This is a genomic window from Kitasatospora sp. NPDC093102 (genome assembly GCF_040683915.1).
Classification (GTDB): Bacteria; Actinomycetota; Actinomycetes; order Streptomycetales; family Streptomycetaceae; genus Kitasatospora.
In genome coordinates this window covers 1-55,783 of record NZ_JBFBFA010000020.1, presented here as the reverse complement: position 1 = coordinate 55,783, position 55,783 = coordinate 1, and the positions used below count along the sequence as shown (strand labels likewise).

50 protein-coding genes, 2 tRNA genes, 1 rRNA gene and 2 pseudogenes (1 of these 55 cut by a window edge) are annotated in these 55,783 nt (G+C 73.4%); 26 read left to right on the top strand and 29 right to left on the bottom strand.

The window, feature by feature from the left end; genetic code table 11:
- The 3 genes from AB0O11_RS23905 to AB0O11_RS23895 form a co-directional block, all read right to left on the bottom strand.
- Window positions 1–207: the 5' portion of an amino acid permease gene (locus AB0O11_RS23905; RefSeq protein WP_363390471.1), read on the bottom strand. 1,284 nt of this gene lie to the left of the window's left edge; the window shows 207 of its 1,491 coding nt (coding positions 1–207); the start codon lies at window positions 205–207; its stop codon lies off the left edge, out of view.
- Between the two features lie 418 nt (window positions 208–625).
- Window positions 626–1,309, bottom strand: a complete 684-nt coding sequence (locus tag AB0O11_RS23900) for an ABC transporter (RefSeq protein ID WP_363390468.1) — start codon at window positions 1,307–1,309, stop codon at window positions 626–628.
- Window positions 1,309–2,166 (bottom strand): ABC transporter ATP-binding protein, encoded by an 858-nt coding sequence (locus AB0O11_RS23895; RefSeq protein WP_363390465.1) that lies wholly within the window; start codon window positions 2,164–2,166, stop codon window positions 1,309–1,311. The genes AB0O11_RS23900 and AB0O11_RS23895 overlap by 1 nt, the downstream gene beginning before the upstream one ends.
- A gap of 166 nt (window positions 2,167–2,332) precedes the next feature.
- On the opposite strand from AB0O11_RS23895, the gene AB0O11_RS23890 reads away from it, so the two are divergent.
- The gene (locus tag AB0O11_RS23890) at window positions 2,333–3,661 is read left to right on the top strand and encodes a VWA domain-containing protein (RefSeq protein WP_363390462.1); all 1,329 of its coding nucleotides are present in this window, start codon (window positions 2,333–2,335) and stop codon (window positions 3,659–3,661) included.
- 2 nt (window positions 3,662–3,663) lie between these two features.
- On the top strand, window positions 3,664–4,536 hold the full coding sequence (locus AB0O11_RS23885) for a peptidase (RefSeq protein WP_363390459.1): 873 nt from the start codon (window positions 3,664–3,666) through the stop codon (window positions 4,534–4,536).
- 65 nt (window positions 4,537–4,601) lie between these two features.
- Here the strand turns inward: AB0O11_RS23885 and AB0O11_RS23880 are convergent, their stop codons facing one another.
- The gene (locus AB0O11_RS23880) at window positions 4,602–6,218 is read right to left on the bottom strand and encodes a DUF2079 domain-containing protein (protein ID WP_363390456.1); all 1,617 of its coding nucleotides are present in this window, start codon (window positions 6,216–6,218) and stop codon (window positions 4,602–4,604) included.
- Window positions 6,219–6,261: 43 nt separating this feature from the next.
- Window positions 6,262–7,464: a glycosyltransferase 87 family protein gene (locus tag AB0O11_RS23875; RefSeq protein WP_363390454.1), complete on the bottom strand. Its 1,203-nt coding sequence runs from the start codon at window positions 7,462–7,464 to the stop codon at window positions 6,262–6,264.
- 421 nt (window positions 7,465–7,885) lie between these two features.
- On the opposite strand from AB0O11_RS23875, the gene AB0O11_RS23870 reads away from it, so the two are divergent.
- Entirely contained in the window at window positions 7,886–8,113 is a 228-nt protein-coding gene (locus AB0O11_RS23870) for a hypothetical protein (RefSeq protein WP_363390451.1), read from the top strand.
- Window positions 8,113–8,409 carry a hypothetical protein gene (locus tag AB0O11_RS23865; RefSeq protein ID WP_363390448.1) on the top strand — a complete coding sequence of 99 codons (297 nt, stop codon included), beginning with the start codon at window positions 8,113–8,115 and terminating at the stop codon, window positions 8,407–8,409. Before AB0O11_RS23870 ends, AB0O11_RS23865 begins: the two co-directional genes overlap by 1 nt.
- A gap of 318 nt (window positions 8,410–8,727) precedes the next feature.
- On the opposite strand, the gene AB0O11_RS23860 is transcribed toward AB0O11_RS23865, so the two are convergent.
- The 8 genes from AB0O11_RS23860 to AB0O11_RS23825 form a co-directional block, all read right to left on the bottom strand.
- Window positions 8,728–8,801: transfer RNA gene (locus AB0O11_RS23860), tRNA-Ala, on the bottom strand.
- An 82-nt stretch (window positions 8,802–8,883) separates the two neighbouring features.
- Window positions 8,884–9,885 carry a hypothetical protein gene (locus AB0O11_RS23855; protein ID WP_363390445.1) on the bottom strand — a complete coding sequence of 334 codons (1,002 nt, stop codon included), beginning with the start codon at window positions 9,883–9,885 and terminating at the stop codon, window positions 8,884–8,886.
- Window positions 9,886–10,035: 150 nt separating this feature from the next.
- The gene (locus AB0O11_RS23850) at window positions 10,036–10,662 is read right to left on the bottom strand and encodes a GNAT family protein (protein ID WP_224284323.1); all 627 of its coding nucleotides are present in this window, start codon (window positions 10,660–10,662) and stop codon (window positions 10,036–10,038) included.
- Window positions 10,659–11,162, bottom strand: coding sequence for a MogA/MoaB family molybdenum cofactor biosynthesis protein (locus AB0O11_RS23845; protein WP_363390442.1), 504 nt, complete (start codon window positions 11,160–11,162; stop codon window positions 10,659–10,661). Before AB0O11_RS23845 ends, AB0O11_RS23850 begins: the two co-directional genes overlap by 4 nt.
- The gene (gene moaC / locus AB0O11_RS23840) at window positions 11,159–11,599 is read right to left on the bottom strand and encodes a cyclic pyranopterin monophosphate synthase MoaC (protein ID WP_363390613.1); all 441 of its coding nucleotides are present in this window, start codon (window positions 11,597–11,599) and stop codon (window positions 11,159–11,161) included. The genes AB0O11_RS23845 and moaC overlap by 4 nt, the downstream gene beginning before the upstream one ends.
- A 127-nt stretch (window positions 11,600–11,726) precedes the next feature.
- Window positions 11,727–13,064 (bottom strand): gephyrin-like molybdotransferase Glp, encoded by a 1,338-nt coding sequence (gene glp / locus AB0O11_RS23835; protein ID WP_363390439.1) that lies wholly within the window; start codon window positions 13,062–13,064, stop codon window positions 11,727–11,729.
- A gap of 34 nt (window positions 13,065–13,098) precedes the next feature.
- Window positions 13,099–14,019: a UTP--glucose-1-phosphate uridylyltransferase GalU gene (gene galU / locus AB0O11_RS23830; RefSeq protein WP_363390436.1), complete on the bottom strand. Its 921-nt coding sequence runs from the start codon at window positions 14,017–14,019 to the stop codon at window positions 13,099–13,101.
- A gap of 51 nt (window positions 14,020–14,070) precedes the next feature.
- Window positions 14,071–15,036 (bottom strand): diguanylate cyclase, encoded by a 966-nt coding sequence (locus AB0O11_RS23825; RefSeq protein ID WP_363390433.1) that lies wholly within the window; start codon window positions 15,034–15,036, stop codon window positions 14,071–14,073.
- 63 nt (window positions 15,037–15,099) lie between these two features.
- Between AB0O11_RS23825 and AB0O11_RS23820 the strand changes: the two genes are divergently transcribed.
- Complete coding sequence (locus AB0O11_RS23820) at window positions 15,100–15,675, top strand: 5-formyltetrahydrofolate cyclo-ligase (protein WP_363390430.1); 576 nt, start codon at window positions 15,100–15,102, stop codon at window positions 15,673–15,675.
- Between the two features lie 62 nt (window positions 15,676–15,737).
- Here AB0O11_RS23820 and AB0O11_RS23815 read toward each other — a convergent pair whose 3' ends face one another.
- Window positions 15,738–18,455: a penicillin acylase family protein gene (locus AB0O11_RS23815; RefSeq protein ID WP_363390427.1), complete on the bottom strand. Its 2,718-nt coding sequence runs from the start codon at window positions 18,453–18,455 to the stop codon at window positions 15,738–15,740.
- A gap of 239 nt (window positions 18,456–18,694) precedes the next feature.
- On the opposite strand from AB0O11_RS23815, the gene AB0O11_RS23810 reads away from it, so the two are divergent.
- From AB0O11_RS23810 to mscL, 5 genes are all read left to right on the top strand, one after another.
- The gene (locus tag AB0O11_RS23810) at window positions 18,695–20,179 is read left to right on the top strand and encodes a potassium/proton antiporter (protein ID WP_363390425.1); all 1,485 of its coding nucleotides are present in this window, start codon (window positions 18,695–18,697) and stop codon (window positions 20,177–20,179) included.
- Window positions 20,180–20,624: 445 nt separating this feature from the next.
- Complete coding sequence (locus tag AB0O11_RS23805) at window positions 20,625–21,902, top strand: MFS transporter (protein ID WP_363390610.1); 1,278 nt, start codon at window positions 20,625–20,627, stop codon at window positions 21,900–21,902.
- Between the two features lie 127 nt (window positions 21,903–22,029).
- Window positions 22,030–22,338, top strand: coding sequence for an FmdB family zinc ribbon protein (locus AB0O11_RS23800; protein ID WP_363390422.1), 309 nt, complete (start codon window positions 22,030–22,032; stop codon window positions 22,336–22,338).
- Between the two features lie 346 nt (window positions 22,339–22,684).
- Window positions 22,685–22,969, top strand: coding sequence for a hypothetical protein (locus AB0O11_RS23795; RefSeq protein WP_363390419.1), 285 nt, complete (start codon window positions 22,685–22,687; stop codon window positions 22,967–22,969).
- Window positions 22,970–22,999: 30 nt separating this feature from the next.
- Entirely contained in the window at window positions 23,000–23,419 is a 420-nt protein-coding gene (mscL, locus tag AB0O11_RS23790) for a large conductance mechanosensitive channel protein MscL (RefSeq protein ID WP_363390416.1), read from the top strand.
- Between the two features lie 35 nt (window positions 23,420–23,454).
- Here mscL and AB0O11_RS23785 read toward each other — a convergent pair whose 3' ends face one another.
- Both AB0O11_RS23785 and AB0O11_RS23780 read right to left on the bottom strand, forming a co-directional pair.
- Window positions 23,455–23,676 (bottom strand): hypothetical protein, encoded by a 222-nt coding sequence (locus AB0O11_RS23785; protein WP_363390414.1) that lies wholly within the window; start codon window positions 23,674–23,676, stop codon window positions 23,455–23,457.
- Window positions 23,677–23,826: 150 nt separating this feature from the next.
- Window positions 23,827–24,798, bottom strand: a complete 972-nt coding sequence (locus AB0O11_RS23780; protein ID WP_363390411.1) for a sigma-70 family RNA polymerase sigma factor — start codon at window positions 24,796–24,798, stop codon at window positions 23,827–23,829.
- 424 nt (window positions 24,799–25,222) lie between these two features.
- On the opposite strand from AB0O11_RS23780, the gene AB0O11_RS23775 reads away from it, so the two are divergent.
- Together AB0O11_RS23775 and AB0O11_RS23770 are read left to right on the top strand one after the other, a co-directional pair.
- Window positions 25,223–26,074: a phosphatase PAP2 family protein gene (locus tag AB0O11_RS23775; RefSeq protein WP_363390408.1), complete on the top strand. Its 852-nt coding sequence runs from the start codon at window positions 25,223–25,225 to the stop codon at window positions 26,072–26,074.
- 51 nt (window positions 26,075–26,125) lie between these two features.
- Window positions 26,126–27,007, top strand: coding sequence for a carbon-nitrogen hydrolase family protein (locus tag AB0O11_RS23770; RefSeq protein WP_363390405.1), 882 nt, complete (start codon window positions 26,126–26,128; stop codon window positions 27,005–27,007).
- 42 nt (window positions 27,008–27,049) lie between these two features.
- Here AB0O11_RS23770 and AB0O11_RS23765 read toward each other — a convergent pair whose 3' ends face one another.
- Both AB0O11_RS23765 and AB0O11_RS23760 read right to left on the bottom strand, forming a co-directional pair.
- Window positions 27,050–29,518 carry an ABC transporter permease gene (locus AB0O11_RS23765; RefSeq protein WP_363390402.1) on the bottom strand — a complete coding sequence of 823 codons (2,469 nt, stop codon included), beginning with the start codon at window positions 29,516–29,518 and terminating at the stop codon, window positions 27,050–27,052.
- Between the two features lie 262 nt (window positions 29,519–29,780).
- Window positions 29,781–29,853: transfer RNA gene (locus AB0O11_RS23760), tRNA-Arg, on the bottom strand.
- 242 nt (window positions 29,854–30,095) lie between these two features.
- Between AB0O11_RS23760 and AB0O11_RS23755 the strand changes: the two genes are divergently transcribed.
- The gene (locus AB0O11_RS23755; RefSeq protein ID WP_363390399.1) at window positions 30,096–31,634 is read left to right on the top strand and encodes a glycosyltransferase family 39 protein; all 1,539 of its coding nucleotides are present in this window, start codon (window positions 30,096–30,098) and stop codon (window positions 31,632–31,634) included.
- 124 nt (window positions 31,635–31,758) lie between these two features.
- Here the strand turns inward: AB0O11_RS23755 and AB0O11_RS23750 are convergent, their stop codons facing one another.
- Complete coding sequence (locus AB0O11_RS23750; RefSeq protein ID WP_363390396.1) at window positions 31,759–34,170, bottom strand: hypothetical protein; 2,412 nt, start codon at window positions 34,168–34,170, stop codon at window positions 31,759–31,761.
- 298 nt (window positions 34,171–34,468) lie between these two features.
- Between AB0O11_RS23750 and AB0O11_RS23745 the strand changes: the two genes are divergently transcribed.
- From AB0O11_RS23745 to AB0O11_RS23735, 3 genes are all read left to right on the top strand, one after another.
- Window positions 34,469–35,209 carry a GPP34 family phosphoprotein gene (locus AB0O11_RS23745; RefSeq protein WP_363390393.1) on the top strand — a complete coding sequence of 247 codons (741 nt, stop codon included), beginning with the start codon at window positions 34,469–34,471 and terminating at the stop codon, window positions 35,207–35,209.
- A gap of 574 nt (window positions 35,210–35,783) precedes the next feature.
- On the top strand, window positions 35,784–36,647 hold the full coding sequence (locus tag AB0O11_RS23740; protein ID WP_363390391.1) for a helix-turn-helix transcriptional regulator: 864 nt from the start codon (window positions 35,784–35,786) through the stop codon (window positions 36,645–36,647).
- Entirely contained in the window at window positions 36,644–36,859 is a 216-nt protein-coding gene (locus AB0O11_RS23735) for a DUF397 domain-containing protein (protein WP_363390388.1), read from the top strand. The genes AB0O11_RS23740 and AB0O11_RS23735 overlap by 4 nt, the downstream gene beginning before the upstream one ends.
- A 105-nt stretch (window positions 36,860–36,964) precedes the next feature.
- Here AB0O11_RS23735 and AB0O11_RS23730 read toward each other — a convergent pair whose 3' ends face one another.
- A complete protein-coding gene (locus AB0O11_RS23730; protein WP_363390385.1) occupies window positions 36,965–38,080 on the bottom strand; it encodes an ADP-ribosylglycohydrolase family protein in 1,116 nt (371 codons plus the stop codon).
- Window positions 38,081–38,242: 162 nt separating this feature from the next.
- A complete protein-coding gene (locus AB0O11_RS23725; RefSeq protein ID WP_363390382.1) occupies window positions 38,243–40,831 on the bottom strand; it encodes a bifunctional FO biosynthesis protein CofGH in 2,589 nt (862 codons plus the stop codon).
- 181 nt (window positions 40,832–41,012) lie between these two features.
- Here AB0O11_RS23725 and AB0O11_RS23720 point away from each other — a divergent pair, with 181 nt between their 5' ends.
- Genes AB0O11_RS23720 through AB0O11_RS23710 form a run of 3 tightly spaced genes read left to right on the top strand, consistent with a single transcriptional unit; the run spans window position 41,013 to window position 44,253 of the window.
- Entirely contained in the window at window positions 41,013–42,251 is a 1,239-nt protein-coding gene (locus tag AB0O11_RS23720) for a DUF2092 domain-containing protein (protein ID WP_363390379.1), read from the top strand.
- A 3-nt stretch (window positions 42,252–42,254) separates the two neighbouring features.
- Window positions 42,255–43,355, top strand: a complete 1,101-nt coding sequence (locus AB0O11_RS23715; RefSeq protein WP_363390376.1) for an ABC transporter ATP-binding protein — start codon at window positions 42,255–42,257, stop codon at window positions 43,353–43,355.
- Complete coding sequence (locus AB0O11_RS23710; RefSeq protein WP_363390373.1) at window positions 43,342–44,253, top strand: ABC transporter permease; 912 nt, start codon at window positions 43,342–43,344, stop codon at window positions 44,251–44,253. Before AB0O11_RS23715 ends, AB0O11_RS23710 begins: the two co-directional genes overlap by 14 nt.
- On the opposite strand, the gene rarD is transcribed toward AB0O11_RS23710, so the two are convergent.
- The gene (gene rarD / locus AB0O11_RS23705) at window positions 44,243–45,223 is read right to left on the bottom strand and encodes an EamA family transporter RarD (RefSeq protein WP_363390370.1); all 981 of its coding nucleotides are present in this window, start codon (window positions 45,221–45,223) and stop codon (window positions 44,243–44,245) included. The two genes, AB0O11_RS23710 and rarD, sit on opposite strands and share 11 nt — an antisense overlap.
- A gap of 193 nt (window positions 45,224–45,416) precedes the next feature.
- The gene (locus tag AB0O11_RS23700) at window positions 45,417–46,268 is read right to left on the bottom strand and encodes an SDR family oxidoreductase (protein ID WP_363390367.1); all 852 of its coding nucleotides are present in this window, start codon (window positions 46,266–46,268) and stop codon (window positions 45,417–45,419) included.
- 101 nt (window positions 46,269–46,369) lie between these two features.
- On the opposite strand from AB0O11_RS23700, the gene AB0O11_RS23695 reads away from it, so the two are divergent.
- Entirely contained in the window at window positions 46,370–46,771 is a 402-nt protein-coding gene (locus AB0O11_RS23695; protein ID WP_363390364.1) for a helix-turn-helix domain-containing protein, read from the top strand.
- A gap of 94 nt (window positions 46,772–46,865) precedes the next feature.
- Window positions 46,866–47,087, top strand: coding sequence for a DUF6011 domain-containing protein (locus AB0O11_RS23690; protein ID WP_363390361.1), 222 nt, complete (start codon window positions 46,866–46,868; stop codon window positions 47,085–47,087).
- A gap of 21 nt (window positions 47,088–47,108) precedes the next feature.
- On the opposite strand, the gene AB0O11_RS23685 is transcribed toward AB0O11_RS23690, so the two are convergent.
- Window positions 47,109–49,088 (bottom strand): tetratricopeptide repeat protein, encoded by a 1,980-nt coding sequence (locus AB0O11_RS23685; protein WP_363390358.1) that lies wholly within the window; start codon window positions 49,086–49,088, stop codon window positions 47,109–47,111.
- A 240-nt stretch (window positions 49,089–49,328) separates the two neighbouring features.
- Between AB0O11_RS23685 and AB0O11_RS23680 the strand changes: the two genes are divergently transcribed.
- Entirely contained in the window at window positions 49,329–50,045 is a 717-nt protein-coding gene (locus tag AB0O11_RS23680) for a chitinase (protein WP_363390355.1), read from the top strand.
- Window positions 50,046–50,150: 105 nt separating this feature from the next.
- The gene (locus AB0O11_RS23675) at window positions 50,151–50,657 is read left to right on the top strand and encodes a hypothetical protein (protein WP_363390352.1); all 507 of its coding nucleotides are present in this window, start codon (window positions 50,151–50,153) and stop codon (window positions 50,655–50,657) included.
- A gap of 11 nt (window positions 50,658–50,668) precedes the next feature.
- Here AB0O11_RS23675 and AB0O11_RS23670 read toward each other — a convergent pair.
- Window positions 50,669–50,911 (bottom strand): annotated as a pseudogene (locus AB0O11_RS23670) (oxidoreductase); the annotation flags it as partial.
- Window positions 50,912–50,915: 4 nt separating this feature from the next.
- Here AB0O11_RS23670 and AB0O11_RS23665 point away from each other — a divergent pair.
- Window positions 50,916–51,173 (top strand): annotated as a pseudogene (locus AB0O11_RS23665) (MerR family DNA-binding protein); the annotation flags it as partial.
- 242 nt (window positions 51,174–51,415) lie between these two features.
- On the opposite strand, the gene AB0O11_RS23660 reads toward AB0O11_RS23665, so the two are convergent.
- Window positions 51,416–52,282, bottom strand: a complete 867-nt coding sequence (locus AB0O11_RS23660; protein WP_363390349.1) for a hypothetical protein — start codon at window positions 52,280–52,282, stop codon at window positions 51,416–51,418.
- Window positions 52,283–52,399: 117 nt separating this feature from the next.
- On the opposite strand from AB0O11_RS23660, the gene AB0O11_RS23655 reads away from it, so the two are divergent.
- Window positions 52,400–53,749 carry a tetratricopeptide repeat protein gene (locus tag AB0O11_RS23655; protein ID WP_363390346.1) on the top strand — a complete coding sequence of 450 codons (1,350 nt, stop codon included), beginning with the start codon at window positions 52,400–52,402 and terminating at the stop codon, window positions 53,747–53,749.
- Window positions 53,750–53,880: 131 nt separating this feature from the next.
- Window positions 53,881–54,552 carry a DsbA family oxidoreductase gene (locus AB0O11_RS23650; protein WP_363390343.1) on the top strand — a complete coding sequence of 224 codons (672 nt, stop codon included), beginning with the start codon at window positions 53,881–53,883 and terminating at the stop codon, window positions 54,550–54,552.
- A gap of 40 nt (window positions 54,553–54,592) precedes the next feature.
- Here AB0O11_RS23650 and AB0O11_RS23645 read toward each other — a convergent pair whose 3' ends face one another.
- From AB0O11_RS23645 to rrf, 3 genes are all read right to left on the bottom strand, one after another.
- Complete coding sequence (locus AB0O11_RS23645) at window positions 54,593–54,847, bottom strand: hypothetical protein (RefSeq protein WP_363390340.1); 255 nt, start codon at window positions 54,845–54,847, stop codon at window positions 54,593–54,595.
- Between the two features lie 65 nt (window positions 54,848–54,912).
- A complete protein-coding gene (locus tag AB0O11_RS23640) occupies window positions 54,913–55,266 on the bottom strand; it encodes an antibiotic biosynthesis monooxygenase (protein ID WP_363390338.1) in 354 nt (117 codons plus the stop codon).
- Window positions 55,267–55,708: 442 nt separating this feature from the next.
- Window positions 55,709–55,783: ribosomal RNA gene (gene rrf / locus AB0O11_RS23635) — 5S ribosomal RNA — on the bottom strand; the annotation flags it as partial.

Sequence of the window (55,783 nt, the reverse complement as noted above, 5' to 3'; positions counted from 1 at the left end):
CACGAAGAAGATGCCGGTGCCGATGGTCGCGCCGATGCCGATCGAGGACAGCTGCCACAGGCCGATCGAACGGCGCAGGTGGATGCCGGAGCGACCGCCCTCCTCGGGCGCGCCGGCCGGGAGGGCGTCCTTGCCTTCGGTCTCCGCGATCAGTGTCGAGACGGGCTTGCGTCGCAGCAGACGCGCACCAAGGGTGTTGCTGGCCAAAACTGCGGTCCTTCTGGGCGGGGGAGGGTGTCCTGGTGGCTGGTCACCCAAAACGCCCTTGGGTGTCATCGGGGGATCAACCGAACAAACATGGGACAGTACCCGGCGAAAGCACCAGTGTCGCAAACGAACAGTCCGAACCGGCGCATTGTCCGAATTGGCGCATAGTGATGTACAAACCGGACACTTCGTAAACGGCGCTTCTGCCACTCGGTGGTTAAAGCGGCAGCTCAGCGCCCCTGCGAGGGCATCCCGCCGAGCACCCGTCCGACCCGGCGGCGGTTCCCGGCGCGCGGCGCCGACGGCCGGGGAATGCCGATCGGGGCGGGCCGGCCGGGCCGACCCGCCCCGATCGGCGGTCAGCCCATTGCCGGAATCACCCGGGCCGGCGGTTCGTCCCGGGCCGTCACTCCGGCCGTCACTCCGGCCGCCGCCCGGCCAGCGCCGCCACCCCCGCGCCGACCGCGGCCAGCAGGACGGCGGCGACCAGCAGGCTCGCCCACGGCACCGCAACCCGGCCGGTCCGGGCCGCCGACACCAGCCCGCTCACCGCCGTGTTGGCCGGCGAGACCGGCACCACCAGCAGCAGCGTGGCCAGCGCCAGCGCCGCCGGAATGCCGTACTGCGCGTGGACCAGCACCGGCCGGTTCGCCACCGCCCCGACCAGCACCCCGAGCAGCGCGCAGACCACGGAGGCCACCAGCCCGGCCAGCACCGCCGGCCCGGCCCCCGGCTCCTGCCGCGCCCCCGGGTCGGCCACCGGCCCGCTGGTCCACCACACCGCCGCCACCTGACCGACGGCCAGCACCAGCGACACCGTCAGCGCCGCCAGCAGCGCGCCCAGATGGACCCGGACCGGGCCCGCCGCCGCCACCAGGCAGGCCCGCGAGGCCGGCGGCTCCGCACTCAGCGCGCTGCGCACGTACCAGGTGCTCACCGGCAGCAGCACCCCCGCGCCGAAGCCGAGACCGCCCAGCAGCGGATCGCCCGCCGCCACCCCGACCACCAGCAGCAGCGCGTACGCCAGGAACGGCGGCAGCCAGGCGTGCGAGCGCAGCAGCAGCTCCAGGTGGTACCGGGTCAGCGCACCGATCTGCGCCATCACCGCTCCCCCTCCTCGTGCCGCCGCACCGCCAGCACCCGGACGGCCGGACGGCCCAGCAGCAGCCGGCGCAGCAGCGCGTCCGAGTGCACGGCGGGCACCACCAGCCGCACCGCCGTCCCGGCCAGCGCGGTGACCTCCGGCGCCCCCGGGAGCCGCTCCGGCAGCGGGGAGCCGTCCGGGGCGTCCACTTCGACCTCCATCGCCGGACCGTCCCGCAGCGGTTCCCCCGCCGCCTCCCCGCCCTCGACGGGCCGCAGCGCGCCGTCCTCACCGACCCGGTACGCGGCGCTGGTCAGCCCGGCCAGCCGGGCCGGGTCGTGGTCGACGAACAGCACCGTGCCGCCCGCCGCCGCCCGCTCGGCGGCCGCCTCGTCCAGCACCGCCCGGGCCTCCGGGTCCAGCCCGGTCCAGGCCTCGTCCAGCAGCAGCACCCGCGCCTCGGGGAGCAGCGCCTGGGCGACCGCGACCTTCTGGCAGGTGCCCTTCGACAGCCGGCTCAGCGGCGTGCCCGCCCGGTCCGCGACACCGAACCGGTCCAGCCACTCCCCCGCCCGCTGCCGCGCCCGCTCCGCCGACAGCCCGTGCACCCGGCCCACCCGCAGCAGGTAGGACGCGGCGTCGAAGGGAAGCGCCGGCGGAAAGCGCTCGGGCACGTACGCTGTCGGGCCGGGCCGCGCCACCCGCCCCGTGCTCGGCCGCTCGATCCCGGCGACCATCCGCAGCAGCGTCGACTTGCCGCTCCCGTTCCGCCCGGCGATCCGCACCAACTCGCCCGGCCCGACCGCCAGATCGACCCCGCGCAGGATCCACCGCCCCCGCCGCCCGTACCGCTTGCCGACTGCCGTCAGCTCCATCGCGCCCCCCTCCCGGCCCGTTGTCCACCGAAGGCTATCCAGCCCGCGTAAGGCCGGCGTGAGCACCGACTCCCCCTCCACGCGCCGGAGTTCACACCGGGGCGGGCCGGTGCACGAACCGGACTCGTTTCGCCAGGGCCAACTGATGCTCCCTAGGATCGGGCGGGTGAATACCGGACGACGACCACAGACCAGGCTCGGCGGCCTGCTGGCAGCCCTGGCGATAACGAGCGCCTCGCTGCTCCTCGGCCTGCCCGCCCACGCCGACGAACCACCAGCCGGGAACGCCCCCGCGGCCAAGGAAGCCCCCCGGGTCGACCTCGTCCTGGACGTCAGCGGCTCCATGCGGGAGGCGGACATCCAGGGCAAGAGCCGCATCTCGGTGGCCCAGCAGTCACTGAACGACGTGATCGACGCGCTGCCCGCGGAGACCGAGTTCGGCATCCGCACCCTGGGCGCGACCTACCCCGGCAACGACAAGGCCCAGGGCTGCCAGGACACCAAGCAGCTCTACCCGGTCGGCAAGACCAACAAGGTCGAGGCCAAGACCGCCGTCGCCACCCTGCGGCCCACCGGCTGGACCCCGATCGGCCTGGCCCTGCGCGGCGCCGCCCAGGACCTCGGCAAGGGCGAGACCACCCGCCGCGTGGTGCTGATCACCGACGGCGAGGACACCTGCACCCCGCCCGACCCGTGCGACGTCGCCCGCGAACTCGCCTCCCAGGGCATCCACCTGGTGGTCGACACCCTGGGCCTGGCCCACGACGACAAGACCCGCCAGCAGCTGCTCTGCATCGCCAACGCGACCGGCGGCACCTACACCGACGTCCGCACCCAGGAGCAGCTCACCGACAAGGTGAAGCAGCTGGTCGACCGCTCCAACGACACCTACGCGGTGACCCCGGTCAAGACCACCGGCACCGACAAGTGCGAGAGCGCCCCGGTGCTCGCCCCGGGCGTCTACAGCGACCGCGAGAAGTTCTCCGAGCACCGCGTCTACAAGGTCCCGGTCAAGTCGGGCCAGGAGCTGCGCGCCTCGGTCAGCGTCGCCCTCGACCGCCCGGTGGCCCGGGACTACGGGGTGCTGCTCCAGGCCACCAGCGCGACCGGCCAGGAGCTGGTCCGCGGCACCGACGCCGGCAGCTCCCGCACCGACGTGGTCTCCACCGGCCTGCGCTGGTCCACCGACGACTCCAAGGGCTACGTCACCGCGAGCCCCACCGCGTCCAAGGACTCCAAGGAGAAGCCGGAGACCACCGTCTGCCTGGTCGTCAGCAACTCGCTGGCCCCGCAGGCCGGTGTCCAGGCCGACCCCGGCCTGCCGCTGGAGCTGACCGTCGACCTGGCCTCCGCCTCGCCCGCCCCGGAGGGCGCCGCGATGGGCCTCGGCCGCGGCTGGATCCTGCTGCTCACCCTCACCCTGGCCGGCCTGGCCTTCGGTCTGGTCTTCGGCTGGATCGCGCGCTGGCGGATCGCCGTCTGGCGGGAGAACTGACCATGCGTACGACGCTTCGCGGCGCCCTCGCCGCCCTCGCCCTGCTGCCCGCCCTGGCCCTGGGCGCCCCGGCCGCCTCGGCCGCCTCGCCGTCCCCCTCGGCCAGCGCGAGCGGCACCCCGGCCCCGGCCACCAAGGCCGGCACCTCCTTCCTGACCGCGGTCAACCTCTCCCCCGGCCAGGACGCCAAGGTCGCCGTCTCCACGGGTGACTACCTGTACTGGGCGTTCGGCGCCTCCGAGGGCCAGACCCCGACGGTCGACCTGACCGTCAACCTGGCCCCCGCCGCCGACCGGCACGGCCCGCAGACCTGGTCCGTCGAGGTCTTCGACGGGCTGCGCCGCCGCCAGTCGTGCACCGCCGGCACCCAGAACGCCACCGCCGACCAGAGCGCCGGCACCCTGGCGCTGAACTGCACCCTGCGCGAGATCCGCACCTGGGCCGAACCGTGGTCCGGCGACCCGCTGCCCGGCACCTACTACGTGCGGCTGTCGGTCGGCGACGTGCCGCAGCCCGACCTCGGCCTGGCCTCCTCGGTCCAGCTGCACGTCGCCGCCAAGGGCAACGCCGACAACGCCCAGCCGGAGGGCGGCGAGCTGAAGGCCCCGCTGGTCCCGCCGGTCGGCGGCGGCGCCGGCACGGCCAAGGCGGCCGCCCCGGTGGCCGAGGAGGAGCACTGGTACACCGGCTGGTTCTCCGGCTGGAACAGCCGCTGGTACTGGACGATCGGCGGCGGCTTCCTGGCCGCGCTGGCCGGTGTCCTCGGCTACAACCTGACCCGGCACCCGCACGGCCACCGGCCCGGCCACCACGGCGCCGTCCCGTCCCAGGGCTCCTACCAGAGCGGCAGCCACGCCGGCTCGGACCGCCCCTGAGACACCCCCGGAGGGCCGGCCGGACACCGTTCCGGCCGGCCCTCCGGCGTCTGCGGAAGCCGCGCTCAGCCGCGGAACAGGTTGTGCCCCACGTCGGACGGGACCTCGTCCTGGGCCGGCTCGCTGCCCGGCCCCGGCACGTGCTCGCCGGGGATCGGCTCGTCGCCCTCCCGGTGCAGCAGCACGACCCCGTCCTCGGCCCACAGCTGCCGGTAGCCGTGCGCCAGCAGCAGCTGGATCCGCTCGGCCTGCTCCTTGTCCGTCTTGAACGGGAAGGAGCGCTTGTCGCCCCGGGTGAGCACGTACTCGCGCCCGCGCGGCGTGCCGTCGACCAGCACCACGTCCGTCCGGGCGGTCAGCCGCGGCGCGATCTGGTTGTCCGCCTCGACGGACGCCCCGTCCGGGATCAGTGCGGCCGCCCGCACCAGCGCCGCCTCGCTCGGCTTGGGCGCCCAGGAGGACGGCACGGCCAGCGGCAGCAGCCCGATCGGCACCGCCGCCACCAGCGCGATGCCGGCCGCGCCGAGGCCCAGCCCGCGCGCCCGCCGCACGCTCCGCTCCGGGCGCCCGGCGCCGCTCATCCGGCCCAGCACCTCGATCGCGGCGGTGAGCAGGATCGGCCACAGCAGCGAGTCGTAGTGCCGGGCGATCGACCAGTGGTTGGGGTTGCTGGACAGGATCCGCTCGGCCAGCAGCGGCACCGCGCACAGCACGGTGGCCGAGCGCAGCGGCAGCAGCAGCATGGTGCCGAACAGCCACAGCAGCAGCAGCGGCTTGAGCGGCTGGTCGAAGGCGGTCTGCACCAGCAGGAACGGGTCGTGCAGCAGGTGCTTCACCGCGTCGCCGCCGTCGGAGCCGAGCGCCGCGTAGTTCCAGTAGTAGCCCGGTTCCCCGCCCATCGCCGGGATCAGCCAGCTGATGGCGGCCACCGAGGCGAGCGGCCCGCCCAGCAGCAGCCCCAGGCCGGTGAAGCGGCCCGCCCGGTCACCGGTGCGGCGGGTACGCACCAGCAGCACCAGGCCGTACGCCCCGACCATCAGGCCGAGGTCCTCCTTGGTGCAGCACAGCAGCACGGCGGCGAGCACCACCGTGCCGTACCGGCGGGCCAGTCCGCGCTCCAGCATCAGCAGGGTCAGCGGCACCGCGAAGGCGACCTCGTGGAAGCCGACCCGGGCGGCGACCAGCAGCGGCCAGCCGAGCCCGTAGACCAGGCCGGCCAGGTCGGCGGCCCGACGGGCGGTGCGCGGCTCGGCGTCGGCGAAGGCGTGCCCGGCGATCCGCCGGACCAGCGGCACCCCGGCCGCGAACAGCAGCGACTGCCCGATGATCAGCGAGCGCGGGTCGTCCCAGATCCAGTACAGCGGCGCGAGCAGCGCCAGCACCGGCGAGAAGTGGTCGCCCAGCAGTGAGAAGCCGGGCGGGAACTCGTGGTGGAAGCTCTTCAGCGTCGAGACGGGCAGCCCGAAGTGGGCGTAGCCGCGCACGCCCTGGTCGAAGATGCCGAGGTCGAAGCCGCCGAGCGACACGGACGTCCAGCCCTGTAGGCCGATGGCGCAGGTCACCGCGAAGCAGAGCGCGGTGAGCGGCACGGTGCGCCGGGCCGGGCCGAGCAGGGCGGCCGCGGCCATCCGGCGGGCGGCGGGCACGGCGGCCGGCGGCGAGGGTGCGGTCTGGGTGGTCACGTCGGGTCCGATCCGTCCGGTCTGGGTCCGTGGGTCCGGACCGTCAGGTCCGGTTCGTCAGCGCGGGATCGCGGTCCGGCCTGGCGGCCAGCGGGGCCCGGGCCCCGCCGCCGGTGCCGTCCACGGCCTGCCGCCGGGCGCGGTACAGCCGCACGCCCAGGACGACCAGGACGGCGATCGCGATCGGTGGGTAGATCGCGCCGGGCAGCTGCCAGTACCAGGCGACCCCGCGGCCCCACCGGTGCGGCACCGTCCACATGACGTGGGAGAGGAACACCACCAGGGTCAGGCCGAACAGCACCTGCCGGGCCCTGGTCCTGGCCTCCACCGCCAGCAGGGCGAGGAGCGGGATGCACCAGACCCAGTGGTGGGTCCAGCTGATCGGCGAGACCAGCAGCGCGGTGAGCGCGGCGCAGACCGCGCCCCAGGCGTCGGCCCGGCGCAGCACCCGCGCCGAGCGCCCGGCCAGCACCGCCACCCCGAGCCCGAACGCCCCGACCAGCGCCGAGGCGATGAGCCCGACCAGGCCCGGGTCGTTGACGTCGAGCAGCCGGCAGACGGCGCCGCGCAGCGACTGGTTGTCCACCAGGACGGTCACGCCGACCCGGCTCGGGTCCCAGAGGTAGGTGGTCCAGAACCCGTGCGAGGCGTCGGGCAGCGCGGCCCAGCCGATCAGGCCCGCCGCGACGAAGGTGCCGGCCGAGACCAGGGCGGCCCGGATCCGGCCGGTCAGGAACAGGTAGACGGCGAAGAGGCCCGGGGTGATCTTGATGGCGGTGGCCAGGCCGATGCCCACGCCCTTGAGGCGGTCGCGGTCCGAACGGGTCAGGTCCCACAGGACCAGGCAGAGGATGCCGAGGTTGACCTGGCCGTACTGGAAGGTGGTGAAGACCGGCTCCAGCCAGATGCCGAGGCCCGTCGCCAGGATCACCACGGCCGCGCGGTGCTGCTTCGGCCAGCCGGCCAGCTTGAGCGACAGGTGCACGGCCGCGGCGAGCAGCGCGTAGTTGAGGAGCATCACCAGGACGCGCAGGGTGCTCACGTCGAACCAGGTGCTCGGCACGAAGAGCATCGCCGCGAACGGCGGGTAGGTGGCCGGCAGGTCCCAGCCGGGCAGCCGCATCGCGTACAGGTCCTCGCCGCGGACGACGGCCTCGCCCTCGGCCCGGTAGACCAGCATGTCGACCATGGTGGCGCCGTGGGTGTGCCGGAACCAGGCGAACACCGCCAGGGACACCGCCGCCACGCAGGCCGCCGGGAGGGTCCAGGAATTCGGCCTTCCGGTTTCCGCTGCGCCGCCGGGCTCCTCCGGGGCCGACCGCCGCACCCACCGTTTCAGACCGAACTCGCGCACCGCGATGGCACCCCGTCGAGATAGACCAGATCGTTCCCTCGTCAGCGTCTGGGCCCACCCACCATAACCGACCCCCCTGAGCCCCGAACCGCATCGGGAAAGGGCCCTGGAAGGGCGCTGTGACCTCGCCCACAGTCGCCCCGGAGCCGGCTCCCGCGCCCGGCCCGGACCCAGAACGCGAGATCCCGCCGGAGTCGTCTCCCGGCGGGATCTCGCCGACCGGCCCGAGCCGGTCCGTCGGGCGGGCCGTTCACGAGCGGGGATGGCCTGCGGCGACACACATCACCACCGCGCCCCGGCCGTTGACACAGCAATGACGAACATTCTTGACGATTCGAGGCCACTGCGAAGGAACAAGGACTTCACGCTGCTGTGGGGAGGCCAGACCGTCTCCCAGCCGGGTTCCGCCGTATGCGTCCTGGCGTTCCCCCTCCTGGTCCTGTCCCTGCACGGATCCGCCGTGCAGGCCGGTGCGCTCGGCACCCTCCAGGCGGTCGTCCGGGTCCTCTTCCAACTGCCCGCCGGAGCAGGAAGCGCGTAATGCAGGTCTGCGACGCGGGCCGCGTCGTCCTCTTCGTGATCCTCGCCGTGGCCGTCATCGTCGACCACGCGCCGCTGGCGGCCATTTTCGTGATCGCAGGCGCCGCCGCGATCCTGGACGTCTTGTTCGGTGCGGCCGAAACGTCGATCGTCAGTCAGCTCGTGCCGAAGTCACAACTCCCGGAGGCGTTCGCCAAGAACGAGGCGCGCTCGTACGGAGCCTCCCTGGCCGGCCCCCGCTCGGCGGCTTCCTGTACTCCCTCGGCCGCTCGGTTCCGTTCCTCTTCGATGCCTTGAGCTACCTGCTCTCGGTTACCGCCACCCACATCCAGGGTCGCGTCATCAGCGTGGTCGTCCTCTCGGCCACGGCTTGCCGTGCCGCTGAAAGGCGGCCACCCCTTGCGGCTCGTGGGACCGCACCTCCCCCGGTCCCACGGCCGCTTCGCCGTGCCCGCACCGCCGGCTCCGCTCGGCCACCCTTCGAGGCGATGTGACCTCACTCACAGTCACCCCGGAGTCGCCTCCGGCGCCCGGCCCTGCCCCCAAAACACGAAATCCCGCCGGGAGTTGCCTCCCGGCGGGATTTCGTCGACCGGCCTGAGCCGGTCCGTTGGGTGGAGCTGAGGGGATTCGAACCCCTGACCCCCTCGATGCGAACGAGGTGCGCTACCGGACTGCGCCACAGCCCCAACGAGAAGAAACTCTAGCACCTTTCGGAGGGGGTCCGTGACCACCCCCCGGATCGCGGTGCTGGTCGGGGGGTGGCCCGCGTCATTCGTTGGCCGCGCGCGGGCGCGACTCGGGGGCCTGCGGCTCGGCGTACTGGTCGAAGAGCGGGGTCTTGCGGGACTCGACGGGGCGGCCGGCGGTCCAGGTGCCGGGGGCCGACAGGTCGAGGCCGCGGGAGACCCGGGGGGCGACCGGGGCGGTCACGTAGGTCGGCAGCGGGACGGGCACCGGTTCCCAGGAGTCCGGGCCGGCCGCGCCGCGCTCGCGCATGCCGTCGACCCACTCCTCGTGCTCGGTCGCCTCGGCCACCGCGGAGGCGGAGGGCACCAGGACGGTGGCCTGCTCCGGGTCGGCGGCCAGCCGCAGGTGCGGACGGCGTGCGGCCCGTTCCTCGGCGCGCGCGGCCGGGGCCGGCTCGGCGACGGCGGGGGCCTCGGCCGGGGCGCCGCCGGGCGCCGGGGCCTCCGCGCGCTGCTGTTCGCGCTTGCGCAGCCGCTCGGCCGCCTGGGCGGCCCGCACCCGGTCCAGCTTCACCTCGTACCGCTGGCGCTCCAGCTTGCGCAGGTGGCCGATGTACAGGGTGAGGAGGACCGCCGGGACCGCCGGGACCCAGAGGAAGGCCAGCCCGGCCACCGCGGCGACCACCGCGCCGAGCGCGAAGGAGAGGAAGAGGGCGGTGACCATCCGGCGCCGGCGGGCCAGCAGACGCGCCCGGCGCTCGACACCGGCCAGCGGCTCGGGGCCAGGCCGCTCGGCCGGGCGCTGCGCCGGGGGTTCGGGCTCCCGCGCGGGGTCGCCGGAGGCGGCCTCGTCCCGTTCGGGAGGACCGTCGTTGCTCTGCTCGCCGTCACGCGGTTCGTCGCCCAGGGCCCGGGCTGCCCGCCGCTCCAGCGCCGAACGCCCGGCCAGCAGGCGGATGGCGGTGCTGAAGCGTTCCGTCGGGCGCGCCTCGTTGAGTTCGTCCTGCCTGCGGAGCCACATCGGCACCAGATAGGCGGCCCAGGCCCCTACGATGACGGCGTAGATAAGGCCGCTACTGCTCACGATTCACACCGTACGGGCGCCAGGGAAGGCCTGGCAGCAATTTGGTGCGGCGTGTCGTGTGATCAAGCTGATTCTCCGACTATTTTGCCGGTATTTGTGGGGGTCCGGTGCCCCACCGATGCCAGATCGATATTTCTTTCGAACATATATTCAATTACTTGGCTCGCGGCCGGAACTGAGCGCCCGCCAGCGCTCCAGCATCCCCTCCGGAACCTCCTCGTCGGTCAGCGCGTAGACGAGGTGGTCCCGCCAGTCCCCGTCGATGTGGAGATAGCGTGGACGGATTCCCTCCGAGCGGAAGCCGAGTTTCTCCACCACCCGTCGGCTCGGGCCGTTCTCCGGGCGGATGCAGACCTCGATCCGGTGCAGTCCGAGCGTGCGGAAGCAGTAGTTCACCGACAGCGCCACGGCGGTCGGGATGATGCCCCGACCGGCCACCGTCTCGTCCACCCAGTACCCGATGTTCGCCGAGCACATCGATCCCCAGGTGATCCCACCGACGGTCAACTGCCCCACCAGCTGGCCCTTGTAGACCACGACGAAGGGCAGCATCCGGCCGGCCGAGGCCTCGCCGCGCAGGAAGCGGACCATCTGCCGGTACGTCGGGCGGGGGCCGGCCACCTGGCCCGCCGGGCCGGGCGGCACGGTGGCCTCCCAGCGGCGCAGCCAGTCCCGGTTGCGGCGGCTCACCTCCTGCCACTCGCGCTGGTCGCGGGCCCGGATCGGGCGCAGCACGACCTCCCCCTCGTGGAGTTCTACCGGCCAGCCGGCGTTCAGTGCGCTCTCCCGGTTGCTGGGGCGTCGGTCCGGGGGTGGTCCCCGCCGCCGAGCTGGTCGACGGCGTGGGCGAGCAGCGGCTCCAGGACGGCCAGGCCGTCCTTGACGCCGCCGGTCGAGCCCGGCAGGTTGACGATCAGGGTACGTCCGGCGAGCCCGGCGAGCCCACGGGAGAGCGCCGAGGTCGGCACCTTCTCCCGGCCGTACGCGCGGATGGCCTCGGCGATGCCGGGGATCTGGCGGTCGATCACCCGGGCGGTCATCTCGGGGGTGAGGTCCATCGGCGAGATGCCGGTGCCGCCGGTGGTCAGCACGACGTCGTAGCCGGCCGCGACGGCCTCGCGCAGCACGGCCTCCACCGGGTCGCCGTCCGGGACGACCCGGGGGCCGTCGGCGGTGAAGCCCATCGCGGTCAGGCCGGCCACCAGCAGCGGGCCGCCCCGGTCCTCGTAGACCCCGGCGAAGGCCCTGTTGGACACCGTCACGGCCAGCGCCTTCATGCGTCCACCTCCGGGGCGAACCAGTCGCCGCTCTTGCCACCGGTCTTGCTCAGCACCCGGACGGACTCGATCGTGGCACCCTTGTCCACCGCCTTGACCATGTCGACGACGGTCAGCCCGGCCACCGCGACGGCGGTCAGCGCCTCCATCTCGACGCCGGTGCGGTCGGCGGTCTTCACGGTGGCGGTGATCTCGACCGCGTCGTCCGCGACGGCCAGGTCGACCGTGACGCCGGAGACCGCGATCGGGTGGCAGAGCGGGATCAGGTCCGGAGTCTTCTTGGCGCCCATGATCCCGGCGATCCGGGCCACCGCGAGGGCGTCGCCCTTGGGCACGCCCTCGCCGCGCAGCAGTTCGACCACCTGCGGGGAGACCCGCACCCGGCCGGCCGCCACGGCGGTGCGCGCGGTGGCGGCCTTCTCGGAGACGTCGACCATCCGGGCCGCGCCCTGGTCGTCGACGTGGGTGAGGCGGTCGCCGGGGGGAGGTGTCGTCACGGGTAACTCCAGGGGCGCGCAGGTCGAATACCGCGCTACCGTACCGTTCCCCGGTCCGGGGAACTGATCAGGAGTCCAGCAACACCACGTCCACCTCGCTGCCGGCCGGCAGTTCGGTGGTCTCCTCGGGGACGGTGATCAGGCAGTCGGCCCGGGCCAGCGCGCCGACCAGATGCGACCCGGCGCCGCCCACCGGCTCGACCGTGCCGTCCGCCGCCGAGTAGCGGCCGCGCAGGAACTGCCGGCGGCCGACCGGGGAGCGCAGCGCCGCCGGGCAGAGCGCGCGGACGACCGGGCGGTGCACGTCGGGGGCCCCGAGCATGGTGCGGATGACCGGGCGGACGAAGAGCTCGAAGGAGATGTAGGCGCTCACCGGGTTGCCGGGCAGGGCGAGCAGCGGCACCCCGGCCGCGCCGCCGATCCGGCCGAAGCCCTGCGGCTTGCCGGGCTGCATCCGCAGGCGCCGGAAGTCCACCCCGCCGTAGGACTCGAAGACCTCCTTGACCACGTCGTACGCGCCTACGCTGACCCCGCCGCTGGTGACGATCAGGTCGGCCCGGCCGAGCTGCTCCTCCAGGACGGCGCGCAGCCGGTCGGCCTCGTCCGGGACGGCGCCGACCCGGTAGGCGACGGCACCGGCCTCCCGGGCGGCCGCGGTGAGGGTGAAGCTGTTGGAGTCGGCGATCTGCCCGGGGCCGACCGGTTGGCCGGGCTGGACCAGCTCGCTGCCGGTGGACAGCACCACGACCCGGGGGCGCGGGCGGACCTTCACGCTGGGGCGGCCGATCGCGGCGAGCAGGCCGAGCTGGGCGGGGCCGAGCCGGGTACCGGCCTCCAGCACCCGGGTGCCGGCCGCGACGTCGCTGCCGCGGCGACGGATGTGCGCGCCCTCGGTGACCGGGCGCAGGACCCGGACCTCCTCGTCCGGGACGGGGGCGGTCATCGCGGCTGCGGCCACCCCGGTGCCGGTGCCGCCGTCGGTCCACTCGACCGGTGCGACGGCCTGGGCGCCGGGCGGCAGCGGGGCGCCGGTCATGATCCGGGCGGCCTGGCCGGGGCCGACCTTGGGCAGCCGGTCGGCGCCGGCGGCGATGTCGCCGACCACCGAGAGCACCGACGGGTAGGTGTCGGTGGCGCCCTCGGTGTCGGCGGTGCGGACCGCGTAGCCGTCCATCGAGCTGTTGTCGAAGGGCGGCAGGTCCCCGTCGGCGGTCACGTCCTCGTCGAGCCGGCAGCCCTGGGCGTCGAGCAGTCGGAGCTCGATCGCGGGCAGCGGGCCGACCGCGGCCAGCACGTCGGCGAGGTGCTCGTCCACCGTCCAGAGGCGGGGGGCCGCCGGGGCCGGGTCCGCTCCGGCGTCGCAGCAGGCGCTGGGCGTGGTGCTGTGCTCGGTGGACCCGGTCATCGGCGGCTCGCTCTCTGTCGTGGTCGGTCCTGCGTCAGGCCTGCATCTCGGAACCGACGAACTCCCGCAGCCAGGTGCGGAACTCCGGGCCCAGGTCCTCGCGCTCGGCGGCCAGACGGACGATAGCGCGCAGGTAGTCGGCGCGGTCGCCGGTGTCGTAGCGGCGGCCCTTGAAGAGCACGCCGTGCACCTGGCCGCCGTCCGCCGTCTCGCGCTGGGTCAGCTCGCGCAGGGCGTCGGTCAGCTGGATCTCGCCGCCGCGGCCGGGCGGGGTCTCCCGCAGCACGTCGAAGACCAGCGGGTCGAGGACGTAGCGGCCGATCACGGCGTAGTTCGACGGGGCCTCGCCGGGCTCGGGCTTCTCGACCAGGTCGGTCACCTGGAAGACGTCCTCGCCGAAGCCGTTCGCCTTGACGGCGGCGCAGCCGTAGAGGTGGATCTGGGCGGGATCGACCTCCATCAGGGCGACGACCGAGCCGCCGAGCTGCTGCTGCACCTCGATCATCCGGGAGAGCAGCGGGTCGCGCGGGTCGATCAGGTCGTCGCCGAGCAGGACGGCGAAGGGCTGGCCGGCGACGTGCTGCTCGGCGACCGAGACGGCGTGGCCGAGGCCCTTCGGGTCGCCCTGGCGGACGTAGTGCATGTTGGCCAGCTCGACGGACTCGCGGACCCGGGCCAGGCGCTGCTCGTCGCCCTTGCGGACCAGCAGCTCCTCCAGCTCGTAGGCGCGGTCGAAGTGGTCCTCCAGGGCGCGCTTGTTGCGGCCGGTGACCATGAGTATGTCGGACAGGCCGGCGGCGGAGGCCTCCTCCACGACGTACTGGATCGCCGGCTTGTCGACGACCGGGAGCATCTCCTTCGGGGTGGCCTTGGTCGCCGGGAGGAAACGGGTGCCCAGTCCGGCCGCGGGTACCACGGCCTTGGTTACCGGAACTCGGGAGTTGGTCGTCGTCATGCGTTTACCTTACTCAGGCACGTTTTCGCCCGGCCGCGCGCAGGCGAACGGCTAGGACAGCACGTCGCGAGGCCCGGCCACAGTGGCAGGCGTATGGGACACGACCGGCTGGGCGATGGAGTCCCGGCCGACACAGGCCGACAGACTACCCGCCTTTCCCGAACGGTCACGTTCGGCATCCGGTCCGTGATCGGGAGTGCAAGTGGCCTGTTCGGAGCGGTCGGTGCGGGGCCGGTCTGTGCGGGGCCGGTCGGTGCGGGGCCGGTCGGTGCGGGGCCGGTCGGGCTCCCCGGCGGGCTGGGCCTGGAGCCGCCAGCAGTCGCCGCCGGCCGCCCGGGCCGCGGCGAGCGCCGCGTCGGCGGCGCGCAGCAGGACTGCCGCGTGGGTGCCGTCGTCGGGCAGCACGGCGATGCCGGCGGCCGCGGTCAGGCCGTTGCCGGTGGCGGGGCGGGACTCGCGCGGGCCGGAGGACCAGTCCAGCAGCAGGTGCCGGCGGACCGACCAGACCAGCCGCTCGGCGACCTGCGCGGCGCCCTCGGCGCCGGTGTCCGGCAGCACCACCAGGAACTCCTCGCCGCCGTAGCGGCCGAGGGTGTCGGCCCGGCGGATCTCCATCGCGAGCCGCTGGGCGAGGTCGCGCAGGACCGCGCCCGCCCGGCCCCGGCCGTGCTCGGCGACGACCGCGTCGAAACCGGTGATGGCCAGCATCAGCACGGCGAGCGGGCGCGGGCCGTCGGACTGCTCGGCGTGCTCGGCGCGGCGGGCCCGCTCGATCTCCCGGTCCAGGGTGAGCTGGAGGTGACGGTAGTTCCACACGCCGGTGAGCGGGTCGCAGGAGGCGGTGCGCTCCAGTTCGGCGCAGCGCTCCTCCAGTTCGGCGATCCGTCCGCGCAACCGCTCCGCCCCGGCGGCGGCCCCGGCCCGCTCCCGCCGTCCGCGCAGTCCGAGGGCGGTGGCGCCGGCCAGCGCCGGGACGCTCAGTGCGGCCAGGGCCTGGACCAGCAGCGGGGTGGTCAATGGGGGGCGCCCTTTCGCGTGTCAGGCTCTGCGCGTCGACGGTGCGGAGACCAGGAGGATCGGATGTACAACGAGAAGAGCGGCCTGAGGACACGGCTGTTGACGGAACGGCGTGAACTGGCCGCCGAAGAGCGCGCCGCGGCGGCCGAGGCGCTGGCCGGGCACGCCGGGGAACTGGCCGCCGCGGGCGCCACCGTGGCCGCGTACGTCTCGGTGGGTGCCGAGCCCGGGACGCGGCCGCTGCTGGACGCGCTGCGGGCGCGCGGGGTGCGGGTGCTGCTGCCCGTACTGCTGCCGGACAACGACCTGGACTGGGCCGAGTACGCGGGGCCCGGCGCACTGGCCCCGGCCGGACGCGGGCTGCTGGAGCCGGTCGGCCCGCGGCTCGGCCCGCAGGCGGTGGCGCAGGCCTCGGTGGTGCTGCTGCCGGGCCTGGCGGTGGACCGCTCCGGCCTGCGGCTGGGCCGGGGCGGCGGCAGCTACGACCGGGTGCTGGCCCGGCTCGCGCGGGCGGGCGTGCGGCCGGTGCTGGCGGTGCTGCTGTACGAGCACGAGCTGCTGGAACGGGTGCCGGCCGAGCCGCACGACCTGCCGGTGGACCTGGCGGTCCTGCCCTCGGGGGTGCGCAGGCTCGGGTGAGAACGGCGGCGGCCCCGCTCCCTCGGGGGAACGGGGCCGCCGGTGGCCGAGCCGTACGGGCGTCAGCCGGTGGTGAGCACCAGCTTGTGCTTGGTGGCCTTCTCGACCGCGTCCGGCGAGTAGGCCCAGGTCAGCAGCTTGCCCTTGAGCCAGATGTCGGTCTGGTCGTTGTAGTTGTCGTGGAAGGCGTGGCCGGAGGCGCCGCCGACGTTGACCCAGCGCGAGGAGTCGAGGTCGTTCATGTCGACCACCATGCGCATCGACGGGATCCAGTCCACCTGGTAGCCGGCCGCCGCGTTCCAGCCGGCCGCGTCGACCGCCGCCGAGCCGCCGGAGAGCCGGTACGGGCCGCGGTTGAGCAGCTTGTGCACCGCACCGGAGGCGATCGAGGAGTTGTCGGTGCCGAGGGTCTGCTCGCGCAGCTCCAGCTTGTGCAGGCGGCCCCAGCTCCAGGTGGAGATGTCCTTGCTGAGCAGCGAGGTCAGCTCCTGGCGAGCGTTCTTCATCGCCTCCTGGAGCAGGTTGTCCAGGCCCTTCTGCTCCTTGTGCTGGTCGTCGATGTACGTCCACCACGAGCTGTCGGGCTTCTCCAGCTGCTGGCGCACCACCTCGGTCCAGCGGTCGCCGCCGTCCGGCTGGGCCTTGCCAGGCTCGCGGGTGCCGCACTCGGTGACGATCTTGGCGGAGCTGTCCGGCTTGGTGGGGTCGCCCTGCTGGCGGACCAGCAGGCAGTTGTCCTTGGCCCGCAGGTCGGCCGGGAACTTCTGGCCGAAGGCCAGGGTCAGCAGCTGGCGCCAGACGCCGTTGTAGTAGGCGGCGGCGGCCGAGTCGGCGTCCTGGTGGAAGTTCCAGTCCTTCAGCAGGTCCTGGGCCTCGCGCACGTACGGATCGCTGATCGGCTGCTTGAGCAGCAGCGGCACCAGCGTCTTGGCCATCACGCTGGTGTTGTCCAGCTGGAGGGTCTGCATGTCGTCCGGCGAGATCTTGCCGTTGTTCTTGAGCAGGCCCTCGATCTGGTCGGTGATCTCCTTGGCGCGGGTGCCGTACTCCCAGTCCTTGGTCAGGCTGTACTTGTAGCTCGGGTCCACCACGGCCTGGTTGGCGGTGACGATGTAGCCCGCCGAGGGGTTGAGGCTCCAGGGCAGCGCGCTGAAGGGGATCGGGTCCTTCCACTGGTACGCGGGGTCCCAGCCCGGCGCCGGGTAGGTGCCGTCGCCCTTGCCGCGGACCGGGATGGTGCCCGGGGCCTGGTAGCCGATGTTCTTGGCGTCGGCGTAGATCAGGTTCTGCGCGGGGACGGTGAAGTCCTTGGCGGCGTTGCGGAACTCGTCCCAGTTCCTCGCCTTGTCCAGCTCGAAGACGGCGTCCATGGTCTTGCCGGGGCTGAGCGCCGTCCACTGGAGGGCGACGCCGTAGCCGCCGGTGCCGCGGTCGGGGGCGGAGGTGCCGTTGGGGGCGTACTTGCCGACGTTCTGCTGCTCGTTGCTCTGGTCGGAGATGAGCGGGGCGCCGGTCTGGGTGGTGCGGACGGTGATGGTGCGGTCCTCGCCGCCGGCGACCTTGATGGTCTCCTTGCGGAGGTCGAACTTCACGTCCTTGCCGTCGACCTGGTAGGTGTCCGGGCCGGTGACCTTCTCCAGGAAGAGGTCGGTGACGTCCGCGCCGAGGTTGGTGAAGCCCCAGGCGATGTCCTTGTTGTGGCCGATCACCACGCCGGGCATGCCCGCGAAGGTGAAGCCGGAGACGTCGTACTGGCAGGCCGGGGAGTTGGTCCGGCAGTGCAGGCCCATCTGGTACCAGACCGAGGGCAGGCCGGGGCCGAGGTGCGGGTCGTTGGCCAGCAGCGGCTTGCCGGTGGTGGTGTGCGAGCCGGCGACCACCCAGGAGTTGGAACCGATGCCCTGGCCGGGACGGCCGAGCAGCTGCGGCATCGAGTCGATCCGGTCGGTCAGGCCCTGCAGCAGCGCCTTGGTGGTGGCCGCGCCCTGGGCGGTGGCGGTGCCGGTGGTGCCGCCGGACTGCGGGGAGCCGTCGGCGGGGCGGTAGTTGTCGCCGGTCACCGTGCCGGTCTTCACGATGGTGCCGTTGCGGGCGTACGGGTAGTCCGGGTAGAGCTCGGCGATCTTGTCCGGGCTGAAGTCCTGGGCCAGCAGCGAGCGGTCGATCTCCTCCTGGAGGTTCCCGGAGAGGTTCCAGGCCATCGCCTTGAGCCAGGCCACCGAGTCGACCGGGGACCACTGCTCGGGCTGGTAGCCGCTGTTCACGACGCCGAGCAGGCTGTACTCCAGCGAGGCCTTCGCGCCGCCGGGGTGCTCGGCGAGCCAGGCGTTCACGCCGTCCGAGTAGGCCTGGAGGTACTTCTTGGTCTCCGGGGACAGCTTGGTGTCGTACTCCTTCTGCGCCACCTGCCGCCAGCCCATGGTGCGGATGAAGGCGTCGGTGTCGACCTGGCCGGCGCCGAACATCTCGGAGAGCCGGCCGGCGGTGATGTGCCGGCGGACGTCCATCTCCCAGAAACGGTCCTGCGCCTGGACGTAGCCCTGGGCACGAAACAGGTCCTCGGAGGTGTCGGCGTAGAGCTGCGGGATGCCGTTGGCGTCCCGCTTGACGTCGACGGGCGCACTCAGGCCCGCCACCTTGACGCTGCCGTCGACCTCCGGGAAGGAGGCGCGGACCGCGGAGACCCCGCGGTAGCCGCCGTAGCCGGTGCCGGCCACCAGCAGCACGACCAGCACGATCACGATCAGACGGGCGCGCCGGAGCTTTTTCGAGCGGGGCATCTGGGTCCTTGCGGTCCTGACTTCGGGGCGGGCGGGCGTGTCCAGGGCCTGCGGCCGTGACAGGGAACCACATTAGGCCGAGTCGGCCGGGCACCGTGAACGGGGGACCAAGCTAAAGATATGGCAAAATGTTAGACTGCGTAACGATCCGCAAGAGGAGCATTGACGACTTCTTAACGGGTCACCCCACAGCACCACCAGACACCCCGCCCGCCCCTGCCTGCCCGAGGTGCCCCTGCGTGAACGTCTCCCACCTGAACCAGCTCCTGCTTGAGTCCTCCGTGATCCTGCTGTTCGCGGTGGGCGCCGTACGCCTCTCCACCCGATCAGGGCTGCCCAGCCTGCTGATCTATCTGGGGATCGGTGTCGCGCTGGGCCAGAACGGGATCGGCGTCACCTTCAACAACGCCGAGCTCACCCAGGTGCTCGGCTACGCGGCGCTCGTGGTGATCCTCGCCGAGGGCGGCCTCAAGACCAGCTGGCGCGAGATCAAGCCGGTGATGCCGGCCGCGACCGTGCTCGCCACCGTCGGCGTCGGCGTCAGCGTGTTCGCCACCGCGGCCGGCGCGCACTGGCTGGTCGGCCTGGACTGGCGCACCTCGCTGCTGCTGGGCGCCATCGTCTCCTCCACCGACGCGGCCGCCGTCTTCTCGGTGCTGCGGATGGTCCCGTTGCCGCACCGGCTCACCGGCCTGCTGGAGGCCGAGTCCGGCTTCAACGACGCACCCGTGGTCATCCTGGTCGTCGCCTTCGCCACCACCGGGGAACTGGACTCCTGGTACGTCCTGATCGGCACGATCATCGCCGAGCTGGCGATCGGCGCCGTGATAGGCCTGGCCGTCGGCAAGATAGGCGCCTACGGGCTCAAGCACGTCGCGCTGCCCTCCTCGGGCCTCTACCCGATCGCCGTGATGGCGCTCACCGTGCTCGCGTACGCCGGCGGCGCGCTGCTGCACGGCTCCGGCTTCCTCGCCGTCTACATCAGTGCGGTGATACTCGGGAACTCCAAGCTCCCGCACGGCCCGGCCGTCCGGGGCTTCGCCGACGGGCTGGCCTGGATCGGGCAGATCGGCATGTTCGTGCTGCTCGGCCTGCTCGTCACGCCCGAGTCCATGGGCGACGCGGTGGTGCCCGCACTGGTGATCGGCGGGGTGCTGGTCTTCCTGGCCCGGCCGCTGTCGGTGGTGGTCTCGCTGACCCCCTTCAAGGTGCCGGCCCGCGAGCAGGCACTGCTGAGCTGGGCCGGGCTGCGCGGGGCGGTGCCCATCGTGCTGGCCACCATCCCGGTGGTGTCCGGCGCGCACCAGGCCGACGACGTCTTCAACATCGTCTTCATCCTGGTCGTCGTCTTCACCCTGCTCCAGGGACCGACCCTGCCGTGGGTGGCCAAGCGGCTGCGGATCGACGAGGGCGACATGGGCCAGGACCTGGGCATCGAGTCCGCCCCGCTGGAGAAGTTGCACGGGCACCTGCTGTCGGTCACGCTCTCCCCCGCCTCGAAGATGTCGGGCGTGGAGGTCAGCGAGCTGCGGCTGCCCAAGGGGGCGGCGGTCACCCTGGTCGTGCGCGAGGGGAACTCCTTCGTGCCGGACAAGGCGACGGTGCTGCGCGGCGGGGACGAGCTGCTGGTGGTCACCACGGACGAGGTCGGCGCGGCGGCGGAGCGGCGACTGCGGGCCGTGGACAAGGGCGGCAAGCTCGCGGGGTGGCTGAACGGGCGGTGAGGGCGGGCCCTCGCCGGGGCCCTCACCGGGCCCCGGCCGGGGTGGCCGGCCCGCCGGGACGGGTGGGACCGGCCCGCCGGGACGGGTGGGACCGGCTCACCGGGACGGGTGGGGCTGGCGGGGTCTACGCGCGTAACTGTATGCTGGTCCGACCACGCCGTATAACCACCGCTAGACCACCCCCAGCATCTGCCTGACGCAGAGTTGGCGCGACCGCTCGGCGGCCGCGGTCCGGCCCCGGCCACCACGCCGGACCGGCCCGGTATCTACCCCGGTCGACGCGCGAGAGGACGACTCTCGGCGCCGTCGGGGCCACACCATGCCCTGCCGCGCTACCAGGCAGCAGGAAGGACCGACCGTGACGGCGCGCCGAACGGTCGACACCGCCGCGGACTCCGCGGCCACCCCCGCAGCTCCGGCCCCCACCCGCGTCGGGTACGGCGAGCTGCTGCGCACCCCTGGGGCCTGGACGTTCCTGGCCCCCGCCCTCGTCGCGCGGCTGCCGTACGCGATGCTCAGCATGGGCATCCTGCTGCTCGTCACGCAGACCCACGGCTCGTACGGCACCGCCGGTACGGTCACCGCGGTCGCCGCCGTCGCCCAGGCCCTGGTCGGGCCGCAGACCGGGCGGCTCGCCGACCGCTACGGCCAGGCCGCGGTGCTCGTGCCGACCGTCCTGGTGCACGCGGCCTCGGTCGGCGTGCTGATCGCACTCGCGCTCGGCCACGCACCCGCCTGGAGCCTGTTCCTGGCCGCCGTCCCGGCCGGGGCGAGCGTGCCGCAGGTCGGCGCGATGGTCCGGGCCCGCTGGCTGGCCAGGTTCACCGCGGACGGCGCCTCCGACGCCTCCGCGGCCCGGGTGAGCACCGCCTTCGCCTTCGAGTCCGTGACGGACGAGTTCACCTTCGTGATCGGCCCGATCCTGGCCTCCGGCATCGCCGCCCTCGCCAACCCTGCCACCGCCCTGGTCGCCGAGGCCTCGCTGACCCTCGTCGGCGGCCTGGCCTTCGCCGCCCAGCGGCGCACCGCACCCACCCGGATCGTGCCGCAACCCGGCACCAGGCGCGCCTCGGCACTCGCCTCCCCCGGCGTCCGGCTGCTGGCCGGGACCTTCCTCGGGGTCGGCGCGGTCTTCGGCGGCATGCAGGTCTCGGTGAACGCCTTCGCCGACTCGGTCGGGCAGCACGACGCCGGCGGCACCGTGTACGGGATCTTCGCCGGCGGCTCGATGCTGGCCGGCGTGCTGTACGGCGTGATCGCCTGGCGGCGGCCGGTGCAGCAGCGGATGCTGATCAGTTACGCGCTGCTGGTGCTGGGCTGCTCGGTGCTGTGGGCGATGCCCAACCTGGTCGCGCTGACCGCCGCCGGGCTGGTCTGCGGGCTGGCCATCGCGCCGACCCTGATCAGCGGCTACACCCTGGTCGAGACGCTGGTCGCGGACGGGGCCAAGACGGAGGCCTTCACCTGGCTGACCGGCGCCATCGGGCTGGGGCTGGCGGTCGGCTCGATGGCGGCGGGCCGGCTGATCGACGGGCACGGGCCCTCGACCGGGTTCCTGGTGCCGGTGGCCGGGGCCGGGTTGGGCCTGATCGCGCTGGCCTCGCTGCGGCACCTGCTGGTGGCGACCGGGGACGGGTCGGGCGCGTCTGCGGCTGCCGACCCGGGCTCCGATTCCGCGGAGCGCGGTGGTGCCGCGCAGCTGGTGGGCGCGGCCAAGGGCTGAGGCGGCGGCGGTCCGGCGGCCGGGCCCCGTCCATCTCACACCGCAGTCGCTGGACTGATCCCGCGGAATGCCGCATCATTGACCATCGTTAGCACTCATCAGGCGAGAGTGCCAGGAGGAAGATCAAGTGCCCACGTACCAGTACCAGTGCACCGAGTGCGGCAACGGCCTGGAGGCGGTGCAGAAGTTCACCGACGAGGCACTGACCACGTGCCCCGACTGCCAGGGACGGCTCCGCAAGGTCTTCTCGGCCGTGGGCGTCGTGTTCAAGGGCTCCGGCTTCTACCGGACCGACAGCCGCTCCTCCTCCAGCAGCTCGGTGGGCGCCGGGTCCTCGTCGACCTCCTCGACGCCGTCCTCCACGTCCGCGTCCTCCTCGACGCCGTCGAGCTCCGGCTCCTCGGCCTCGTCCAGCCCGGCTCCGGCCGCGAGCTGACCTCGGCGCCGGGCACCGGCCCGGACGGCCCGCAGACCTCGGAAAGGCCCGTCGGCCCCGCTTCCACGCGGGGGCGACGGGCCTTTCCGCATTCCTGTCGGTCCCGTCGGTCCTGTCGGTCCCGCCGTTCCCATCGGTCCCGTCGCCGGTTTCCCGCAACCCCGGACCGGGGGCTTCCCGTCACCTCGAACGGGTCCGATTGACTCGTGCGGGTGAACGAAGTTATCCACAGGGGCGGGTTTTCCACAGGCCTGGGGAAAGAGCTTTCCGAGTTCGCCGGAAACGCTCATCGTGTGGGCATCCGGTCCGCGAGAGGCCGGCCCGCCGACACCCCGGAGGTGCGTCGATGACGACCGCGAGCTTCTCCCTGCCCCTGCCCCTCCCGCTGCCCGCGCCCGCCGTACCACCCCGGCAGGAGCTGCCGAGCTTCCCGCCGATCCGGCGCGGGTGCGGCAGGTGGCACCGCTGGCGCAGTGCGGTGCGGCGGCGGGCCGGGGTGCCCGTGCTGGTGCTGCTCGCGGTGGCGGCGGCACTCGCGCTGGGGCCCGCGCGGGCCGGGCTGCCGCCGCCCCAGGGGGGTGCGCTGGGCCGGACGGGTTGTCAATCCGGGCCCGCGGAAGATCACCCGTAACCGGGAATCGGATTCGTCGTTCGAGGCGGCATGAAAGGCTTCAAGGAATTCCTGCTGCGTGGAAATGTCGTCGAACTCGCCGTGGCCGTGGTCATCGGCGCGGCTTTCACCAACATCGTCAACGCCTTCGTCAAGGGCGTGATCAATCCGCTCGTCGGCGTCTTCGGGACGAAGGACCTCGCGTCCTACAGTTCCTGCCTCAAGGGGCCTTGCGAGGTGAGCCCGACCGGTGAGGTCACGTCCGGAATCCTGATCCTGTGGGGATCGGTGCTCAGCGCCGCGCTCCAGTTCCTGATCACCGCGGCAGTCGTCTACTTCGTTCTGATCGTGCCCATGAACAAGCTGGCGGCCCACCGCAAGACCGCCGCCGAGGAGACGGCGGAGGCCGAGCTCAAGGAGGTCCAACTGCTGACCGAGATCCGCGACGCGCTGGTCACGCCGCTTCGCTGACCGGCAGGCGCCTTTCGCCCCCCACTCCTCGTTCCTCAGCCCCCGTGGTGCGGCGGGCGCTGGCTCAGGTACCAGTCCAGCCCCCGCCCGCCACTGCCACCGGCCCCGGGGCGGTCTCCCCAGCCGGCGTCGGTGTCGTCCCTGGACTGCTGGTCCAGCGGGTCCCGGAAGACCAGCCGGGCCTTGGCCGCCGCGGCCTTCCGCGGCTCCTGGCTCTGGTCCTGTTCCTGGTCCTGTTCCTGTCCCTGATCGTTCACGCTGTCCACTCCCTCGCTCGTCCCTTCCCTCCAGCCTAAGAGCCCCGTGGCATGCCTCGGGCCCGGGTGCGGAGTGCTCCGCGCCAGGGCCCGGGTGAGGCTCGGCCGGTGGGGCCGGGTGGTCCGTCAGGCGGACGCTCGGGCGGACTCTCAGGCGGCCTCGAAGCCCGCGTGGTCGGCGATCTTCTTCAGCTCCGCCAGCGCGTGCTTCTCGATCTGGCGGATCCGCTCGCGGGTGAGGCCGTGCTGCTTGCCCACCTCGGTGAGGGTGCGCTCGCGGCCGTCCTCCATCCCGTAGCGGGAGCGGATGATCGAGGCGGTGCGGTCGTCCAACCGCCCGATCAGGTCGTCCAGTTCCTCGCGGCGGAGCATGACCATCACGGCGTCCTCGGGGGACGTGGCCCCGGTGTCCTCGACGAGGTCACCGAACTGGGTCTCGCCCTCGTCGTCGACCGACATGTTGAGGCTGACCGGATCGCGCGCCCAGTCCAGCACGTCCTTGATCCGGGCCTCGGTGGTGTCCAACTCGGCCGCGATCTCGGCCGGCTCCACCTCGCGGCCCAGCTCCTTGGACTTCTCCCGCTGCACCCGCCGGATCCGCCCCAGCTCCTCCACCAGGTGCACGGGCAGCCGGATGGTGCGGGACTGGTCGGCGATGGACCGGGTGATCGCCTGCCGGATCCACCACGTCGCATACGTGGAGAACTTGAAGCCCTTGGCGTAGTCGAACTTCTCGACGGCGCGCACCAGGCCCGCGTTGCCCTCCTGGATCAGGTCCAGCAGCGGCAGGCCGCTGCGCGGGTAGCGACGGGCGACGGCGACCACGAGCCGGAGGTTGGAGCGGATGAAGACGTCCTTGGCGCGCTCGGCGTCGGCGGCTATCGCCTCCAGTTCCTCGCGCGTGACGCCGTCGGGGAGTTCGCCCTCCTCCAGCAGGTGCTGGGCGTACACGCCGGCCTCGATCCGCAGCGAGAGCTCGACCTCCTCGGCGGCATCGAGCAGGGGTGTCCTGGCGATCTCGTCGAGGTACATGCCGACCAGGTCACGGTCGGCCTCCAGGTTGGTCGGGCGGGCCGCGCGACTCCGGTCGGCCCTGTCGCGAACGACGGCACGGGTGGCCATGCTTGCTCCCTTTGCTCGTGTTGCCGAGGTCTGCCTGCCTGCCTCGTGAGGGCAAGAAGTGCGGGCCCCTGGGGCCTCACACGTAACGATCCAACGAACAGAATCCGGACAACATTCCCAAGTCCCTCAGATTCTTCCCGGCGATGCAGTATCCTGCTGATTTTCATGCCGGTTCTGGACAATGAGTGACCGGCCGAGCACTTCCCGTGCCACCGGGCGACCGCTCCGGGAGCGATTTTTTTCACTCGACCCACACGCGACCGCCGCCTACCCGTTGAACCCGCGAAGGGCCGCCGACGTTCCCCGCGCGCCCCGTTTTCCGTCCGCGCCACACCCCGGCGCACGCAGGTCCTCCTCACAAACGATGCCGAATCGCTATCACTCCGGCTCTTGCTCGGCACTGGACACTGGGAAGGTGTCAGCCATGCACCTGACCAACAGCACGACCCCCCTCGCTGCGCGTAACCGGAGTCTCCTTCGGGACGCCGCGCTCGCGCTGGGCTGTGCCGCGCTGTTCGGCCTCCTGGCGGCTCTGGTCACCGGCCAGTGGCGCCCGCTGGTCCGCTTCGACCAGGAGTGGATCGGCGAACTGCACACCTATGCCCGGGAGCACCGGATCTGGACCGCCTCGGTGCAGACGCTCTCGGACATCGGCGGCACCGTCACGATGCGTACGCTGCTCGGGATCGCAGCCGGGTGGCTCTGGTTGATCGGCGCCCGCGTGCTGGCCGGCTGGGTGGCCGCCCAGGCCCTGATCGGCTGGGGCGCCCAGTGGGCGCTGAAGCTGGCCTTCGGCCGCAGCCGCCCCTCCTTCACCGATCCGGTCTCGCACGCCGGCGGCCCGGCCTTCCCCTCCGGGCACGCCATGGCCTCGGCGATCACCTGCTCCGTCCTGGTCGGCCTGCTCTGGTACCGGGTCCACCGGCGCGGCCGGACCGCCGCCTGCCTGGTGGCGGCGGCAACGGTGCTGACCATCGGCTGGACCCGGGTCGCGCTCGGAGTGCACTGGCCCAGCGACGTGCTGGCCGGCTGGCTGGCCGCCGGAATCGTGCTGGGTGCCGTGACCGCGGTGATCCAGGTCTGGCGCCCCGGCGCGCTGGCCCGGGACGTACGGCGGGTCAACTGGCGCACCAGGCCCCGGGTGCAGCGGGTCGTCGTGTCGGACGAGCGGTCCGCACGCGCCGCCGCCCCGCTGGACGAGGACGGGCCGGACGCCGTACGGACCGAGGAGGCTGCGGGCGGCCCCGTCGACCGGCCCGACGAGACCGTCCGCTGAGTTTCCGTCACCCCACCCACCACTGCGGGCCGCCCCGCTAGCGTGACGGCCATGTCCGACACCTTCACCCCCACTTCCCCCACCGCGCCCGCCGGCTACCCCGAGCGCCCGCTGCGGATCGCCACCGTCCAGGCCCAGGCCGTGGCCGGCGACATACCCGCCAACGTCGCCCAGGTTGCCGGGCTGATCCGTGAGGCCGCCCGGGCCGGCGCCCGGCTGGTGCTGTTCGCGGAGAAGTTCCTCTCCGGGTACGAGCCCGAGCTGATCCGCACCGACCCCGTCAAGTACGCGGTCCAGCCCGGCGATCCGCGTCTCGCGCCGATCGCCGAGGCCTGCCGCGAGACCGGCACCGCCGCGATCGTCGGCGCCGCCGTACAGGACGGCGCCGACCTGCGCATCTCCGCCCTCGTCCTCGGGCCGGACGGCGGCTTCGTCACCCGCTACGACAAGCAACACCTGTTCAAGAGCGAACGCGAGCACTACCGCCCCGGGACGGCCGGCTGCACCGTGGAACTGGACGGCTGGCGGCTCGGCCTCGGCATCTGCTACGACTCCGGCTTCCCCGAGCACGCCCGGGCGGCCGCGCTCGACGGCTGCCACGCCTACCTGGTCGGCGCGCTGTTCAGCACGGGCCACGGCCACCACGAGTCCCGCACCTGGTTCCCGGCCCGCGCACTCGACAACACCCTCTACACGGTGCTCGCCAACCACATCGGCCACACCGGCGGCTGGCACACCTGCGGCGGCAGCGCGGTCTGGGGCCCGGACGGCCGGCTGATCGCCGAGGCGAGCGAGGACCGGCGCGAACTCGTCGTCGTCGACCTCGACCCGGCCGTCCTGCGCACCACCCGCGAGACCGAGACCCTCCTCGCCGACCTCGCCCTCGCCACCGGCCGGCCGCCCGCGCCCCGGGCCCGGTTCACCCTGGCCTGAGCCCCTGGCCGCCGGCTCCCGGCGCACCGGCCGCGACTGCGGTCAGGCAGCCCGCATCGCGGCCACCGCGCTCATCCGCCCGACCCGGCGGGCCGGCAGCACCGCGGCGGCCAGGCCGACCAGGACGGTCAGGCCCAGGGCGGCCAGCACCGGCAGGACCGGCGGAGTGCCGACCGTGCCCACCGTCGAGGCGATCGAGCGGGCTGCCGCCCAGCCGTAGGCGGCGCCCAGGCCGGTCCCGACCAGCGCGCCGGCGAGAGAGAGCAGCAGCGCCTCCAGGGTGAGCATCCGGCGCAGCTGCTCGCGCGACATCCCGATCGCACGCAGCATGCCGATCTCGCGGGAGCGTTCGCTGATGCTGAGCATCAGGGTGGCCGCGACGCCGAGGCCGGCGATGGCGACGGAGAAGGACAGCAGGGCCATGCTGACGGTCTTCAGCCGGTCCAGCAGGGAGCGCAGGGTGTCCGCCTGGGCGGCCGTGTCGGCGACGGTCACCTGCGGGTGGTCGGCGAGGGCACGGTCCAGGGCGCGACGGGCGGTCGGCCGGTCGTCGCCCGCGGCCGGGCTGATCCAGGCCGTGGTGACGGATGCGCCGGGGGCGAGGCGGTCCAGGGTCGCGGGCGTCACCAGCAGGGTGGCGCCGCTCTGCAGGGTGAACGGCAGGCTGCTGCGGCCGGGTTGGAGTCGCAGCTCGACGCCGCCGACCCGCCGCACCCCGGTCTCGCCGAGCATGCTCAGTGCGGCGCCCTCGGTGAGCGCGCGGGCCCGGTCCACGTCGTCCGCCGAGGAGTTGAGCCGGGTGGGGTCGACGGCGGCAACCACCGTGGACCGGCCGTCGAGGTCGACGGTGGCCGAGCGGACCGGGGTGACGGTCAGCCCGTGCTCGGCGCCGAGCGCACCGAGCGCACCGGCGGGCAGGGCGCCGCCGCCGGTGACGGCCGCCGAGAAGACCCCCGGCTGGCGCGCGGAGACCACGGGCACCAGCGACTGCGAGGTGACGTCCAGTGCGGTGACCGCGCCGACCATCACGGTCACCCCGAGCAACAGCGCCGAGCCGGTGGCCCCGGTGCGGCCCGGGTTGAGCCGCAGCTGCTGGGTGGCGAGCCGCCCGGCCGTACCGCCGAGCTTCCGGGCGGGCCGGCCCAACACGGCGACGACCGCGGGCAGCACCCGGTGGGAGAGCCGCAGCACCCCGAAGAAGTTGGCGATGGCACCGACGGTGACGGCGAGCAGCGACAGCGGCGGCGGGGTCAGCGCACCGGCCACCAGCAACGCCGTGCCCACGAGCAGCAGCACTCCGGTCCACACCGCGGCCCGCACCCTGGCCGCCCCGCCGGACGGCGCGGGGGTGCCGCCGAGCGCGGCGACCGGCGGCACGGCCGCGGCGGCCTTGGCCGGGCCGCGAACGGCCAGCAGGGTCAGCAGCACGCCGAACAGCCCGGCCAGCAGGCAGGTCAGCGGGGACGGCATCAGCGACAGGTGCACCGGCCCGAGGTCGAGCCCGCCGACCACGGCGGTGCCGAGCGCGCCGAGGGCGACCCCCAGCAGCACGCCGGCCGCCGAGGCGCCCACTCCGAGCAGCAGTCCCTGCCGGCGGATCAGCCGGCGCAGCTGCTGACGGTCGGCGCCCACGCAGCGCAGCAGTGCGAGCTGGCGGGTCCGCTGGGCGAGCACCACGGTGAAGGTGTTGCCGACCACCATCCGCGCCACCGCGAGCGCGATCAGGACGAAGGAGAGCGCGGCGATCAGCACCATGCCGTACATGGTGCTGCTCTGCCGGGTCACCTCGGTGACCGAGGCCTCGCGGGTGTGCACCTCGGTGCCGGTGCCGAGGGCGGCGCGCAGGTCTTCGACGGTCCGGGTCCGGGAGGCCTCCGGGGCGGCCCTGACGTCGAGCCGGTCGGTGGTGACACCGGTCGCGTAGCCGGCGACCACGCTCGCCGGGACGCCGATGATCGGGACTCCGGCGAGGCTCGGTGCGCCCCGCTCGTCCAGGGTGCCCACCAGCCGGGCGGTGGCGGCGGTGCCGTCGGCCCGGGCCAGGTGCACCTCGGAGCCCACGGTGGCGTCCAGCCGGTGCGCCGTCCCGGTGTCGAGCAGCACCTCGCCGGGGCCGGCGGGCCAGCGGCCGTCCTTGAGCAGCTGCCAGCGCAGCGCCGGGTCCTCGGCGACGGCGCTGACCGCGGCGGTCCGGTCGAGCGGCCTCCCGTCGGCGGTCAGCACGCCGCCCTTGCCGGTCAGCCGTGGAGCCACCGCGGCCACCCCGGCGGTCTGCCGCACCCGCTCCGCAGCAGCCGCGTCCAGCCCGCCGGCCGCGGCCTTCCTGGTCACCTGGATGTCGCCGGGGCCGACCTCGGCGGCCGCGGTCTGGCTGTAGGAGTCCACCAGAGCCCCGCTGCCGCTGACGGAGGCGATCAGGAAGGCCACCCCCAGCGCGATGGCGGCGCCGCTCAGGAGCAGTTGGCGCAGCTGGCCGCGCAGCTCGGCCACGGTGTATCGGTACGTCGTCATGGTTCCCCGGCTCGTCCGCCCTGACCGGGAACGGTGCTCCGGCAGGGGTCTCGTCGAGCCTAGGAGCGAAGTGACCACGGCCCGTCAGCACGAGGTCTGCTTCATGATCACTCCGCGGGTGGACGGCCGCCCTCCGCCTCCTCCTCCCGGAGAGGTACGCCGCCCCTGACGCCGGTCCCACGGGAGGGCAGCGGCGGCTCCGGGAATGCCGCAGGCCCTCCGGCCCGAGTGGGCGGAGGGCCTGCGACCTGCGTGTTCGTTGTGCCCCAGACAGGAATCGAACCTGCGACACCGGCTTTAGGAGAGCCGTGCTCTATCCCCTGAGCTACTGAGGCGCGGCCCGGGTGCTACCAGGCCGTTCACAGCGTACCGGATCAGGGGTGGGGCTCGGGGGCGCGTCCTGTGGTTCCTGCCGGATCAAGGGCGCCGGCGTCGCGGCCCGGCCGGGTCCGCAGGGCGCGCCTCACGGCGACGGAGGGGCCGTGGGCGGCCGACGGGGCCTCAGGGCGGGTCCAGTAGCCTGCCGGGCAGGGTGGGATCCGTCCCGGCACGTCGCGCTGAGGAGGCGAAGGACCTGATGAGACCTGCTGTGCACCCGGTGGGCCGGCTGTTGGGGCAGGTGTGGGTGTGGCCCGCGGTGGTCATGTTGGCGGTGGGTGGGTACCGGCTGGGGACTCCGGACCTGTGGCGGGACGAGATCGCGACCTGGACGGTCGCCACCCGCTCGCTGGGCGACCTGCTGCGGCTGCTCCAGCACGTCGACGCCAGCAACGGCGCGTACTACCTGCTGATGCACTGCTGGACGACGGTGTTCGGCGACTCGACGGTCTCCCTGCGCGCACCGTCCGTGCTGGCGATGGCCGGGGCTGCGGCGCTCGCGGCGCTCACCGCCGAGCGGCTGTTCGGCAGCCGGGTGGCGGCGGTCGCCGCCGGGCTGCTGCTCGCGGTGCCCCCGGAGATCTCCCGGTACGCCCAGGAGGCGCGCTCCTACGCGCTGGTGACCTGCGCGATCGCGGCGGCCTCGTACTTCCTGCTGCGGGCGCTGGAGCGGCCGACCTGGCGGCGCTGGGCGCCGTACTGCGTGGCCATGGCACTGGCCGGCACCGGGCACCTGATCTCCTTCAGCACGGTCGCCGGGCAGGTGGGGCTCCTGGCGTTGCACCTGTGGCGCACCCGCGCGGAGGCGGACCGGCGGCTGCTGTGGCAGTACCCGCTGGCGGTTGCGGTGGCAGCGCTGCCGGTGCTGCCGGTGGTGCAGCTGGGCAGCCAGCAGTCGGACCGGCAACTGGGCTGGATCGCAGTCCCCTCCACGCGCGGCCTCGCCTCCTTCGGCGAGCAGTTGTTCGGCTCGGACGTCGTGTTCTACGCCTTCGTCCCGCTGGTGCTGCTGGCGCTGGCGTTGCCCGGCCGGCGGATCCAGGCCTGGCAGGTGCTGCTGCTCGCGGAGCTGCCGGTGGTGAGCGTCTGGCTGGTGTCCCGGCTGAGCGACACCTCGTACTTCCTCGACCGGTACCTGCTGTTCACGGTGCCCGCCTGGGCGGTGCTGGCCGGCGGCGGCGCCGGGGCGGTGTACGGCACGGTGACGGCCCTGGCCCGACGGCGCGGCCGGGCGCCCCGGGGGACCGTCGCGGTGGCCGGGCTGCTGACGGCCGGGCTGCTCGCGGTACCGGCCGTGGCGACGCTGCCGGAGCAGCCCGCGCTGCGGTACGTGGGTTCGCACAACGGCTCGGAGGAGCCGTTCAAGGCGGCGGCCCGGGAGATCTCGGCCGGCTACCGCTCCGGGGACGGGATGGCGGCCCCGCTGGGCGACCAGTCCTGGGCGATGGCCTGGCCGGGCGTCAGCTACTACCTGCCCTCGGACGTGCGCCCCCGTCCGGTCTTCGTCGCACAGAGCGCCGACGACGCCGAGGAGCTCTGGCCGACGCCCTGCCCGCGGCCGGAGGACTGCCTGGGCGGGGCGTCCCGGATCTGGCTGCTGGTCCTCGGCGACACCGAGGACCCGCTGGGCTCGATACCGGCGGACCAGGCGCAGGTGCTCCGCAGCCAGTACGGCGAACCGGACCGGGTGACGCCGCTCGGCGGGCTCACGCTCGCACTGCTCGACCCGAACGCCTAGCGAACTCGGGCGAGGGAGGGCGGACACGCAGGAAGAAGGGGAGCCGGTGCGGACCGGCTCCCCTTCTTCCTGTTCTTCCTGCGTTCGACGCCTCGGCGGCTCAGTGGCTCAGCGGCTCAGCGGCTCACAGCGTGCGCAGCAGCCGGGACTGGATGGACGGCGGGTTCAGGTCGGACTGAAGGGCGACCGGGACCTCCACCTTGTCCTCACCCGTGCCCACCCGCAGCACGCCGATCTCCTTGCCGGCCTGCTCCCTGTGGCCGATCTTCGACGTGTCCAGGGTGACCGTGCCGGAGACGCCGGGGAAGCCCGCCACCACCAGGTCCTTGGTCGCGACGACCGTGACCTTGCCGCCGAGCCCGTCGTCCACCGAGCCGACGACGTCGCCCTTCTTCACCACGGTCTGGCCGGTCAGGCCGTTCTGCGCGGCCTGGATCTGCTTGCCGCTGACCTTCAGCACGGTCGGCAGGATGCCGTCGCCGGGGTTGGACGAGGTGGCCTGCTGGCCCAGGGTGACGCCGAGGATCAGCCGCCGCACGCCGCCGATCTCCTTGTACGCGGCCCACATCAGGCAGCCGCCGGCCGGGGTGCTGGAGCCGGTCTTGACGCCGATGACGCCGGTCTTCGGGTTGATCAGGTTGTTGGTGTTGGGGATCTTCGCGTTGTTGAAGTTGGTCTCCGAGGTGGAGACGATCTGCCGGAAGATCTCGTCCTGCATGACCTGCTCGGCCAGCTTCAGCTGGTCCTTGGCGGTGGACTTGGTGTCCGGGTTGTAGCCCGCCGCGTCGGCGTAGATGGTGTTGGCCATGCCGAACTTGGCCGCGGTGTCGTTCATCGCCTTGACGAACTCGGCCTCGGAGCCGGAGTGGAAACGGGCGAGCAGCCGGGCCACGTTGTTGGCCGACGGCAGCATCAGCAGTTCCAGCGCCTGGTACTCGGTGAGCACCTGGCCCTCGGTGAGCGTCACCTTGGACTCGTCGACGTTGCCGGACTCCTGCGCGGCCGGCTTGTCGACGACGATCTTCGGGCCGCTCTCCCCCTTCTTCAGCGGGTACTTCTGGAGGATCAGGTAGGCGTTCATCACCTTGGTGACGCTGGCGATCGAGGCCGGCGTCTCCTGGCCCGAACTGCCGAGGCTGCCGACGCCGACCACCTCGACGGCGGACTGGCCCTTGGCCGGCCAGGCGAGGTCGAGCGCGTCGCCGGAGAAGCTGTAGCTGCCCGCGGCGGTCGTCTTCAGCTTGGGGTCGGGCAGCGGGCGCAGCAGCTGGGCCACCACGAGCGCGCCGAGCACCACGGCGAAGAAGACCGTCCAGATGGTCACCCGCTTGAGGGCGCGCCGCAGCGGCGAGACCGGGCGGGCGTTGAGGGAGGCCAGGACCTCCATAGCCTCGGCGGTGTTCTCCGGCGACGGCAGCGGCTCCGGCGCGGGCAGCGGCGGAACCGGCGGCACCGGCTGCGGGTCGGGCTCCGGCAGCGGCTTCGGGGGCGGCACGGGGGCGGGCACCGGAGCCGGCTTCGGCAGCGGCGCCGGGCCGGGGGTCGGCTCGGGCTCGGGGAGGGGCCTGGGCTCCGGATGCGGCTCGGGCTTCGGCTCCGGCACGGTGCCGGCCGGGGGGACGGCACCGGCCGCGGGCGCGCGCAGCGACGCGGGCTTCTCCGGCTTCTCGGCCTGACCCGACTGCTGACCAGGCTGCCCGGTCTTGGTCAGCGCGAGGGTCACGGCGCCGTTGGCCGCAGCGTCCTCGGCGCCGGTGTCCCCGGCGTCGCCGGTGGTCTCCGGATCGTCCCCGGTCCCGGCGTCTTCGGCCTTCCCGGCCTCGGACTTCCCGGCCTTCCCGGCCTCGGACTTCCCGGCCTGCTCCGTCCCGTCGGCCTCGTCGGCCTCGTCGGCGTCATCGACCGCTGCGTCGGTTGCCTTCTCGGCCGGTACGGCCGCCTGCTCGGAGCCGCCCTCGGATCCGGCCTCCCCGGCCGGTCCGGCGGCCTTCTCCTCGGCCTTCGCCGCCGCCGCGCCGCCCGTCCGCATGGCGAGACGCGGGTCGGCGGCGACCGGACGCCCTGCGGGCTCGGCCGCCTCTGCGGCTTCCGACGAGGACTCCTTCTTCCCGTCCTCACCTTCGGGACTCCCCGCGCCGGCAGCCTTCACCAGCTCCTCGGGCAGCCGCAGCGCGGTGGTCTTGTTGTCCGCCGGCAGCCGCAGCATCGTCGTCCTGCTGTCCACATCCCGGACGCGGAGCTGCACGGTCGAGCCGCCCTTGGGCGCTGCCGCCGGAGCGTCGGCGGACGCCTCCGGGGCCGCCTCGTCGGAGGTCTCCGCGGGGCTGTCCGGGGAGGCGTCGGACGAAGTGTCGGACGAGGTGCCGGAGGAGGCCTCGGCAGTCGCCTCGGCGGCAGCTGACGTCCCGGCGGCCGCCGGACCGGAGCCGCCCTCGGCCGGCTCGGCGCCGCCGGTCTCCGGACCGGTCCGTTCGCGTTCGCGGTCCCGCTGCCGCCCCTCGCCGTCCCTCAGCACCCTGTCGGGGGACTCGCCCACGTATCCCAGCCTCCTCAACGCCCGGCGGGGCACCGGCGAACCCGATTTCGGGAAGCCGACGCCCCGCCCCGTGTACCTGTACAGTCTCCGCCACCGGCGGCCGTTCCCGCCGCGCACACCCCGCCCGACCGGCGCTTATTGTCGTCGCCCGGCCACACCGCGGCCTGTTCACCGGTCAGACGCAAGGCCTGCCGCCGGCGGTTCCGCGCCTTCGCCGCAAGGTCACGATTCGGAGGCGTACTCGACAAGCCCGTGTGAGAGGCGTCACCCTGTCTCTCATCCACGCGGGGAGGCTTGGATGGGCAAGAGCCGCAGAACTGTTCCCGAGGAACTCTTGCTGCTCGCTTTGGACCCGACCACGGGTACCACGGCGCAGCCGCAGACCCTCGACCTCGGACTCGCCGGGGCGCAGCTCGTCGAGCTGTCCCTGGCCGGACGGATCGTACCGGAGGGAGACCGGATCGCCGTCGTGCTCGCACGGCCGACCGGCGACCCGACCCTTGACCACGCACTGGAACTGCTGCGCCGCCGCGGCAGTCCGGTCCGCGCGGTGCACTGGATCGGCGGGCCCCGGCTGGGGCTGCGGCAGACCTATCTGGCGCACCTGGAGCGCTGCGGCATGGTCACGGCCGTGCCGGGCCAGGTGTGCGGGGTGCTGCCGACGACCCGGTACCAGGCGTCCGACGACTGCACCAACGCCGCGATCAAGCAACGGCTGGACACCGCGATCCGCACCGGTGTTCCGCCGGACCCGCGGACGGCCGCGCTGGCGGCGCTCGCCCACTCGGTCGGGCTGGGCAAGCACCTGTACCCGGGCAACGAGGGCCGCTCCTCGCGGTCGCGGCTGCGCGACCTGATCCGGTACGACCCGCTGGGCGGGATGGTCGCGCACGCCGTGATGGACGTGCAGAACGGCCTGCCGGCACAGCAGAACCGTTCTTCCCAGGGTTCCGGGGCCACTGCCGGCCGTCCCGGCGCCCGTACGGCGGGCCGGGGTTCGGGCGGGCGGGCCCCCGTCTCCCGGGTCGGCGTCCGCTGACCGGGGAGGCCTGGAGGACCGGGGAAGCCCGGAGGACCGCCCGGGCCTGAACGGTCCGCACGGCCGGGCGGGCAGCCACCACGGCGCCCGACGCCACCGGCCGCGCACCCGACGGCGCACGCCACCCCGCTCACGCTGCCCGACGGCGCTGAGCGACCCGACGCACGGCCGGTGCCACCGGCACCAGGAAGCACGCCGAGCGCCGGATGCACCACCAGCAGCACCGAGGGGCGGTCGCCCCGCGACGCGAGTCGCCCGGCGACCGCCCCTCTGCCGTCCCCGGACACCCGGCAGCGGCCCGCCCCCGCACGTGCCGGGGGCACGTGCGGGCCGGTCCGGGGACGGCCACCGCAGCACCTGTCCGAGTCGCCGAGCCGCATTACCACCTGGGGGCTTTCGCTGTCTCGCGGAAGTGCTTTTCCGATGATCTGTTCTACCGCGCTGCTGTGATTCCCCGGCGCCGACCTGGCCCAAGGTGACATGCTGCTCCAAGTCAGGGGGGTTGGTCCCAATGTCCGAAGTGTTCCGAGGACTGCCGTTCCAACGAGCACCAGAGGTCCGGCCGGAGGTCGAAGTGTCCGCCAACGTCAATCCCACCGTTCGCCGCCGGCGCCTCGGTTCGGAGCTGCGCAAGCTCCGCGAGGGCCTGGGCATGACGGCAGAGGAGGTCGCCGGCCGGCTGATGGTCTCCCAGTCGAAGATCAGCCGGCTGGAGAACGGCCGCCGCAGCATCAGCCAGCGCGACGTGCGCGACCTCTGCGACGTGTACAACGTGCCCGACGACAAGCTGCGCGCCAGCCTGATGGAGATGGCCAAGGAGTCACGCCAGCGCGGCTGGTGGCACGACTTCAACGACATGCCGACCCCGTACAGCGTCTACATCGGGCTGGAGGCCGAGGCCTCCTCGATCCGCGCGTACGAGTCCTCCTTCGTTCCCGGCCTGCTGCAGACCGAGCACTACGCCCAGGCCGTGGTCGAGGGCACCCAGCCGGACACCGACGCGGTCGCCGTGCAGCGCCGGGTCCAGGTCCGGATGAAGCGCCAGGAGCGCGTCCACGGCGAGAACCAGCTGGGCAGCCTGTGGACCGTCATAGACGAGGCGGTGCTGCGCCGCGAGGTCGGCAGCAAGGCGGTGATGGCCCAGCAGCTGCAGCAGATGATGGAGCTCAGCCAGCGCCCGAACATCACCATCCAGGTGATCCCGTTCTCGCACGGCGCCCATCCCGGCATGACCGGGACATTCTCGCTGCTGGAGTTCCCCGAGTCAGCCGATTCCACGGTTGTCTACTTCGAAGGTGTGACGAGCGATCTCTACCTGGAGAAGGAGGCGGACGTGCGCCGCTATACCGGTCTGTACGACTACCTGAGAGCGGCCGCACTCGGTGTCACGGAGAGCCGGTCGCTGATAGCCGACATCGAGAAGGAATTCCACGAATGATCACCCCGTCCGAGTACGGAACCCGTTGGCGCAAGAGCAGTCACAGCGGGGGCCAAGGCGCCTGTGTGGAGATCGCCGTCCCAGGCGCGGGGGAGGTGGCCGTCCGTGACTCCAAGGACCCACGGGGCCCGCAGCTGCGTTTCTCGACCGAGGCCTGGAACGCCTTCGCCTGCGCGGCGGCGGGCGGCGCCTTCGGCGAGCTCCCCGGCTGACCCGCCCCACGCGGTTCCGCACTCGGACCAGTTGCCCGTAGCGGTGTCCGTCGCCCGTCGACGGCGGTCGGCGCTACGGGCAACTTCCGCACCAGGAGACCGGTTTCAGCTCACCACCGGGTAGCGGGCGATCCAGTTCGCGCCCTCCGGGGTCTGCCGGTCGTGCAGTTCGGCGCCGTGCACCAGCTCCAGCACGAAGTCGTCGGCGAGTTCGAGGATCGTCCCGCGCCCTTCGAGCCCGGCCAGCAGGCCCGGCGGCAGCGCGGTGTCCCCGTGCAGGGCCCCGAGCAGGTTCCCGCAGATCGCGCCGGTGGAGTCGCTGTCACCGGAGTGGTTGACCGCGAGCAGCAGGCCCGAGCGTACGTCGTGCGCGACCAGGGCGCTGTAGACCGCGATCGCCAGCGCCTCCTCGGCCACCCAGCCCTCCCCCAGCGCCTCGACCCGGTCGGCGGACGGCTCGCCGGCCCGCACCGCGTCCAGGGCCGCCCGCAGCGCGGCGGTGGTCTCCTCGTGCGCCTGCCGTTCGGAGAGCAGGGCGAGCGCGAGGTGGACGCCCTCCTCCAGGGTGCCGCCGCGGGCGACGGACTGGACGATCACCGCGAACGCACCCGCCGCGAGGTAGCCGGTGGGGTGGCCGTGGGTGAGCACCGAGCACTCCACCGCGAGCTGGAACACCAGGCCCGGCTCCCAGGTGGTGAGCAGCCCGAAAGGCGCTGCCCGCACCACGGTGCCGCAGCCCTTGGAGTGCGGGTTCTTGGGGGCCTCCAGGGTGCCGAGCCGCTCGGCGTCGGCCCCGCTGAGGCCGGACAGGCAGCCCTGGCCGGGGGCGCGCTGGGCGTACAGCCACTCCTCGCGGCCGAGCCAGCCGAGGTCGGGGCGGCGCTCGTCCGGACCCCAGTCGCGCTGGGTGGCGGCCCACCGCAGGTAGGCCAGGTGCAGGTCGGTGGGCGGGTGCCAGCTGCCGCTGTCGCGCCGGATGTGGGCGCGGATCAGCCCGTCGACGGTGAAGAGGCTGAGCTGGGTGTCGTCGGTGACGGCGCCGGTGCGCCCGTAGGCGGGGACGTAGCCGGTGACGCCCTGCGGGCCGTGCTGGGCCCGGATCTTCTCCAGCGACTCGAACTCGACGCCGGCACCGAGCGCGTCGCCGATGGCCCCGCCGAGCAGACAGCCCCGCACCCGGCTGCGGTAGTCCTGCTGCTGGGCGCGTGACCACAGTGGCATCACGACGGGGCGCCTTTCCTCGGGTGTGGGGGCCGCGCGACGCTCGGCCGGGCGCGCGCCCTCGCACTGTATTCGAAGAGCCGATCGAATCGACGCCGTCCCTCGGACTTCGGTGCCCCGTCCCGGCCGCCGCACGGGCGGCGGCCGGGAAGCCGCCCGGGATCAGTCCAGCACCGGCAGCAGCTCCGGCAGGTGCCCGTCCGAAGCCAGCGCCGCGGCCTGCCGCTCGGCCGGCACCTCGCCGTACGTGGTGGTGCGCTGGCGGTGCGGGCGCCCCGCCGCCCCGGCGATCGCCTGGAGGTCGCGCACCGACTTGTAACTCCCGTACGCCGAGCCCGCCATCCGCGAGATGGTCTCCTCCATCAGCGTGCCGCCGAGGTCGTTGGCCCCCGAGCGGAGCATCTCGGCCGCGCCCTCGGCGCCCAGCTTGACCCAGCTGGTCTGGATGTTGGGGATGTGCGGGTGCAGCAGCAGCCGGGCCATCGCGACCACCGCGCGGTTGTCCCGGGCGCTCGGGCCGGGCCTGGCGATGCCGGCCAGGTAGACCGGGGCGTTGGTGTGGATGAACGGCAGGGTCACGAACTCGGTGAAACCGCCCGTCCGCTGCTGGATCTCCGCGAGCAGCCGCAGGTGGCCCAGCCAGTGCTTCGGGGTGTCCACGTGCCCGTACATCATCGTGGACGAGGAGCGGATGCCCAGCTCGTGCGCGGTGGTGACCACCTCGACCCAGGTGGCGGCCGGCAGCTTGCCCTTGGTGAGCACCCAGCGGACCTCGTCGTCCAGGATCTCGGCGGCCGTGCCCGGAATGGTGTCCAGGCCGGACTCCTTGGCCCGCTGCAGCCAGTCCCGGATCGACAGCCCGGTGCGGGTCGCGCCGTTGACCACCTCCATCGGCGAGAAGGCATGCACGTGGATGCCGGGCACCCGCTCCTTCACCGCGCGGGCGATGTCGAAGTAGGCGGTGCCGGGCAGGTCCGGGTGGATGCCGCCCTGCATGCAGACCTCGGTGGCGCCCACCTCCCAGGCCTGCGCGGCCCGGTCGGCGACCTGCTCCAGGGAGAGGGTGTAGGCGTCCGCGTCGGTGCGGCGCTGGGCGAAGGCGCAGAAGCGGCAGCCGGTGTAGCAGACGTTGGTGAAGTTGATGTTCCGGGTGACGCAGTAGGTGACGTCGTCCCCGACGGCGTCCCGGCGCACCGAGTCGGCGATCCGGCACAGCGCGTCCAGGGCCGGACCGTCCGCGTGGAACAGGGCCAGCGCCTGGTCGTCGGTCAGCCTCGTCGGGTCGTCCGCGGCCACCGCCAGGGCCTCCCGGAGGTCCCCGGCCAGCCGCTCGGGGGCGCCCTGCGCGAGCACCTGCTCGCGCAGCACCTCCCAGTCGCCGTACACGTCCTCGAAGTCGGCCCGGCGGTCGCCGGTGCGGCCCTCGGTGTCGATGGTGGCGTGCAGGTCGGTGCGCCCGTACGACTCCGGCAGGTCCTCGGGCTCCTGCCAGGGCAGGCCGCGGACGACCGCGTCCGGGTCGGCCAGGCCGGTGGCCGGGTCGGCCAGGGCGCGCACGTGCGGCAGCACCCGCGGGTCGAGCCAGGGCTCGCCGCGGCGCACGTACTCGGGGTAGACCGCGAGGCGCTCGCGCAGTGCGAAGCCGGCCGCCGCCGAGCGCTCGGCCAGCCGCTCGATCTGCGGCCAGGGGCGCTCGGGGTTGACGTGGTCCGGGGTGAGCGGGGAGACCCCGCCCCAGTCGTCGATGCCGGCCGCGATCAGCCGCTCGTACTCACCGTCCACCAGGTTCGGCGGGGCCTGGAGGCAGGCGGCCGGGCCCATCAGGTGCCGGGCCACCGCCACCGTGGCCACCAGCTCGTCCAGTTCGGCGTCCGGCATGCCGCGCATCGCGGTGTCCGGCTTGGCCCGGAAGTTCTGCAGGATCAGCTCCTGGACGCCGTGGTAGGCGCGGGAGACCTTGCGCAGCGCGAACAGCGACTCGGCGCGCTCCTGGTACGTCTCGCCGATGCCGATCAGCAGGCCGCTGGTGAACGGGACGGAGCTGCGCCCGGCGTCCTCCAGCACCCGCAGCCGGACGGCGGGCTCCTTGTCCGGGGAGCCGAAGTGCGGGCCGCCGGGCTCGCTCCACAGCCGGGTGGCGGTGGTCTCCAGCATCATGCCCATGGAGGCGGAGACCGGCTTGAGCCGCTGGAAGTCCGTCCAGCTCAGCACCCCGGGGTTGAGGTGCGGCAGCAGGCCGGTCTCCTCCAGGATGCGGATCGACATGGCGCGCACATAGGCGATGGTGTCGTCGTAGCCGTGCGCGTCCAGCCACTCGCGGGCCTCGGGCCAACGGTCCTCGGGCTTGTCGCCGAGCGTGATCAGGGCTTCCTTGCAGCCGAGTTCGGCACCCCGGCGGGCCACCTCCAGCACCTCGTCCGGGGACATGTACATCCCGTGGCCCTCGCGGCGGAGCTTGCCGGGAACGGTGACGAAGGTGCAGTAGTGGCACTTGTCGCGGCAGAGCCGGGTGAGCGGGATGAAGACGCTCTTGGAGTAGGTGATGACGCCGGGGCGGCCGGCCGCTTCGAGGCCGGCGTCCCGGACCCGGGCGGCACTGGAACAGAGGTCGAGCAGGTCCTCGCCTCTGGCCTGGAGCAGCACGGCAGCCTCGGTCACGTCGAGGGCGACGCCGTCCCGGGCGCGGCGCAGGGCTCGGCGCATCGCGTTCGCGGTCGGCGGGGTGCTGGCGTCCATGGCGGTTCCGTCCATGGCGTGACCCTACGCCAGCGATGGGACCCAGGGTGGAGTCAACCCTGAGACCGTCTCAGGGTCGCGTACCCAAGGAGGCCACCCCGATCTGCCCCCGCAGGGCGATGACGGCGGCGGCGAGACGGCATCTAATGGAGGAACAAGAGCAAACACACGTGGACGCGGAGGAGTTGAGGACGCCATGACCAATGAGAAGGCGGCGGGGGACGATCTGGACGGCGGCGTTCCGTACCGCTCCCGGCGACGCGTCCTGATGCGCGCCGGGGTGCCGGTGGCGGTGGTCGCGGTGATCGCCGCCGGGGTGGGGCTGGTCCCGGCGCTGGCCGCCGACGGCGCTCCCGACCTGCCGGCGCTGACGGCGGAGCAGCTGGTCGCCAAGGTGCTCGGCTCCGAGACGCAGGCGCTGTCCGGGACGGTCTCGATCAGCACCGACCTCGGTGTGCCCGGCCAGCTGCTGGGCGCGGCCGGCGGGGCGGTCGGCGGGCACGGCGGCGACCGCCAGGGCTCCGCCGCAGACCCGAAGTCCAAGCTGCTCGGCCTGCTCGGTGGGGACCAGACGCTGCGGATCGCGGTGGACGGCCCGGACCGCCAGCGGGTGGACGTGCTGGAGAACATGGCCGGCTACAGCCTGGTCCGCAACGGTGACCAGGCCTGGGCCTGGGACAGCTCGTCCAACACCGCGGTGCACACGACCGGGCGGGCCACCGGCGAGCAGCACGCCAAGGCGCCGCTGTCCGAGCTGCCGACCACCCCGCAGGAGGCTGCCAAGCAGTTCCTGGCCGAGAGCGCCGGCACCACCTCGGTGACCGTCGCCGGGACGGCCAAGGTGGCGGGGCAGAACGCCTACCAGCTGAGCGTGAAGCCCACCCAGTCCGGTTCGACCCTCGCCGAGGTCCGGATCGCGGTGGCCGCCGACAACGGGGTGCCGCTGTCGGTGGCGGTGAAGTCCATCGACGGCAGCACCGTGCTGAACGTCCGCTTCACCCAGGTCTCCTTCGCCAAGCCGGCCGACAAGACCTTCGACTTCACCGCCCCCGCGGGCGCCAAGGTGACGGAGCAGAAGGCGGACGGCGTGGCCAAGGGCGTGCCGGGCGAGGCCCGGGAGCACCAGGGCACCGGAGCGCCCGAGGGCGTCAACGTGATCGGCGAGGGCTGGACGACGGTCGTCTCCACCCGGCTGCCCAGCGCGGTGGACGCGGCGCCGAAGGGCGACGCCAAGGGCGGCAAGCACGGCGGCCACGGGGACAAGGCGGCGCAGTCGCTGAACCCGCAGGCCATGGTGAAGTCGCTCGGCAAGCCGGTCACCGGCGGCACCCTGGTGAGCACCAAGGTGCTCAACGTCCTGCTGACCGACGACGGCCGGGTCCTGGCCGGCGCGGTGACCCTGCCGGTCCTCCAGCACGCCGCCGGGGTGAACTGACGGATGACCAAGGCTCCCGTAACGGGGGACGTTACGGAGCCGGCCGGGGGTACGGGCGCGGCACCGCGCCCGTACCCCGCGCCCGTTCCACCCGCCTCCCCCGACTCCCCCGCCTCTCGCGATGCCGCCTCCCGTGATGCCGCCGGCCCGCCCGGTTCCGGCACCGACGACGTCATCCGGACCCGCGGCCTGACCAAGCGCTTCCGCAGCGGCCAACTCGCCGTGGACGGCCTGGACCTGGCCGTGCCGCGCGGCTCCGTCTTCGGCTTCCTGGGCCCCAACGGCTCCGGCAAGACCACCACCATCCGCATGCTGATGGGCCTGATCGCCCCCACCTCGGGCGTGGCCACCGTCCTCGGCGAGTCGATGCCGCAGTCCGTCGCCACCGTGCTGCCCCGGGTGGGTGCGCTGATCGAGGGCCCGGCCCTGTACGGCTTCCTCTCCGGGCGGGACAACCTGGTGCGCTTCGACGCCGCCGACCCGACCGCCGACCCCCGCACCCGCCGGCAGCGGGTCGACACGGCGCTGGAGCGGGTCGGCCTGAGCGCCGCGGCGGGCAAGAAGGCCCGCGCGTACTCGCTGGGCATGAAGCAGCGCCTGGGCCTGGCCTCCGCCTTGCTCCAGCCGCGCGAGCTGCTGGTGCTGGACGAGCCGACCAACGGGCTGGACCCGCAGGGCATGCGGGAGATCCGGACGCTGGTCCGGGAGGTCGCGGCGGAGGGCACCACGGTGTTCCTCTCCTCGCACCTGCTGGACGAGATCGAGCAGGTCTGCACCCACGCCGCGGTGATGTCCCGGGGCCGGCTGGTGGTGCAGGGCACCGTCGCCGAGCTGGCCGCCCGGGCGCAGGGCCGGCTGGTGGTCCGCACCCCGGACGTGGCGCGGGCCGCGGAGGTGCTGGCGGCCCACCGGGTCACCGCCCTGGTGCCCGGCGAGGACCGGGTGGGCGGCGAGCCGGGCGTCCTGGACGAGGAGGCACTGCCCAGGCTGTGCGCGGCGCTGGTCGAGGCCGGGGTGCGGGTGCACGGCTTCGGACTGGAGCGGGGCACGTTGGAGGACGCCTTCGTGGCGCTGACCGGGGAGGGCTTCGATGTCGCGGGCTGAGGCGCTGTCGCAGGCGGAGAGGCTGTCGCAGGCCGGGACGCCGCCGGCCGGCACCGGCCGGCGGCCGCAGACGGCGGCCGGGTTCCTGGCGCTGTTCCGCAGCGAGCTGCACCTGACCTTCCGCCGGATGCGCACCAAGGTGCTGCTGGGCATCCTGGCGACGCTGCCGATCCTGATCGGGGTGGTGATCAAGCTCAACACGGACAGCCCGCACGAGGGCGGAGGCGGTCCGAGCTTCATCGCACAGACGACGCAGAACGGACTCTTCCTGGTCTTCACCGCCCTCGCGGTGGCCCTGCCGGTCTTCCTGCCGATGACGGTGGGCGTGGTCGCCGGGGACTCGGTGGCGGGCGAGGCGGCCGCCGGGACGCTGCGCTACCTGCTGGTCGCCCCGGCCGGGCGGACCAGGCTGCTGGCCGCCAAGTTCACCGCCGGACTGGTGTTCTGCGTGGCCGCCACGGCGGCGGTCGCGGTGACGGCGCTGGCCGCGGGCGCCGCGCTCTTCCCGCTCGGCCGGGTCACGCTGATCTCCGGGGACACCATCGGCCTCGGCGACGCGCTGCTGCGCGCCCTGCTGGTGGCGCTGGTGGTCGCGGCCTCGCTGGCCGGGCTGGTGGCGATCGGGCTGTTCGTCTCCACGCTCACCGGCAGCGGCATCGCGGCGATGGCCGCCACCGTCGGGCTGGTGATCACCGTCCAGATCATGGACGCCTTCCCGCAGCTGCACGCCATCAGCCCGTTCCTGTTCTCGCACTACTGGCCGAGCTTCGCGGACCTGCTGCGGGCACCGATGTACTGGGACGGCGTGCTGAAGGACCTCGGCCTCCAGGCCGCCTACGTCGCCGTGTTCGGCTCGGCGGCCTGGTCCCGCTTCACCAGCCGGGACATCAGCGCGTGACGGCCTCGCGGGCGGCCGCCTCCGCGGGTGCGGGCTGCGGCGCGGCCGCGGCCCGCGCCGCGCGGTCGGCCCGCACCTGGCGCAGCGCGTCCCAGGTGAGCACCGCGAGCGCGGCCCAGACCAGGCCGAAGCCGGCCCAGCGGGCGGGCGGCATGGACTCGTGGAACACCGCGACGCCGATCAGGAACTGGAACACCGGCGCCAGGTACTGGAGCAGCCCGAGCACGGTCAGCGGCACCCGGATGGCGGCCGCGCCGAAGAACAGCAGCGGGATCGCGGTGATCACCCCACTGAGCATCAGCAGCCCGGAGTGCCCCCAGCCGTACGAGCCGGCCACGGTGTGCCCGAAGGTGCCGCGCCCGGAGACCTCCAGGTAGACCAGGTAGCCGAGGGCGAACGGGAACATGAAGGCGCTCTCGGCCGCCAGGCTCTCCAGCCCGCTCAGCCCGACCTGCTTCTTCAGCAGGCCGTAGGTGGCGAAGGAGAGCGCCAGGGTGAGCGCGATCCAGGGCAGCTGCCCGTACGCGACGGTCAGCACGGCGACGGCGGCCGCACCGATGCCCACCGCCGTCCACTGCGCGCTGCGCAGCCGCTCCTTGAGCACCAGGACGCCGAAGGCGATGGTGACCAGGGGGTTGATGAAGTAGCCGAGGCTGGTCTCGACCACGTGCCCGGCGTTGACGGCCCAGATGTAGACACCCCAGTTCACCGAGATCACGGTGGCCGCACCGGCCAGCATGGCCAGCCGGCGTGGCTGGCGCAGCAACGGACGTATCCAGCCCCAGTGCCGCTGGGCGATCAGCAGCAGGACGACCGCGACCAGGGACCAGACCATCCGGTTGGCCAGGATGTCGTCGGCGGCACCCGGTTCCAGCAGCGGCCAGAACAGCGGGAAGAGTCCCCAGATGCCGTAGGCGGCGACGCCGTACCAGAGCCCCCGGCCGTTGTCCTGCTGGTCTGTGTCCGCCATGGCCGAGTGCCTTCCCGCGCGCGTGTGTCGAGGCGACGGTAGCGGGCGGGAGGGGCGACTGTCATCTCCGTTTTCGGATTTTGGTCATGACATTGCTCGACTGCCGGACACGTCCGGCGTCTCCGGGGCCCGGAGCTGCGACGTTCCGGAGTCCACGGCCGCGACCGCCCGGGAGTCCGGGGGTCGCGGCGGCTCAGGAGTTCAGGGCCGCGCGGACGGACTCGACCAGCGGGACGGTCGGACGGCCGATCAGCCGGGCCAGGTCGCCCGGGGTGCCGGCCAGCTCGCCGCGCGCGATGCCCGCGTCCACGTCCACCAGGGCCTCGGCGAAGCCCTGCGGCAGGCCCGCGCCGACCAGGGCGTCCAGGTGCTCGGCCGGGGTGACGTCCCGGTGCTCGACCGGCCTGCCGGAGGCCTGCGTCAGCTCGGCGGCCAGCTCGGGCAGGCTCCAGGCGGCGTCCCCGCCCAGCTCGTACACCGCGTTCCCGTGGTCGTCCTCCGCGGTCAGGACCGCGACCGCGGCGTCCGCGTAGTCCCGGCGCGGGGCGGTGGCGATCCGGCCCTCCCCGGCGCTGCCGAGCACCACGCCGCGCGCCACCGTGCCGGCCGCGTCGCCCAGGTAGTTCTCGGTGTACCAGCCGTTGCGCAGGAACGCGTACGGCAGACCGGAGGCGAGGATCAGCTCCTCGGTCGCCTTGTGCTCGTCGGCCAGCCGGAAGGTGGCCGCGCCGGGCGCGCTGGTGTAGGCGAGCAGCGCGACCCCGGCGGCCTTGGCGGCCTCCACCACGGCCCGGTGCTGCGGGATCCGGCGGCCGACCTCGCTGCCCGAGATCAGCAGTACCCGGTCGCCCTCGGCGAAGGCGCCGGCCAGGGTCTCCGGCTTGTCGTAATCGACCACCCGGACGGCCACGCCGCGCGCGGCCAGGTCGGCGGCCTTCTCGGCCGAGCGGACGGCGACGGCCACCTCGCTCGCGGGGACCTCGGCCAGCAGGCCCTCGACGACGAGACGGCCGAGCTGGCCGGTGGCACCGGTGACGACGTACATGGCGGGCTCCTCAGGGGTGGTGAAGCGGTTCTGACCTCGAAACTCACCCTAGGGATGGCACTAACCTTTCGAAAGTACGCACTTCAAAGTAGGGTACTGACATGAAGGTAAGCGAGCTGAAGCCCGGCGGGCTGCCTCCCGCCGACGTCTTCGACCGGATGTGTCCCTCCCGGGGCGTGCTGGAGCACGTCACCAGCCGCTGGGGCGTGCTGGTGCTGGGCGCGCTGAACGAGCGCGGCTACCGGTTCAGCGAGCTGCGCCGCAAGGTCACCGGAGTCAGCGAGAAGATGCTCGCCCAGACCCTCCAGACGCTGGAGCGGGACGGCTTCGTGCTGCGCGAGGCGCACCCGGTGATCCCGCCGCGGGTCGACTACAGCCTCACCCCGCTGGGACGGGAGGCGGCGGAGCTGGTCGCGGCGCTGGCGCACTGGTCGGAGCGGCGGGTGCCGGAGGTCGAGGCGGCGCGCCAGGAGTACGACGGGCGGGTCACCGCCCTGCGGTGAGGGCGTCGAGCCCGTCCAGGACCCGGGCCGAAGGCGTAGGCGTGGTCCCGCACCGGCAGGGGGCCTTGACGGTGCGGGCGGCTACCGTCTCCCCATGACCAGCCCGACCGACCCGCCCGGTCCGACCGGCCCTGAACCGCTCCCCGGGACGGACACCGCCCAGACCCTCCGCCCGCGGGTGACCTGCCGCCGCTGCCACCGGCCGCTGCACGACCCGGAGTCGCGGATGCTGCGGCTGGGCCCGGAATGCCGGGGCCCGGCGGAGCGGGTCGCGCGGTTCGACGTCGACCAGGAGCCGCTGCCCGGGATGGGGTAGGACGGCCCGGGGCGGCCGCCCTCAGCCTCTGCCGAAGAGGCGGCGCAGGCGGCCGGGACGGGGCTCCCCCGCGGGCTCCGGTTCCTCCGTCGTCCCCGATGGGCCCGCCGTCTCCGGTCGGCCCGCCGTCTCCGGTCGGTCCGACGTCTGCGGTTCGGTCTCCGCCCCGGCGTCGGCGGCGTCCTCCCGGGCCGTCAGGTGCCGGGCGAGCGCGCGGTCCTCGTCGGGCATCCAGGGCGCGGCGAGCACCAGCGCGGACAGCGAGCGGAGGATCGTCACCACCCGGGTGCGGCGGGCCCGGGCGCCGTGGTGCAGCCGCTGTTGGAGCAGGGCGGCGACGTCGGCCCGGGTCCGCGGCTGGGTCCAGCCGATCGCGACCAGCGCGAAGCCGGCCGCCTCGACCACCCAGTCCTCCGGACCGAGCAGCAGGTCGCGCAGCACGCGGCGGCGCTCGGAGCCCTCCCAGGGCTGGTCGGTACGGTGATGGGCGATGCCGAGGCAGGCGAAGACCTGGACGGCCCGCACCCAGAGCTCGGGCTGGTGGGCGAGCAGGGCTCGGCCGAGTTCGTCCTCGCGCGGCATCGGCGGGTGGACCAGGACGCCGAGCAGGTCGTCCAACGGCAGCCCGGCCAGCCGGACGGCGTGGTCGTAGGCGGCGGGGACGGTGGGCCAGAAGATCTCGGCGGTGGCGCGGACGAGTTCGGCGCTCTGCGGCGCGGGCGGGGCGACGGCCGGGCGCGGGTCGGTGCCGTCCCAGGCCCAGATCCGGGTGGTGGGCTCGGTCACCGGCAGCCGGGGGTCGGGCTCGCCGACGGCCTGGTAGCCGACGGTGGAGCGCGGCAGCGCGAGCCGGACGGCCAGCACCGAGCTGGGCGGTTCCACGGTGGAGGCCGTGCAGTCGATCTCGGTGTCGCGGTCGGTGTCGGAGGCGGCGAGCACCTGGTGCAGCACGTTGACGGTGGCCTCGGTGGCGCCGGAGACCAGGCCGAGCCAGGGCTCCCGGCGGCTCAGCCGCTCCAGCAGCTCCTGGGCGTACTCGTGCTCGGGGTGGGCACGGTGGTGGTCGGCCAGGCCGAGCAGGTGGGCCGGGTCGCCGTCGAGGGCGTGGCGCAGCCCGTAGCGGGCCGGGCCGGCCTTGGGGTGGTCGGGCTCGGCGGCCAGCACCCGGTCCAGCCAGGGCAGGCCCTCGGCGGGGCGGCCGAGGGCGCCGTACAGCTCGGCGACGTCGACGGCGAGGTAGCTGCTGGAGTCGTCGCGGTCAGGTGCGACCCGCGCCAGCTCGGCCTCCCAGACGGCGAGTGCCCGTTCCGGTCGGCCGGCCGAGCGCAGGGCGTTGCCGAGCATCACGGCGGGCAGGTAGCCGGGGGCCAACCGGTGGGCCCGCTCGGCGAGTTCGACGGCGCGGGCGGTGTCGCCGAGCCGGCGGGTCAGGCCGGAGGCCATCGCCAGCAGCAGCACGTGGTCGCCGTGGCGGGCCAGCACGGCCTGTACGAAGTCGTGGAACGGCCGTACGGCGTCGGCCGGTTCGGCCGGGAGCGGGTCGGGCAGCGCGCCGGTCGCGCGGGCCACCGCCTGGGCGACGGCGTCCGGGTCGACCAGGCCGGGCAGGTCCTCGCGGGCGAGCCAGGCGGCGTGCGCCCAGGGGCGGGCCGGCTCGTACTGGATGGCGGAGGCGAGCAGGCCGACGGCGGCGTCCCAGTCCCCGGCGGCGGCCTCCACGTGGGCCCGGCAGACCGCCGTACCGAGGTACACCCGGCCGTCCAGCGGGAACAGCTCGCGGGCCGCCGCCGGGCCGCCCGCCGCGGCGCACAACTCGGCCAGTGCCTCGTGGAGTTCGGGCAGCTGGGGATCGGCGAGGACCGCGTCGCAGAGGTGCTCGGCGGCGTGCGCCAGGTCGCCGGAGTGGATCGCCAGCCTGGCGACCGCGACCTCGCCCTCGGCAGCCAGGCGCTCGTCGCCCTCGTCGCCCTCGTCGCCCTCGTCGCCGCTTCGACCGCTCATTCGCCCCTGCTCTCCCGGTGGCCTCGCCCTGTTCCGTCCCGCTCCGCACGAGGCTATCCGGCGCCACCGACAGCGCGATGATCACCCCGGCGCCGGCCGCCGTCCAGTTCTTGGATCGGATACGACTCGTACGAGTGGTTTAGACCTCCAGAGGGTCCTGTCGGCGGCCGCCGCCCACCACGATGGCCGAGGTTCTTCGCGAGCGAAGTGCCAATCCTGCTACCGGAATCGAGGACATCGATGAAGCTCGTACGCACCCTGTCCCTGGCGGCCTCCGCCGCCGTTCTGAGCACCCTCGCCATCGCCGGCCAGACCGCCCCGGCCTCCGCCGCCGGCTCCTTCGTGGTCAGCGAGGCCCAGTTCAACAAGCTGTTCCCGAACCGGAACGGCTTCTACACGTACAAGGGCCTGACCGACGCCCTGAGCGCCTACCCGAAGTTCGCCACCACCGGCGACGACGCCACCCGCAGGCGCGAGGCGGCGGCCTTCCTGGCCAACGTCAGCCACGAGACCGGCGGCCTGAAGTTCGTGGTCGAGCAGAACACCGCCAACTACCCGCACTACTGCGACACTTCGCAGCCGTACGGCTGTCCGGCCGGGCAGGCCGCGTACTACGGGCGCGGGCCGCTCCAGCTGAGCTGGAACTTCAACTACAAGGCGGCCGGCGACGCGCTGCACATCGACCTGCTGCACGACCCCTACAAGGCCGAGAAGGACCCGGCCGTCTCCTGGAAGACCGCCCTCTGGTTCTGGAACACCCAGAACGGCGCCGGACGGATGACCGCGCACGACGCCATCGTCAACGACAAGGGCTTCGGCGAGACCATCCGCACCATCAACGGCGCGCTGGAGTGCGACGGCAAGAACCCGGACCAGCGCAACGACCGGATCAACCTGTTCAAGCAGTTCGCCGGTGCCCTGGGCACCAGCACGGGCGGCGGCAACATCTCCTGCTGACGGGGTGCTCGGCGCGGAGTGGGAAGTCGGCCGGTCCGACTTCCCACTCCCTGTCAGTGCCGGCTGCTTCACTGACGCCCTACGTCGAACGAAGGGGTGGCCGCGATGGGTGTGCTGACCGACTACTTCCGCGCGCCCGATGCGGCAACGGTCGTCCGGGCGTTGGAGCTCAAGGACGGCGGGCTGCCACCGCTCGACGGCGACGGCTCCTCCGACGAGGCCTTCGACGGGGTGGAGGCCAAGGGCGTCGATCCGGACACCGTGCTCGGCCGGCTGGTGGCGGCCACCCTCGGGGAGCCGTGGCGGGTCGACCTGGTGACGGAGACTGCGGTCTGGCCGACCACGCCGAAGCCCGGCCCGTCCGGGCCCGAGGACGAGGACGACCCGTGGACGACGGGCCCGTGGGTCGTCGAGCTGGGCGCCACCGCCCGGGACGCACTCGCCGGCGTGCCCGACGAGCGGGTGCCGGAGGCCGTCGGGCGGTGGGCCGAGGCGGAGGAGTGGGACGGCGCCGACCCGTCCGATCTGCTGCCGCTGGCCGAGGAGTTGACGGCCCTCGCCCGGCGGGCGCGGGCTGCCGGTGAGCAGCTGTACTGCTGGATGAGCCTGTAGCGGCCCGAGGCTCAGCGGATCACCGGTGCGGCGCCGGTCGCGGCGAGGGAGAGCTCCCAGAGGCGGGCGGCCTCGTCGGGGTCGAGGGCGTGCGGGCGGACGCCGCCGTCGTCCATCGGGGTGTCCGGGCCGCAGAGCCGGGCGACCTCGCAGTCCTCCAGGTAGAGGCCGCCGCGGCCGCCGAGCAGCGGCGAGGTGGCCGCCCACAGACCGGTCGCGGCACCCTGGGAGGGGGTCTTGAAGTCCGCACCGATCTTCAAGCTGCGCGAGTCCGGCATGCCGCTCGCCGACCTCCGCCGCTTCGCCGAACTGGTACGGCAGGGACCGGGCAACGAAGCCGACCGGCTGCGGCTGCTGGACGTCCACCAGCAGCGCGTCGACGCGCAGATCCGGGCACTGGAGGAGTGCCGCTCGCTCATCGCCTGGAAGGCCGCCGTCTACGCCGACCACCTGGCTCGCGGCGAGGCCGCCGGGCTCTGGGATCCGACGGCGGAAAACCGGTCGTCCCGGGCATGACCCGCCTGGCACCGTGTCCGGCGCTGGCATCGGCCCGGCTCATCGTCCCCGGCGGGAAGCTCGGCCCCGCCACACGGAACCTCGTCGCGCCCAGACCTCCGGGGCGCCCGGCGGCCGGGCCTTCGAGGTCGTCGTCTTCCGCGACGACGGCCTGACGCGCGACGAGGCGCCCCTGACCCGGCTCGCCAAGGCGGTGCTGCCCAACCCTCCCGGGCTGGGTTCCGGCCTCGTAGCCCGGCGCCTCAGGCCTCCTCCGCGCCCTCGTCCTCGTCGTAGGGCGGGATGGTCCAGCGCAGCACCGTGCCGCCCGCCCCGTCGGCTTCGAGGGTGACCGGAAAGGCCTGGCCCCAGTCCCGCCCACCGTGGTGCCGGACGGCGTGGTCGCCCTGGCACCAGTCGATCCCGAGCACCTGGCATCCGCCGACCTCGATCGCGCCCACGTGCAGCGGGTGGTGCAGGCCAACCCGGCGGAAGCGGAAGTAGTCGGTGTGCGGCTCCACCATGGTGGCCACTCCCCGGCCGGGCAGGCCGCCCCGCCAGGTGCTGATCTCGGTCTCCCGCGCGGCCGCCTCCCCCACCGGGAGGTCGAGCCATCCGTACGGCCCGTTGACGCCGCCCGGTTGGGGGATCCGCTCACCGCCGAACCGCGCGTGGGCCTCGTCCTCGTACCGGCCCCAGAAGGAGAGGTCGGCGAGCCCGTCGACCGGCTCGTCCTCCGGCCCCGTCCACGCGTCCAGCCCCACGGCGTCGCCGACCACCATGCCGCCCCGGTCGACCGGCAGGTCCCCGAGCAGCACCGGCCGGTCCCCGCCCGCGGGCCAGGGCAGGCCGAGCTCGACCTCCAGGGTCGCGATCGTCGGCTCCTCGTCGAACGCCGACGGCGCGGTGGTGGCCCGCACCGCCAGCGGCCGGCCGGCGGCGGCCGGAACGGCGACCGCCTCGCACTCCCACTCCTGGAAGTGCCCACCACCTGCCTTCGCCGCCGCCCCGGCCCGGACCGACAGCGGCTCCCCCAGCTCCCGCCACTCGTCGATCCACGTGACCATGCCGAGCACCAGCACCCCGGAGGGCGCGGTGACAAATCCCAGGTCAACGAAGGTTTCGGACATGCGCTGATGATGTCAGGGCAGGCCGATGCCGCCCGAACGGGGTGCCGGTTGCGCCCCGGCTCAGGATCCGGGGCGGTTGGCTGCCAGGGACTCGACGGCATCGCATAGCCTGCCTTGGTGAATCTCGACGATCTCGCGTGGCAGCGGCAGTTCGACGGCGGAATCGACGTTCCCATGGCGGAACACTTCGCCAAGCACGGGCAGTTGGAGCTCCTGATCGAGGCCGCCCTGGACCGCGGTGAGTGGTTCTGCGCCGAGGTGGCGGTCCGTGAGCTGTGCGCGGTGGGCGAGTTCGAGCGGGCCCTCACGGTCCTGGAGCCGTTCGTCACGGTCGGCTGGCCGTTCGCCGTGCGGAAGTCCGCCGAGATCATGGTCCGGCAAGGCCGGATCGAGGAGGGGCTGGCGCTGGTGCGTCCGGACGCGGCCGGCCTGGAGTCGGCGTCCGAGTGCCGGTGGTTCGCCGAAGCGCTGGTGCGGGCCGGGCGGGTGGACGAGGCCATCGAGGTGCTCATGCCCTACCTCGGCGAGCCCTGGATCCTGGAGTCCTTGGTCCATCTGACCGACGGGGAGCACCGGGACGCCCGTGTCCTGGAGCTGCTCGCCCCGTGCGCCGAACGGGCCCGGGGCGGTACGGCGGACTGCCGCTGCTCGGCAGCCGAGGGCCGGCGCGGGTGCCGGCACCAGCCGTCGGAGGTGCTGGTGCTGTACACCCGGGTTCTGGAGCGCATGGGCCGGGCGGACGAGGCGATCCGGATGCTGGGCCCGGCCCTGCCCGTCGTCCCGCACATCGCCTGGCTGTACGCGGAACTCCTCGCCGGCCAGGGCCGGTTCGAGCAGCTGCGCGAGCTGGCCACCGGCGAGCACGCGGAACTCGCCCTGAACGGGTGCGCGGACGCTCTGGAGGAGCAGGGGCGGCTCCGGGAGGCCGAAGCCGTCCTGCACGAGGCCCTCGATGCGGGCGGCGAGTACGCCCGTCGGCGCCTCATGATGTTCCTGGCCCGCCGGGGACGCCTCGACGAGGCCGTCGACGTCGGACGGCCCATGTACGAGTACCACGGCCGTGGGAACCTCCTCCACGAGGTGGTCGACCTGCTGATCAGGGACGGCCGTCCGGAACAGGCGCTGGAGCTCGTGGACGGCCTCGGTGCCGCATACGTCGACGCGCATTCCGACCTGGTGCGCCACACGCGGCTCCGCCTGCTCGCGAAGGCCGGGCGCTACGCCGAGGGCGTCGCGGAGGCGCAGGCCCTGAGCGTGCGGGAGCCCGGCCAGTGGGACACCATGCTGGCCTGGCTGCTGGACCGGGACGGCCGGACGGACGAGGCCCTCGGCCTGCTCCGGTCGTCCACCGAGTACGGGGCTCACCGAACCGTCGCCGAGATCCTGAGCAGCCACGGCCGCTACGCCGAGGCCATCGCCGCCATCCCCACGGTGTCCGCCCAGCGCGAGGCGTGGGAGCGGGCCTGAGGCGGCAGACCGACGCGCCCCGGCCCCGCGCGCCTGGATATTTCAGTGAGAGAAATATCCAGGCGCCCCGAAGGCGTTCCGGTAGGCGTCGGCGCGGGAGGTCCGCGCAAGGCTGGAAGGAGTGCGGCGCCGTGCGCGTGGAGATCTGGAGCGACGTCAACTGTCCTTGGTGCTACGTCGGCAAGGCCCGGTTCGAACAGGCGCTGGCGGCGTTCCCGCACCGCGAGGAGGTGGAGGTCGTCCACCGCTCGTTCGAGCTGGACCCGCGGGCCCCGCACGAGGCCCGTCCGGTCGTGCCGCTGCTCGCCGCCAAGTACGGGATGAGCCTGGAGCAGGCCGAGGCGGCGGAGGCCCGGATCGCCGAGAACGCGCACGCCGAGGGCCTGCCGTACCTGCGCGAGGGGCGCGACGCCGCGAACTCCTTCGACATGCACCGCCTGCTGCACTTCGCCAAGGAGCACGGCCGCCAGGGGCAGCTGCTGGACGGGCTGTACCGGGCGAACTTCGCCGAGGAGCGCTCGGCCTTCGAGGCGGGCCGCCTGGTCGAGCTGGCGGTCGAGGCCGGGCTGGACGGCGAGGCGGCCGCGGCCGTCCTGGCGGACCCCGATGCCTACGCGGAAGCGGTGCGCGAGGACGAGACCACGGCGACCGCCATGGGGGCGACGGGTGTGCCGTTCTTCGTCCTGGACCGGCGGCTGGGCGTCTCGGGCGCTCAGCCCGCGGAAACGTTCACCCGGGCACTGGAACAGGCTTGGGAGAGCCGGGTCGCGCTGCCGCTGACGCCGCTCGCACCGAAGGCGTGAGACGTCGGCAGCAGGGAGTCGGCCGGGTCGACTTCCCGTGCTAGCGGTCGAGGGAGTTGAGGAACTCCGGCCGCAGCCGCCAAGGGCTGCCGTCCTCCGTCTCGACGCAGTACACGGGCCCGACGTGGCCGCCGTCCCGGTCGTCGGCCACGATGACGCATTCGAGGACCACGCCCCGGGTGCCCACGATCGTCTCGCCCAGATGGCCGAGTTCGGGCCGCGGCGGGTCCGGGGTGGTCAGCGCCACCCGCTCGCCGCGGGCAAACGTGGCCTCGTCGGGCCAGGGATTCGTCACACCAGCAGGTTACGGGCCCTGCCCGGTCGGCCTGGACCCGGCGGCTGCTGTCGGCCCTGCGGAAGCTACTCCCGCACGAACCCGTGGCTCCGCTCCACCTTCGCCACGTGCAGCGTGTAGCGCTCGTACCACTCGGCCTGCCCACGCTTCTGCGCCGCGCGGTGCTCGGCGTTGGTCCGCCACTCCGTGAGGGCGTCGGCGTCACGGAAGTACCCGACGGTGACGGACAGCCCGCCGGGAGTCTGCGCGTGGTCCATCCCCAGGTACCCCGGGATGTCCTTCACCAGGTCTTCCATGCGGTCGTTGGTCTCGCTGTAGCCGCTCTGGTCCTGTGTTCGCACCGCAGTGAAGACAGCCGCGTAGTAGGGGGGTTCATAGGCCTCGACAGGCACGACAGGCGCTTCCGCATCATTGCTCACGGCGTCACCGTAAGACGGGATGCGCCTGACGATCCAGCGTCTTTGCCGAACGGGATACACAAGGGATCCAGCTCTTTGCCAAACCCTCAGAGCGCATCCGCCGAGGAACACCGGGGCCGAACGTCGGCTGGTGCGGCCTAGTCGTAGAAGAACTGGCGGAGGTCCTCGACTGGCGCTCGACGGGGCTGCGGATCCAGCGGCCGTCCTGAGCCTCCTCGATGGCGGCGTGCCACCATGCCCAGGCGCTGTCGAGGCGGGTCGTGAACTCGCCCGTGCGGTCGGGCTGGGGCACGTTCGGAGTCGAGATCACGGGATCGATCACTTTCCATCGCGGCGAGAACCATGCGCTTGAACCACCCTCGCGTCCCGTGACGGCCGGCCGGGCCCGGAAATGCGAAGAACCCCCATCCGGATCCCGGATGGGGGTTCTTTCTGAAGAATTGTTCGGCGGCGTCCTACTCTCCCACAGGGTCCCCCCTGCAGTACCATCGGCGCTGTAAGGCTTAGCTTCCGGGTT

Bases quoted from the DNA above. Each gene is read 5' to 3' on its own strand.
- AB0O11_RS23900 (WP_363390468.1), bottom strand. From the start codon at position 1,309: ATGGCGCAGATCGGTGCGCTGACCCGGTACCACCTGGAGCTGCTGCTG.
- AB0O11_RS23895 (WP_363390465.1), bottom strand. From the start codon at position 2,166: ATGGAGCTGACGGCAGTCGGCAAGCGGTACGGGCGGCGGGGGCGGTGG.
- AB0O11_RS23885 (WP_363390459.1), top strand. From the start codon at position 3,664: ATGCGTACGACGCTTCGCGGCGCCCTCGCCGCCCTCGCCCTGCTGCCC.
- AB0O11_RS23870 (WP_363390451.1), top strand. From the start codon at position 7,886: ATGACGAACATTCTTGACGATTCGAGGCCACTGCGAAGGAACAAGGAC.
- AB0O11_RS23865 (WP_363390448.1), top strand. From the start codon at position 8,113: ATGCAGGTCTGCGACGCGGGCCGCGTCGTCCTCTTCGTGATCCTCGCC.
- AB0O11_RS23845 (WP_363390442.1), bottom strand. From the start codon at position 11,162: ATGAAGGCGCTGGCCGTGACGGTGTCCAACAGGGCCTTCGCCGGGGTC.
- moaC (WP_363390613.1), bottom strand. From the start codon at position 11,599: ATGGTCGACGTCTCCGAGAAGGCCGCCACCGCGCGCACCGCCGTGGCG.
- glp (WP_363390439.1), bottom strand. From the start codon at position 13,064: ATGACCGGGTCCACCGAGCACAGCACCACGCCCAGCGCCTGCTGCGAC.
- galU (WP_363390436.1), bottom strand. From the start codon at position 14,019: ATGACGACGACCAACTCCCGAGTTCCGGTAACCAAGGCCGTGGTACCC.
- AB0O11_RS23820 (WP_363390430.1), top strand. From the start codon at position 15,100: ATGTACAACGAGAAGAGCGGCCTGAGGACACGGCTGTTGACGGAACGG.
- AB0O11_RS23815 (WP_363390427.1), bottom strand. From the start codon at position 18,455: ATGCCCCGCTCGAAAAAGCTCCGGCGCGCCCGTCTGATCGTGATCGTG.
- AB0O11_RS23795 (WP_363390419.1), top strand. From the start codon at position 22,685: ATGACGACCGCGAGCTTCTCCCTGCCCCTGCCCCTCCCGCTGCCCGCG.
- mscL (WP_363390416.1), top strand. From the start codon at position 23,000: ATGAAAGGCTTCAAGGAATTCCTGCTGCGTGGAAATGTCGTCGAACTC.
- AB0O11_RS23780 (WP_363390411.1), bottom strand. From the start codon at position 24,798: ATGGCCACCCGTGCCGTCGTTCGCGACAGGGCCGACCGGAGTCGCGCG.
- AB0O11_RS23775 (WP_363390408.1), top strand. From the start codon at position 25,223: ATGCACCTGACCAACAGCACGACCCCCCTCGCTGCGCGTAACCGGAGT.
- AB0O11_RS23770 (WP_363390405.1), top strand. From the start codon at position 26,126: ATGTCCGACACCTTCACCCCCACTTCCCCCACCGCGCCCGCCGGCTAC.
- AB0O11_RS23765 (WP_363390402.1), bottom strand. From the start codon at position 29,518: ATGACGACGTACCGATACACCGTGGCCGAGCTGCGCGGCCAGCTGCGC.
- AB0O11_RS23755 (WP_363390399.1), top strand. From the start codon at position 30,096: ATGAGACCTGCTGTGCACCCGGTGGGCCGGCTGTTGGGGCAGGTGTGG.
- AB0O11_RS23745 (WP_363390393.1), top strand. From the start codon at position 34,469: ATGGGCAAGAGCCGCAGAACTGTTCCCGAGGAACTCTTGCTGCTCGCT.
- AB0O11_RS23735 (WP_363390388.1), top strand. From the start codon at position 36,644: ATGATCACCCCGTCCGAGTACGGAACCCGTTGGCGCAAGAGCAGTCAC.
- AB0O11_RS23730 (WP_363390385.1), bottom strand. From the start codon at position 38,080: ATGCCACTGTGGTCACGCGCCCAGCAGCAGGACTACCGCAGCCGGGTG.
- AB0O11_RS23725 (WP_363390382.1), bottom strand. From the start codon at position 40,831: ATGGACGGAACCGCCATGGACGCCAGCACCCCGCCGACCGCGAACGCG.
- AB0O11_RS23720 (WP_363390379.1), top strand. From the start codon at position 41,013: ATGACCAATGAGAAGGCGGCGGGGGACGATCTGGACGGCGGCGTTCCG.
- AB0O11_RS23715 (WP_363390376.1), top strand. From the start codon at position 42,255: ATGACCAAGGCTCCCGTAACGGGGGACGTTACGGAGCCGGCCGGGGGT.
- AB0O11_RS23710 (WP_363390373.1), top strand. From the start codon at position 43,342: ATGTCGCGGGCTGAGGCGCTGTCGCAGGCGGAGAGGCTGTCGCAGGCC.
- rarD (WP_363390370.1), bottom strand. From the start codon at position 45,223: ATGGCGGACACAGACCAGCAGGACAACGGCCGGGGGCTCTGGTACGGC.
- AB0O11_RS23700 (WP_363390367.1), bottom strand. From the start codon at position 46,268: ATGTACGTCGTCACCGGTGCCACCGGCCAGCTCGGCCGTCTCGTCGTC.
- AB0O11_RS23695 (WP_363390364.1), top strand. From the start codon at position 46,370: ATGAAGGTAAGCGAGCTGAAGCCCGGCGGGCTGCCTCCCGCCGACGTC.
- AB0O11_RS23690 (WP_363390361.1), top strand. From the start codon at position 46,866: ATGACCAGCCCGACCGACCCGCCCGGTCCGACCGGCCCTGAACCGCTC.
- AB0O11_RS23685 (WP_363390358.1), bottom strand. From the start codon at position 49,088: ATGAGCGGTCGAAGCGGCGACGAGGGCGACGAGGGCGACGAGGGCGAC.
- AB0O11_RS23680 (WP_363390355.1), top strand. From the start codon at position 49,329: ATGAAGCTCGTACGCACCCTGTCCCTGGCGGCCTCCGCCGCCGTTCTG.
- AB0O11_RS23675 (WP_363390352.1), top strand. From the start codon at position 50,151: ATGGGTGTGCTGACCGACTACTTCCGCGCGCCCGATGCGGCAACGGTC.
- AB0O11_RS23660 (WP_363390349.1), bottom strand. From the start codon at position 52,282: ATGTCCGAAACCTTCGTTGACCTGGGATTTGTCACCGCGCCCTCCGGG.